Annotated in this window: 51 protein-coding genes and 2 pseudogenes (1 of these 53 cut by a window edge); 22 read left to right on the top strand and 31 right to left on the bottom strand. The window is 70.6% G+C overall.

Annotated elements, in window-relative coordinates; genetic code table 11:
• Nucleotides 1–208 precede the first annotated feature (208 nt).
• Nucleotides 209–1,642, bottom strand: coding sequence for a S1 family peptidase (locus AB0N07_RS25625; protein WP_365838824.1), 1,434 nt, complete (start codon nucleotides 1,640–1,642; stop codon nucleotides 209–211).
• Nucleotides 1,643–1,832: 190 nt separating this feature from the next.
• On the opposite strand from AB0N07_RS25625, the gene AB0N07_RS25630 reads away from it, so the two are divergent.
• The 5 genes from AB0N07_RS25630 (at nucleotide 1,833) to AB0N07_RS25650 (ending at nucleotide 8,932) form a co-directional block, all read left to right on the top strand.
• Complete coding sequence (locus AB0N07_RS25630; protein WP_365838826.1) at nucleotides 1,833–2,246, top strand: PaaI family thioesterase; 414 nt, start codon at nucleotides 1,833–1,835, stop codon at nucleotides 2,244–2,246.
• A gap of 481 nt (nucleotides 2,247–2,727) precedes the next feature.
• A complete protein-coding gene (locus AB0N07_RS25635; protein WP_123969611.1) occupies nucleotides 2,728–2,943 on the top strand; it encodes a type A2 lantipeptide in 216 nt (71 codons plus the stop codon).
• A 142-nt stretch (nucleotides 2,944–3,085) separates the two neighbouring features.
• A complete protein-coding gene (locus tag AB0N07_RS25640; RefSeq protein WP_365838828.1) occupies nucleotides 3,086–3,892 on the top strand; it encodes an HlyD family efflux transporter periplasmic adaptor subunit in 807 nt (268 codons plus the stop codon).
• Nucleotides 3,889–6,111 carry an NHLP family bacteriocin export ABC transporter peptidase/permease/ATPase subunit gene (locus AB0N07_RS25645; protein WP_365838830.1) on the top strand — a complete coding sequence of 741 codons (2,223 nt, stop codon included), beginning with the start codon at nucleotides 3,889–3,891 and terminating at the stop codon, nucleotides 6,109–6,111. Before AB0N07_RS25640 ends, AB0N07_RS25645 begins: the two co-directional genes overlap by 4 nt.
• A gap of 1 nt (nucleotide 6,112) precedes the next feature.
• Nucleotides 6,113–8,932: an NHLP bacteriocin export ABC transporter permease/ATPase subunit gene (locus AB0N07_RS25650; protein WP_365838832.1), complete on the top strand. Its 2,820-nt coding sequence runs from the start codon at nucleotides 6,113–6,115 to the stop codon at nucleotides 8,930–8,932.
• Nucleotides 8,933–8,936: 4 nt separating this feature from the next.
• On the opposite strand, the gene AB0N07_RS25655 is transcribed toward AB0N07_RS25650, so the two are convergent.
• Nucleotides 8,937–9,464, bottom strand: coding sequence for an SRPBCC family protein (locus tag AB0N07_RS25655; RefSeq protein WP_365838834.1), 528 nt, complete (start codon nucleotides 9,462–9,464; stop codon nucleotides 8,937–8,939).
• Nucleotides 9,465–9,686: 222 nt separating this feature from the next.
• Here AB0N07_RS25655 and AB0N07_RS25660 point away from each other — a divergent pair, with 222 nt between their 5' ends.
• The 4 genes from AB0N07_RS25660 (at nucleotide 9,687) to AB0N07_RS25675 (ending at nucleotide 13,370) form a co-directional block, all read left to right on the top strand.
• Nucleotides 9,687–11,189, top strand: a complete 1,503-nt coding sequence (locus tag AB0N07_RS25660; protein WP_365838836.1) for an MFS transporter — start codon at nucleotides 9,687–9,689, stop codon at nucleotides 11,187–11,189.
• Between the two features lie 98 nt (nucleotides 11,190–11,287).
• The gene (locus AB0N07_RS25665) at nucleotides 11,288–11,782 is read left to right on the top strand and encodes an isoprenylcysteine carboxylmethyltransferase family protein (RefSeq protein ID WP_365838838.1); all 495 of its coding nucleotides are present in this window, start codon (nucleotides 11,288–11,290) and stop codon (nucleotides 11,780–11,782) included.
• Nucleotides 11,783–11,821: 39 nt separating this feature from the next.
• Nucleotides 11,822–12,829, top strand: a complete 1,008-nt coding sequence (locus AB0N07_RS25670) for a Ppx/GppA family phosphatase (protein ID WP_365838840.1) — start codon at nucleotides 11,822–11,824, stop codon at nucleotides 12,827–12,829.
• A 163-nt stretch (nucleotides 12,830–12,992) separates the two neighbouring features.
• Nucleotides 12,993–13,370 carry an STAS domain-containing protein gene (locus tag AB0N07_RS25675; RefSeq protein ID WP_365838842.1) on the top strand — a complete coding sequence of 126 codons (378 nt, stop codon included), beginning with the start codon at nucleotides 12,993–12,995 and terminating at the stop codon, nucleotides 13,368–13,370.
• Between the two features lie 139 nt (nucleotides 13,371–13,509).
• On the opposite strand, the gene AB0N07_RS25680 is transcribed toward AB0N07_RS25675, so the two are convergent.
• Nucleotides 13,510–13,944, bottom strand: a complete 435-nt coding sequence (locus AB0N07_RS25680; RefSeq protein WP_365838844.1) for a protease inhibitor — start codon at nucleotides 13,942–13,944, stop codon at nucleotides 13,510–13,512.
• Between the two features lie 323 nt (nucleotides 13,945–14,267).
• On the opposite strand from AB0N07_RS25680, the gene AB0N07_RS25685 reads away from it, so the two are divergent.
• The 4 genes from AB0N07_RS25685 to AB0N07_RS25700 all read left to right on the top strand — a co-directional run bounded on the left by AB0N07_RS25685 (nucleotide 14,268) and on the right by AB0N07_RS25700 (nucleotide 18,877).
• Nucleotides 14,268–14,843, top strand: a complete 576-nt coding sequence (locus AB0N07_RS25685) for a hypothetical protein (RefSeq protein WP_365838846.1) — start codon at nucleotides 14,268–14,270, stop codon at nucleotides 14,841–14,843.
• Nucleotides 14,844–15,041: 198 nt separating this feature from the next.
• A complete protein-coding gene (locus tag AB0N07_RS25690; RefSeq protein WP_365838848.1) occupies nucleotides 15,042–16,631 on the top strand; it encodes a cytosine permease in 1,590 nt (529 codons plus the stop codon).
• Nucleotides 16,632–16,724: 93 nt separating this feature from the next.
• A complete protein-coding gene (locus AB0N07_RS25695; protein WP_365838944.1) occupies nucleotides 16,725–17,894 on the top strand; it encodes a lactate 2-monooxygenase in 1,170 nt (389 codons plus the stop codon).
• A complete protein-coding gene (locus tag AB0N07_RS25700; RefSeq protein WP_365838850.1) occupies nucleotides 17,891–18,877 on the top strand; it encodes an NAD(P)-dependent oxidoreductase in 987 nt (328 codons plus the stop codon). Before AB0N07_RS25695 ends, AB0N07_RS25700 begins: the two co-directional genes overlap by 4 nt.
• Nucleotides 18,878–19,609: 732 nt before the next feature.
• Here AB0N07_RS25700 and AB0N07_RS25705 read toward each other — a convergent pair.
• From AB0N07_RS25705 to AB0N07_RS25810, 22 genes are all read right to left on the bottom strand, one after another.
• A complete protein-coding gene (locus tag AB0N07_RS25705; protein WP_365838852.1) occupies nucleotides 19,610–19,990 on the bottom strand; it encodes a hypothetical protein in 381 nt (126 codons plus the stop codon).
• Nucleotides 19,987–20,337 (bottom strand): nuclear transport factor 2 family protein, encoded by a 351-nt coding sequence (locus AB0N07_RS25710; RefSeq protein ID WP_365838854.1) that lies wholly within the window; start codon nucleotides 20,335–20,337, stop codon nucleotides 19,987–19,989. Before AB0N07_RS25710 ends, AB0N07_RS25705 begins: the two co-directional genes overlap by 4 nt.
• A 261-nt stretch (nucleotides 20,338–20,598) precedes the next feature.
• Nucleotides 20,599–21,234, bottom strand: a complete 636-nt coding sequence (locus AB0N07_RS25715; RefSeq protein ID WP_365838856.1) for a TetR/AcrR family transcriptional regulator — start codon at nucleotides 21,232–21,234, stop codon at nucleotides 20,599–20,601.
• Between the two features lie 412 nt (nucleotides 21,235–21,646).
• Entirely contained in the window at nucleotides 21,647–22,459 is an 813-nt protein-coding gene (locus AB0N07_RS25720) for an enoyl-CoA hydratase/isomerase family protein (RefSeq protein WP_365838858.1), read from the bottom strand.
• 4 nt (nucleotides 22,460–22,463) lie between these two features.
• Nucleotides 22,464–23,660, bottom strand: coding sequence for a thiolase family protein (locus AB0N07_RS25725; protein ID WP_365838860.1), 1,197 nt, complete (start codon nucleotides 23,658–23,660; stop codon nucleotides 22,464–22,466).
• Between the two features lie 237 nt (nucleotides 23,661–23,897).
• On the bottom strand, nucleotides 23,898–24,905 hold the full coding sequence (locus tag AB0N07_RS25730; protein ID WP_365838862.1) for an NADP-dependent oxidoreductase: 1,008 nt from the start codon (nucleotides 24,903–24,905) through the stop codon (nucleotides 23,898–23,900).
• Nucleotides 24,906–25,096: 191 nt separating this feature from the next.
• A complete protein-coding gene (locus AB0N07_RS25735) occupies nucleotides 25,097–25,843 on the bottom strand; it encodes an SDR family oxidoreductase (protein ID WP_365838864.1) in 747 nt (248 codons plus the stop codon).
• Nucleotides 25,844–25,883: 40 nt separating this feature from the next.
• On the bottom strand, nucleotides 25,884–27,236 hold the full coding sequence (locus AB0N07_RS25740; protein ID WP_365838866.1) for an MFS transporter: 1,353 nt from the start codon (nucleotides 27,234–27,236) through the stop codon (nucleotides 25,884–25,886).
• Between the two features lie 201 nt (nucleotides 27,237–27,437).
• Nucleotides 27,438–28,460 (bottom strand): MBL fold metallo-hydrolase, encoded by a 1,023-nt coding sequence (locus AB0N07_RS25745; RefSeq protein ID WP_365838868.1) that lies wholly within the window; start codon nucleotides 28,458–28,460, stop codon nucleotides 27,438–27,440.
• Nucleotides 28,457–28,783, bottom strand: a complete 327-nt coding sequence (locus tag AB0N07_RS25750; RefSeq protein ID WP_365838870.1) for an EthD family reductase — start codon at nucleotides 28,781–28,783, stop codon at nucleotides 28,457–28,459. The genes AB0N07_RS25745 and AB0N07_RS25750 overlap by 4 nt, the downstream gene beginning before the upstream one ends.
• 32 nt (nucleotides 28,784–28,815) lie before the next feature.
• Nucleotides 28,816–29,436, bottom strand: coding sequence for a TetR family transcriptional regulator (locus tag AB0N07_RS25755; RefSeq protein WP_365838872.1), 621 nt, complete (start codon nucleotides 29,434–29,436; stop codon nucleotides 28,816–28,818).
• Between the two features lie 34 nt (nucleotides 29,437–29,470).
• Nucleotides 29,471–31,003, bottom strand: coding sequence for a class I adenylate-forming enzyme family protein (locus AB0N07_RS25760; RefSeq protein ID WP_365838874.1), 1,533 nt, complete (start codon nucleotides 31,001–31,003; stop codon nucleotides 29,471–29,473).
• A 34-nt stretch (nucleotides 31,004–31,037) separates the two neighbouring features.
• Complete coding sequence (locus AB0N07_RS25765) at nucleotides 31,038–32,093, bottom strand: alcohol dehydrogenase catalytic domain-containing protein (RefSeq protein WP_365838876.1); 1,056 nt, start codon at nucleotides 32,091–32,093, stop codon at nucleotides 31,038–31,040.
• Nucleotides 32,090–32,854, bottom strand: coding sequence for an SDR family oxidoreductase (locus AB0N07_RS25770; protein ID WP_365838878.1), 765 nt, complete (start codon nucleotides 32,852–32,854; stop codon nucleotides 32,090–32,092). The genes AB0N07_RS25765 and AB0N07_RS25770 overlap by 4 nt, the downstream gene beginning before the upstream one ends.
• Complete coding sequence (locus AB0N07_RS25775; RefSeq protein ID WP_365838880.1) at nucleotides 32,854–33,612, bottom strand: glucose 1-dehydrogenase; 759 nt, start codon at nucleotides 33,610–33,612, stop codon at nucleotides 32,854–32,856. The genes AB0N07_RS25770 and AB0N07_RS25775 overlap by 1 nt, the downstream gene beginning before the upstream one ends.
• A complete protein-coding gene (locus AB0N07_RS25780; RefSeq protein ID WP_365838882.1) occupies nucleotides 33,609–34,835 on the bottom strand; it encodes an acyl-CoA dehydrogenase family protein in 1,227 nt (408 codons plus the stop codon). The genes AB0N07_RS25775 and AB0N07_RS25780 overlap by 4 nt, the downstream gene beginning before the upstream one ends.
• 28 nt (nucleotides 34,836–34,863) lie before the next feature.
• The gene (locus AB0N07_RS25785; RefSeq protein ID WP_365838884.1) at nucleotides 34,864–35,847 is read right to left on the bottom strand and encodes a phosphotransferase family protein; all 984 of its coding nucleotides are present in this window, start codon (nucleotides 35,845–35,847) and stop codon (nucleotides 34,864–34,866) included.
• Nucleotides 35,844–37,040, bottom strand: coding sequence for an acyl-CoA dehydrogenase family protein (locus AB0N07_RS25790; RefSeq protein ID WP_365838886.1), 1,197 nt, complete (start codon nucleotides 37,038–37,040; stop codon nucleotides 35,844–35,846). Before AB0N07_RS25790 ends, AB0N07_RS25785 begins: the two co-directional genes overlap by 4 nt.
• A 4-nt stretch (nucleotides 37,041–37,044) precedes the next feature.
• Nucleotides 37,045–38,193 carry a thiolase family protein gene (locus AB0N07_RS25795; RefSeq protein WP_365838888.1) on the bottom strand — a complete coding sequence of 383 codons (1,149 nt, stop codon included), beginning with the start codon at nucleotides 38,191–38,193 and terminating at the stop codon, nucleotides 37,045–37,047.
• Entirely contained in the window at nucleotides 38,190–38,606 is a 417-nt protein-coding gene (locus tag AB0N07_RS25800) for an OB-fold domain-containing protein (RefSeq protein ID WP_365838890.1), read from the bottom strand. Before AB0N07_RS25800 ends, AB0N07_RS25795 begins: the two co-directional genes overlap by 4 nt.
• Nucleotides 38,607–38,673: 67 nt before the next feature.
• Nucleotides 38,674–39,462: an enoyl-CoA hydratase/isomerase family protein gene (locus AB0N07_RS25805; protein WP_365838892.1), complete on the bottom strand. Its 789-nt coding sequence runs from the start codon at nucleotides 39,460–39,462 to the stop codon at nucleotides 38,674–38,676.
• Between the two features lie 133 nt (nucleotides 39,463–39,595).
• A complete protein-coding gene (locus AB0N07_RS25810) occupies nucleotides 39,596–40,399 on the bottom strand; it encodes an SDR family NAD(P)-dependent oxidoreductase (protein ID WP_365838894.1) in 804 nt (267 codons plus the stop codon).
• A gap of 106 nt (nucleotides 40,400–40,505) precedes the next feature.
• Here AB0N07_RS25810 and AB0N07_RS25815 point away from each other — a divergent pair.
• Nucleotides 40,506–41,825: pseudogene (locus tag AB0N07_RS25815) on the top strand (FAD-dependent oxidoreductase).
• Nucleotides 41,826–42,587: 762 nt separating this feature from the next.
• Here AB0N07_RS25815 and AB0N07_RS25820 read toward each other — a convergent pair.
• Nucleotides 42,588–43,703 carry an acyl-CoA dehydrogenase family protein gene (locus AB0N07_RS25820; protein ID WP_365838896.1) on the bottom strand — a complete coding sequence of 372 codons (1,116 nt, stop codon included), beginning with the start codon at nucleotides 43,701–43,703 and terminating at the stop codon, nucleotides 42,588–42,590.
• A 213-nt stretch (nucleotides 43,704–43,916) separates the two neighbouring features.
• Here AB0N07_RS25820 and AB0N07_RS25825 point away from each other — a divergent pair, with 213 nt between their 5' ends.
• From AB0N07_RS25825 to AB0N07_RS25845, 5 genes are all read left to right on the top strand, one after another.
• Nucleotides 43,917–44,219 (top strand): hypothetical protein, encoded by a 303-nt coding sequence (locus AB0N07_RS25825; protein WP_365838898.1) that lies wholly within the window; start codon nucleotides 43,917–43,919, stop codon nucleotides 44,217–44,219.
• Nucleotides 44,220–44,314: 95 nt separating this feature from the next.
• On the top strand, nucleotides 44,315–44,854 hold the full coding sequence (locus tag AB0N07_RS25830) for an acyl-CoA dehydrogenase family protein (RefSeq protein WP_365838900.1): 540 nt from the start codon (nucleotides 44,315–44,317) through the stop codon (nucleotides 44,852–44,854).
• 223 nt (nucleotides 44,855–45,077) lie between these two features.
• Nucleotides 45,078–45,947, top strand: coding sequence for a branched-chain amino acid ABC transporter permease (locus AB0N07_RS25835; RefSeq protein WP_365838902.1), 870 nt, complete (start codon nucleotides 45,078–45,080; stop codon nucleotides 45,945–45,947).
• A 12-nt stretch (nucleotides 45,948–45,959) separates the two neighbouring features.
• Nucleotides 45,960–48,491: an ATP-binding cassette domain-containing protein gene (locus AB0N07_RS25840; protein WP_365838904.1), complete on the top strand. Its 2,532-nt coding sequence runs from the start codon at nucleotides 45,960–45,962 to the stop codon at nucleotides 48,489–48,491.
• A gap of 27 nt (nucleotides 48,492–48,518) precedes the next feature.
• Nucleotides 48,519–49,715, top strand: coding sequence for an ABC transporter substrate-binding protein (locus AB0N07_RS25845; RefSeq protein ID WP_365838906.1), 1,197 nt, complete (start codon nucleotides 48,519–48,521; stop codon nucleotides 49,713–49,715).
• 236 nt (nucleotides 49,716–49,951) lie between these two features.
• Here AB0N07_RS25845 and AB0N07_RS25850 read toward each other — a convergent pair whose 3' ends face one another.
• The 3 genes from AB0N07_RS25850 to AB0N07_RS25860 form a co-directional block, all read right to left on the bottom strand.
• A complete protein-coding gene (locus AB0N07_RS25850) occupies nucleotides 49,952–51,565 on the bottom strand; it encodes an RICIN domain-containing protein (protein WP_365838909.1) in 1,614 nt (537 codons plus the stop codon).
• 448 nt (nucleotides 51,566–52,013) lie between these two features.
• Nucleotides 52,014–52,391: a toxin Doc gene (locus AB0N07_RS25855; protein WP_365838911.1), complete on the bottom strand. Its 378-nt coding sequence runs from the start codon at nucleotides 52,389–52,391 to the stop codon at nucleotides 52,014–52,016.
• 3 nt (nucleotides 52,392–52,394) lie between these two features.
• Nucleotides 52,395–52,640 (bottom strand): hypothetical protein, encoded by a 246-nt coding sequence (locus tag AB0N07_RS25860; RefSeq protein ID WP_030937710.1) that lies wholly within the window; start codon nucleotides 52,638–52,640, stop codon nucleotides 52,395–52,397.
• Nucleotides 52,641–52,786: 146 nt separating this feature from the next.
• Between AB0N07_RS25860 and AB0N07_RS25865 the strand changes: the two genes are divergently transcribed.
• Together AB0N07_RS25865 and AB0N07_RS25870 are read left to right on the top strand one after the other, a co-directional pair.
• The gene (locus AB0N07_RS25865; protein WP_365838914.1) at nucleotides 52,787–53,278 is read left to right on the top strand and encodes a methylated-DNA--[protein]-cysteine S-methyltransferase; all 492 of its coding nucleotides are present in this window, start codon (nucleotides 52,787–52,789) and stop codon (nucleotides 53,276–53,278) included.
• 14 nt (nucleotides 53,279–53,292) lie between these two features.
• Nucleotides 53,293–53,909 (top strand): annotated as a pseudogene (locus AB0N07_RS25870) (2OG-Fe(II) oxygenase).
• 29 nt (nucleotides 53,910–53,938) lie between these two features.
• Here the strand turns inward: AB0N07_RS25870 and AB0N07_RS25875 are convergent.
• Entirely contained in the window at nucleotides 53,939–54,550 is a 612-nt protein-coding gene (locus AB0N07_RS25875) for a hemerythrin domain-containing protein (RefSeq protein WP_365838916.1), read from the bottom strand.
• Entirely contained in the window at nucleotides 54,547–56,157 is a 1,611-nt protein-coding gene (locus AB0N07_RS25880) for a DHA2 family efflux MFS transporter permease subunit (RefSeq protein ID WP_365838918.1), read from the bottom strand. Before AB0N07_RS25880 ends, AB0N07_RS25875 begins: the two co-directional genes overlap by 4 nt.
• Before the next feature lie 191 nt (nucleotides 56,158–56,348).
• On the opposite strand from AB0N07_RS25880, the gene sigJ reads away from it, so the two are divergent.
• Nucleotides 56,349–56,686 carry the 5' portion of an RNA polymerase sigma factor SigJ gene (gene sigJ / locus AB0N07_RS25885; RefSeq protein WP_365838920.1) on the top strand. It continues 583 nt past the right edge of the window, so the window shows 338 of its 921 coding nt (coding positions 1–338); its start codon is at nucleotides 56,349–56,351; the stop codon falls past the right edge of the window.

The following is a 56,686-nucleotide window of genomic DNA, read 5'->3' on the forward strand; positions in this document are numbered from 1 at the left end:
GGGGGTTCTCGACGAGGTGGGTCGAGGCGTCCGCGGCCGACAGGGTGATGGTGATCAGGAAGTCGGTGGCGGCGAAGCCGAGCAGGGTCAGGACGCCGGAGGGCCGGACCGTCCACCGTCGACCGGAACCTCGCTGGAGGCCGATCAGTGGGGCTCCATCAGTGGGTCCGCGCTCGATCAGTGCGCTCGATCAGTGAGCGGGACTGGATCACTGGGACCCGGTGAGGGACGACGAACCGTTGCCCGCGCCGACGCCGCTCTGGTCGCCCGCACCGGTCCCGGACTGGTCACCCGCACCGGCGCCGGACTGGTTGCCGGCCCCGGCGCCGTCACTGGCCGTCGCGGACGGGTCGGCGGTGCCCACCTGGCCGCCGCCACCGACCGCGTCGCCGCCGCCCGCCTGGTCGCCGGCCGAGGCAGAAGCGGACGGGTCGGCCGTGCCGGCCTGGTCACCCGCTCCCGCACCGGCACCGGCACCGGCACCCGCGCCTGCGCCGCCGTCGCCCAGCGTCGCGCCCGTGGCCTGCAGGGCCGCGGTCACCGGCTGGAAGAACGTCTCGCCGCCGGCGGTGCAGTCGCCGCTGCCGCCGGAGGTCAGGCCGACCGCGCTGCCGTCCTGCGTGAACAGGGAGCCGCCGCTGTCGCCGGCCTCGGCGCAGACGTTGGTCTGAATGAGGCCGTTGACGGTGTCGGTGCCGCCCGGGACGGTCTCGCTCGCGAAGTTCACGGTGGCGTCGAGCCCGGTGACCTGGCCGTTGTGCAGACCGGTCGTGCTGCCCATCCGGAAGACCGTCTCGCCCACGGTGGCGTCCGCGGCCTTGGTGATCTGGACGGTCTGACCGTTGCCTGCGTTGACCTCGCTGGGCGCCTGGGTGGTGGCGTCGTCGTACTTGACCAGGGAGAAGTCGTTGCCCGGGAACTTGGCCTGATCGACGGTGGCGATCGGCTGGCCGGTCTGGGAGTCGGACCACTGCTTGGCCGCGACCCCGCAGTGACCGGCGGTCAGGAAGGCAGGACTGCCGTCGCTGGCCTTGACGTTGAAGCCGAGAGAGCAGCGGACCCCTCCCTGCGCGGTCTGGGCGAAGATGGCGTCACCGCCCGACACCTTCGTCTTGAAGGTGCCGGCGGACTTCTTCACGGTGGCCATGTCGGCGCCGAGGCTCTTGACCGTCGACGTCAGTCTGTTCCACTTGGCGCCGGTGACCGTGGAGTCTGCGGTGACGGCCAGCTTGTTGGTCTTCGGGTCGATCGCCCAGGCGGTGCCCGGGATGGTCGCCTTGGCCTTCAGGGTCTGTGCGCCCGCCTTCAGCGCGGACAGGCTGTTCTTGACCTCGCGGACCTTCGCGCCCGCCTTCTCCGCCTGGACGACCACGTTGTTCTTGTCGCCGGATATGACGTTGACGGTGAGCTGTTGCGTGCCCGAGTCGTAGTACGAACCGGCGAAGGCGTCACCGAGCAGGTTCTGGAGCTGCGAGGCGAGATTCGAGGCGTCGGCCGCCTTCAGGGTCCTGGGGGCGGCAGTGGTCGACGACCCGTCCTGCGACGCGTTGGCGTGCGGCAGCAGGATGGCGGCTGCGCCGAGCGCCGCGACGCTGCCTGCCGCGATCGCGGCCTTGCGCTTCGGAATTCGCTTGTGACTCAAACTTCTCGACCTCCTGGGGGACCGGAGTCTGTGCCGCCGTACGGCAGCTGTTCTGTTCGGGGCGCCTGGATGGCTGTTGGTACGCACGGGTCGCACGGTGCGTTCAATTCCGTTTGCCAACTCGCTTTGCACAATGCCGAATCGGCCATGACCCGCGTCTGACGAACCTGCGCGGGGAACAATCGCCCATATGACGATGACCACCGCCGAAGCCGACAAGATCCTCTCCGCCAACTTCGCCCCTTGGGTCCTCGAACTGGGCCTGACGGTCGAGGCCCTCGCCGACGACCGGGCGACGCTGCGACTTCCCTGGTCGGACCGGCTGGCCCGGGAGGGCGGCGGGCTGTCGGGGCAGGCGCTGATGGCCGCCGCCGACACGGCCACTGTGATCGCCGTGTCGGCCGCCCGCGGGGCCTACGGACCGATGACGACGGTCCAGCAGTCGACGTCGTTCCAGCGCGCGGTGACCGGTTCGGATGTCCTGATCGAAGCGGTGCTCACCAAACTGGGCCGCCGTATGGCATTTGCGGACATCACGATGACCGCCGAGGCTTCCGGTGAACTCGCGGCACGCGCGAGCACGGTCTACGCACTTCTCGGCTGAGCGTTTCTCGTCCCGATTCCGGGCCGACACGGTCCGCAGTCGATCGACAACGGTCCGTTCAGAACTGCGATCCGAATCACAACTTCAGGGAATCTGCACATCCAATTCCCATCCGGGTCACCGGGTGCAGGGGATCTGCACACGGCGGCGGCCTTCGTCACGCCATTGGGACGGGAGTGTCGGATTCGTCGCGGAGAAGGCAAGGCTGCGGACGAACCGATGCCGTGACGCATGTGAAGAACTCGCCATCGAGCCGTGCGCAAGCCTGCACGGATGGGTGCCCCTGGGGCTCAAGTTGCCTGGTGAGGCCATTGGTTGATTGGAAGCGCGTGCCCGCAGCGTGCTTTGATCCATCGCACCGCAGGGGCCGCGAAGGGTCACCGGAAACGGGAGCCCGGCGCCTGCGGTCGCGGCCGTCGCTCTGTCCCCCAGAGGGGGCCGCTCCCCCTTGTGAAATATCCATACGAAGGGAAGTTCCATCATGAACTCCACCCCCCGTGTTGAGACCGTTGAGATCTCGGACGCCGAGCTCGACGCTGTTTCCGGCGGCCTGTCGATCAACGCTGTCAACTCCGTCACCGGTGCGCTGGACGGCATTGCTCCCGTTTCCGGCACGGTCGACACGGTCGTCGGCACCGTCGAGGGTGTGACCGGCCTGAACACGGCTCCGGTCACCAACCTGGTCGCCGGTCTCTGATCGCGCCTTTTGTGATCGTCGAGTCCCGGAGTCGTACAGCGACTCCGGGGCCTTCGGTTGCCGTAAGAGCCTCACGCAGGCTCCTGAACCAGCCGGCTCGTGCGAGCCGGTCCTCTCTCGTTTTCAGGTGAGGGAAAGTTCCGTGCAGTTCCGCCAGCAGGCCCTCGCCAAGCTCCAGTCGCCGGAGGAGCTCGATCTTCCGGTGCGTTTCGCCCGCCCTCAGGGCTGGCTCGTCCTGTCGGTGACCGTGGTCGCGATGGCGGCCGCCTCCGTGTGGGCGGTGACCGGCACGGTCACGTCCACGGTCGGCGCGCCCGCCATTCTCACGCACGGTGAGGGCAGCTACATCCTGCAGAGCCCCGTCGCGGGCCAGGTCACGGCGGTGCTCGCCAAGCAGGGCGAGCAGCTGCCGGCCGGCTCCCCGGTCCTGAAGGTCCGTACCGCCCAGGGTGACAGCGTCGTCCGCACCGTCGCCGCGGGCCGCATCACCGGGCTCGCCGCGACCATCGGGCAGATCATCCAGACCGGCGCGAACGTCGCCGCCGTGGAGAAGGTCGCCCACGCCGGCGATCCGCTGTACGCCACGGTGTACGTGCCCGCCGAGAACGCGGCCTCCATCCCCGCGGACGCCGCCGTGGACCTGACCGTCTCGTCGGTGCCGACCCAGACATACGGTGTGCTTCGCGGTCATGTGAAGTCGGTGGACCGCTCGGCGCAGTCGGCCCAGGAGATCGCCGCGTTCCTCGGGGACAGCCAGCTGGGCGAGCAGTTCACCAAGAAGGGCCGCCCGGTGGCCGTACTGGTCGGGCTCGACAAGTCGTCGAGCACCACGAGCGGCTACCAGTGGTCGTCGAAGGACGGGCCGCCCTTCGGTCTCACCTCCATGACCCTGGCCTCGGGCTCGATCCGGCTGGCCGATCAGCGTCCCGTCGATTGGCTGCTGCCGTGAGCACCGCACAGGAGACGCGGAGCAGGCGCCGTTCCGCTCCGCCCAAGCGCCCCGTTCCCAAGGGCAGGGCCAAGACCGTCCGCACGCCGACCGTTCTGCAGATGGAGGCCGTCGAGTGCGGCGCTGCCTCCCTCGCGATGGTGCTCGGCCACTACGGCAAGCACGTCCCGCTGGAGGAGCTGCGCATCGCCTGCGGTGTCTCCCGCGACGGCTCGCGCGCCAGCAACCTGCTGAAGGCGGCCCGCAGCTACGGCCTGACGGCCAAGGGCATGCAGATGGACACGGCCGCCCTCGCCGAGGTCAAGACGCCGGCCGTTCTGTTCTGGGAGTTCAACCACTACGTCGTCTACGACGGCATGGGGCGCCGCTTCGGCCGCCGCGGGGTCTACATCAACGACCCCGGCAAGGGCCGCCGTTTCGTGCCGATGGAGGACTTCGACGGCAGCTTCACCGGCGTCGTCCTGGTCATGGAGCCCGGTGAGGGCTTCAGCAAGGGCGGCCGCAAGCCAGGGATCCTGGGCGCGATGCCGGCCCGGCTGCGTGGCACCGCGGGTACCATGCCCGCCGCGGTGCTGGCGAGCCTGCTGCTGGTCGTGGTCGGCGCGGCGGTGCCCGCGCTCAGCCGGACGTACATCGACGAGTTCCTGATCGGCCAGAACACCTCGCTGCTGGGTGTGCTGTTCGCGTCGATGGGCGCATCCGTGCTGCTCACGGTGGTGCTGACGTGGCTGCAGCAGGCGAATCTGCTGCGCGGTCGCATCATCTCCTCCACTCTCTCCAGCGCCCGTTTCCTGCGGCATCTGCTGCGGCTGCCGGTGACGTTCTTCGCCCAGCGCAGCCCGGCGGACCTGGTGCAGCGGCTGCAGTCCAACGACCAGGTGGCCGAGACCCTGGCCCGCGACCTGGCGGCTGCGGGCGTGGACGCGGTGGTCGTGGTGCTCTACGCCGTCCTGCTCTACACGTACGACCCGCAGCTGACCTTCCTCGGCATCGGCGTGGCCCTCCTGAACATCGTCGCCATGCGGGTCGTGATCCGGCTGCGTGCCACCCGGACGGCCAAACTGCGCGCCGACAGCGCCCGGCTCACCAACACCGCCTACACCGGTCTGCAGCTGATCGAGACGATGAAGGCGACCGGCGGTGAGGACGGCTACTTCCGCAAGTGGGCCGGGCAGCACGCCACCACCCTGGAGGAGCAGCAGCGGCTCGGTGTGCCGAGCGCCTGGCTCGGCGTGGTCGCGCCGACGCTGGCCTCGCTGAACAGCGCGCTGATCCTGTGGATCGGCGGCATGCGTGCGGTCGAGGGCGGTATCTCGGTCGGTCTGCTGGTCGCCTTCCAGGCCCTGGTCACCCGCTTCACCGCGCCGATCACCCGGCTGAACGGCGTCGCGGGCCGCATCCAGGACTTCGCCGCCGACGTGGCCCGCCTCAAGGACGTCGAGAACTTCCAGGCCGACCCGCTCTACGGCCGCCCCGGCGCCGGCGACTCCACGCGCCGTCTGCACGGGCACGTCGAGCTGCAGAACATCACCTTCGGCTACAACCCGCTGGACAAGCCGCTGCTCACCGGCTTCGACCTGACGGTCGGCCCCGGCCAGCAGGTCGCCCTGGTCGGCGGCTCGGGAAGCGGCAAGTCGACGGTCTCCCGCCTGATCTCGGGCCTGTACACCCCCTGGGAAGGCGTGATCCGTATCGACGGACAGCGCCTGGACGACATCCCGCGCGGCGCGCTCGCCGCCTCGGTCTCCTTCGTGGACCAGGAGGTCTTCCTGTTCGAGGGCTCGGTGCGCGACAACGTGGCGCTGTGGGACCCGTCCATCCCGGACGACGCGGTCGTCGACGCCCTGCGCGACGCCGCGCTCTACGACGTCGTGACGCGCAGGCCGGGCGGCATCCACAGCAAGGTGGAGCAGGACGGCCGCAACTTCTCCGGCGGGCAGCGTCAGCGCCTGGAGATCGCCCGGGCGCTGGTGCGCCGCCCCAGCATCCTGGTCCTCGACGAGGTCACCAGCGCCCTGGACGCGGAGACCGAGCAGGTCGTGATGGACAACCTGCGCAGGCGCGGCTGCGCCTGCGTGGTGATCGCGCACCGGCTCAGCACCGTGCGCGACAGCGACGAGATCGTCGTACTGCAGCACGGCACGATCGTGGAGCGCGGGCGGCACGAGGACCTGGTGACGCGCGGCGGCGCGTACGCGGCGCTGGTCAGGGAGCGATGAGATGACGACCGCACACGAAGGCGACCTGGTTCTCGGCGCTCTCGGCTCCATGGGCACCTACGTCGACTGCTCGGGCCTGACCCGGCTCGACCTGGAGGGGCCGCAGGTGCTGTGGCTGGTCGCGGCCGGCAGCCTCGACCTGTTCGCGGTGGACGTCGTGCAGCAGGGCCACTGGCATCACCTCGGCCGCCTGGAGGCGGGCTCGCTGATCCTGGGTCCGGTCCCGGGGCCTCAGCACACCCTGGTCGCCCGCCCCTTGCGCGACTGTGTGGTGCACCGCATCGGCCTGCGTGAGCTGTACCAGACGGCCGACACCCAGACCTGGTCCTACGACGAGTACGGCAACGCCCAGTACGTCCCGCCGACGACCAGCCCCCTCGAATACGCCCTCGCCCTCGGCGTCGGCCGCAGCCTGTCCGTCCTCTTCCAGGCGCCGATGGCGACCGAGGGGTCGGCCGCCGAGGTGGCCGACGACGACGTGTTCTGGATGCAGGTGCCGCCCGGCAGTGTGCAGTACGGCTCGCTGTACGGCGCCGAGGCGGCCGCCGACCTGCTGATGGACCCGGCGGTCTGGCAGAGCATGGTCGACCAGCAGTACCGCCTGCTGACCACGCTGGACCGCTGGATCGAGCAGCTGGAGCGCACCCACGAGACACGGACGGCCGCCGGGATCAAGGCCGGTGAGGCGGTCCGCGCCCAGGCCGACCGCACGCTGCTGGCCTCCATCGGCAAGTCGTCCGGCAAGCGCACCACGGCCGCCGACGCGGACGCCTCGTATGCGGCCTGCAAGCTGGTCGCCGAGGCGGCCGGGATCACGCTTGCCGAACCCGCCCAGAGCGGCACCGAGAGCGAGCGCCTGGATCCGGTGGAGCTGGTGGCGATCGCCTCCCGCGTCCGCGCCCGGGCCGTACGCCTGGACGGTCGCTGGTGGCGGGACAACATCGGCCCGCTGGTGGGCCACCGGGCCCTGTCGGGTGCGCCGGTCGCGCTGCTGTGGCGGCGCGGCGGCTACGTGGCCGTACATCCGTCGACCGGGCGTGAGACGCCGATCGAGAAGGACAACGCGGAGGAGTTCGAGCCGCGCGCGGTGATGTTCTACCGCCCGCTGCCCGAACGGACCCTGACCCCCCTGCGGCTGCTGCGGTTCAGCATGCGCGGCACCGGCGGCGACCTGACCAACCTGCTGTTGAGCGGTCTGGTGACGGTGGTGATCGGCGCGCTGGTGCCGATCGCCACCGGCAGGGTGCTGGGCGAGTTCGTCCCGAAGGCGCAGACGGGCCTGATCGCACAGGTCTGCCTCGCCGTAATGCTCACAAGCATCGTGGCGGCGGCCTTCATGCTGCTGGAGAACCTCACCATTCTCCGTCTGGAGGGCCGGATCGAGGCCACGCTCCAGCCGGCCGTCTGGGACCGGCTGCTCAGGCTCCCGACGAAGTTCTTCACCGAGCGCTCGACCGGCGAACTGGCCAGCGCGGCCATGGGCATCAGCTCGATCCGCCGCATGATGGCCGGGCTCGGGCCCGTCATCGCCCAGTCCGTGACCGTCGGTGCGATGAACCTGGGGCTGCTGTTCTGGTACAGCCCCTCGATGGCGCTGGCGGCGATCGGCATGCTCGTCGTCATCGCGGCCGTCTTCCTCGGGCTCGGCCTGTGGCAGGTGCGCTGGCAGCGCAAGCTGGTCGTGCTCAGCAACAAGCTGAACAACCAGGCCTTCCAGACCCTGCGCGGTCTGCCGAAGCTGCGGGTGGCGGCGGCCGAGAACTACGCGTATGCGGCCTGGGCCTCGGAGTTCGCGCACAGCCGTGAACTGCAGCAGAAGGTCGGCCGCATCAAGAACCTCACCACGGTGATGGGCGCGGTCTATCTGCCGCTGTGCACCCTGCTGATGTTCATGCTGCTGGCAGGCCCGGCGCGCGGGGTGATGTCGGCGGCCGCGTTCTTGACCTTCAACACCTCGGTGACGATGGTGCTGACCTCCGTCACCCAGCTGACCAGTGCGTTCGTCTCCACCGTGGCCGCGCTGCCGCTGTTCGAGGAGATCAAGCCGGTGCTGGAGGCTACGCCGGAGGTGCGCACGGCGAGCACCCGGCCGGGCCCGCTGTCCGGTGCGATCGAGGCCCGGCGGCTGTCCTTCCGCTACACGGACGACGGTCCGCTGGTCCTGGACGACGTGTCCTTCGAGATACGCCCGGGTGAGTTCGTGGCGATCGTCGGCCCCAGCGGCTGCGGCAAGTCGACGCTGCTCAGGCTGCTGATCGGCTTCGACAAGCCGGTCTCGGGCAGTGTCCTGTACGACGGCCAGGACCTGGGTGCGCTCGACCAGTCGGCGGTGCGCCGGCAGTGCGGTGTCGTGCTGCAGCATGCGCAGCCGTTCACCGGCTCCATCCTGGACGTCATCTGCGGCACCGAGCCGTACACGCCGGAGGAGGCGATGGCGGCGGCCGAGATGGCGGGGCTCGCCGAGGACATCAAGCGGATGCCGATGGGACTGCACACCATCGTCCAGGGCAGCGGCGCCGTCTCCGGCGGCCAGCGCCAACGTCTCATGATCGCTCAGGCGCTGATCCGCCGGCCGCGGATCCTCTTCTTCGACGAGGCGACCAGCGCCCTCGACAACGAGACGCAGCGCACGGTGATCGAGTCGACCAAGGCGCTCAACGCCACCCGTGTCGTCATCGCGCACCGTCTGTCCACGGTCCTGGACGCGGACCGCGTGATCGTGATGGAGGACGGCAAGGTCGCCCAGCAGGGCCCGCCCGCGCAGCTGCTCGCCGACACGGGCGGGCGGCTGCACGAGCTGGTGCGGCGGCAGATGGCATGAGGGGTCACTCGAGGCCGGGCACCGGCGCCCCGGAGGGCACACCGGCCTCGATGTACCCCTCGTAGAAGTCCTTCCAGGGGGCGCCCACCCCGGCGTGCGGCCCCCCGAACCGCTCCCCCTGCGCCCTCGCGTCGAGGGCTGCCAGGCACACCTCCCAGCCGGCGCCGTTGCGGGCGGCGGTGTCGGCGGCCTTGAGGACGTTGGTGAGGGTGAAGCGGGTGCGCTTGTCGTCCAGCGCCTCCAGGTCGAAGTGCAGTTCGTCACCGCCCCACTCGAAGGACAGGCGACGCGGCTCGTCGAGGGCGAGCACCCGGCCCGTGGACTCGGGCATGTTCGGATCACCGCTGAAGTTGATCGTGCCGCCGGGGCGCGGGTCGATCTCGGCCCGGGACGGGAACCAGTGGGCGAGTTCCTCGGCATCGGTCACGAACTGCCAGACGCGCTCGATGGGATGGCCGTAGCTACGGCTGAAGCGGACGGCCGTGCGGCCGTCGTCCAGGGTCAGATAGATGCCGGTGAGTTCAGCGGCCATGGTGGATCAGTCCTTGGGGGCGGGGTCGGGGCCGTGCACACGCCTCCACGATCTCCCCCACAGGCCGCGGCCGCTCCAGGAGCGGCGCGACGACAGCCCGCATGAGACGCAGGCCACACCTAGCGAAACGTTGCCGTTTCGCTTGCGGAGGGCCTAGTCTGCCGGTGTACGAAACCGTTTCGTTCAAGGTTTCCCGAACGACTTCCCTGGAGTGGTTCTCCCATGTCCCAGAACACCCTGACCGACAGCACCCCCAGACGGGCGGTCGAGGCCGAGCCCGCCGCCTCGTCGAAGCGCTGGTGGATCCTCGCGGTCGTCGCCGTCGCACAGCTGATGGTGGTCCTTGACGCCACCATCGTGAACATCGCCCTGCCCTCGGCCCAGGCCGACCTCGGCTTCTCCGACGGCAACCGGCAGTGGATCGTCACCGCGTACGCGCTGTCGTTCGCCTCCCTGCTGCTGCTCGGCGGCCGTATCGCCGACCTCTTCGGCCGCAAGACCGCCTTCCTCATAGGCGTCGTCGGCTTCGCCGGCGTCTCCGCACTCGGCGGTGCAGCGAACGGCTTCGGCATGCTGGTCACCGCGCGTGCCCTCCAGGGAGCCTTCGGCGCACTGCTCGCGCCGGCCGCGCTCTCCCTCCTCAACACGACCTTCACCGATGCCCGCGAGCGCGCCAGGGCATTCAGCGTCTACGGTGCCATCGCCGGCGCCGGCGGCGCGGTGGGTCTGCTGCTCGGCGGTGTGCTGACCGACGCGTTCGACTGGCGCTGGACGCTGTACGTGAACGTCGCGATCGCCGTCGTCGCCTTCGTGGGCGGCTGGCTGCTGCTGACCAACCACCGCGACGCGGAGAACTCCAAGCTGGACGCGCCGGGCACGCTGCTGGTCGCCGGCGGTCTGTTCTCCCTTGTCTACGGCTTCTCCAACGCCGAGACGCACGACTGGGGTTCGGGTCTGACCTGGGGCTTCCTGATCGCGGGCGGTGTGCTGCTCGCGGCCTTCGCCTGGTGGCAGACCAAGGCCGCGCACCCGCTGCTGCCGCTGCGCATCCTGTTGGACCGCAACCGGGCGGCCTCGTTCCTCGCCGTGCTGATCTCCGGCGGCGGCATGTTCGGTGTGTTCCTCTTCCTCACCTACTACCTGCAGCTGAACCTGGGCTTCAGCCCGACGAAGACCGGTGTGGCGTTCCTGCCGATGGTCGGTGCGCTGATGGTGGCGGCGCAGCTCGGCACCACGGCCCTGGTGCCGCGGATCGGGCCGAAGGTCGTCGTCCCGCTGGGCTTCACGATCGCCGCGGTCGGCATGGCCTGGCTGACCGGGATCGGCGTCGGCTCCAGCTACGTCAGCGCGGTGCTGCCGCAGCTGATCGTGACCGGCGTGGGCCTCGGCCTGGTGATGCCGGCGGCGATGCAGCTGGCCACCGCCGGGGTGGCCGCCGAGGACGCGGGCGTCGCCTCCGCCACCGTCAACGCGATGCAGCAGGTGGGCGGTTCGATCGGAACGGCCCTGCTGAACACCCTTGCTGCGAGCGCCGCGACCGACTACCTGTCCGGCAAGGACGCGACCAGCAAGCTGGTGCGGGCCCAGGCGACGATCGAGAGCTACACCACGGCCTTCTGGTGGTCGGCGGGCCTGTTCGCCGTCGGCGCCGTGATCGCCTTCGTGCTCTTCCGCCGCGGGGTGCCGGAGCAGGACGCGAACGCCGCACCGGTCGTCCACATGTGATCGATCCGACCTGAGCCGCACCGGCTCGAGCCGCACCGGTCCGAGGGGCCGCCGTCCGCAGGGAGACGGCGGCCCCTCTTCGCTGCCATGGTGGCCGTATGGGTAAAACGCGGGCGGCACTCGGGTCCACGCTCTTCCTCTTCCTCGCACCCGGCACCGTGGTCGTCCTGCTGCCGTGGTGGCTGACCGGCTGGCGGGCGGGCGACTGGTGGCCGCCCGTGCGCGTGCTCGGCCTGGTGCCCCTGGCAGCTGGGGCGGTCGTCCTGCTGTCCGCCTTCTTGCGCTTCCTGACCGAGGGGTTGGGCACTCCTGCGCCGGTCGCGCCGACCGAGCACCTGGTGGTGGGCGGGCTGTACCGGTACGTACGCAATCCGATGTACGTCGCGGTGGTCGCGGCGATCGGCGGTCAGGGCCTGCTGCTCGCCCGGCCGGTGCTGTTCGGGTACGACGTCCTCGCGGGAGGGGCGATGTGGGCGTTCGCAACGTGGTACGAGCAGCCCGCGCTGACCCGCCGCTTCGGCGCCGACTACACCCGCTACCGGCGCGCGGTGCCGGGCTGGTTGCCTCGGATGACACCCTGGCGCGGTGACTGACGGGCGTTGGCCTGCCCGGATTTGGGTACCCCCTGGCCCATGCGGATCAGCGTGGTGGATGTGGGATCGAACACGGTCAGGCTGGTTGTGGCGGACGCCGAGGGCGGGGTGCCGCTGCCGGTCCACACCGCCAAGTGGCGTCTGCGGCTGTCGGAACACGTGAGGCCGGGGAGCAACATTTCCGAGGAGGACATCGACCGCATCGCCGGGGCGGTCACCGACGCGAGCCGGACGGCGGCCCGGTGGGGTGCGACCGCACCGCTTGCCTTTGCGACGGCCGTGGTGCGTGCCGCTCCGAACCGGCGGGAGGTGCTGCGCACCGTCCGGTCCCGGACCGGGGTCGGGTTGTGCACGCTGCCCGGCGAGGTCGAGGCCGAGCTGACCTTCCTCGGGGCGCGGCGCTGGATGGGCTGGCGGTCGGGGCCGCTCGCTCTGCTGGACATCGGCGGCGGTTCCCTCGAAGTGGCCTTCGGGCGCGGCCGGTTGCCCGACTTCGTGGCCTCGCTGCCGCTGGGCGCGGGACGGCTCACCCATGAGTTCTTCCAGGGACAGGATCCGCCGCCGCAGGACCAGGTGCGGACGCTGCGCCGCAAGGTCCGGCACCAGCTGCGGGACGTCGCCGCGCGGATCCGGTGGGAGGGCCCGCGCACGGCGGTGGCCACCTCGCGCACCTTCCAGCAGCTGGGACGGCTGTGCGGGGCGCCGCCCGGGCGCCACGGCCCGTTCGTGGAACGGCAGTTGAAGCGCTCGGACCTACGGGCCGCCGTCGGCCGGCTGGCCGCACTGCCGGCCGCCGAACGCGCCCGACTCCCCGGCATCTCCGCGCCGCGCGCCGAGCAGAGCCTGGCCGGCGCGGTGGTCGCCCACACCTCGATGAAGCTGACCGGCCTCAAAGTGGTCACGATCTGTCCCTGGGCGATCCGTGAAGGCGTCCTGCTGCGCCAGATCGAGGACGGCACATCCTGGTGGACGAAGATCAACAGTCTTGACGAGGCGCCCCCGTCCCTCGACCCGGTGCCTCTGCGCATAGCCACCCCGACCCCCTGAACCAACAGCCCTGAGTCGTCGCGCGCGCGAAATGTCAAGCACCTCCACCGCAATTCACCAGGTCGGGTGAACCAGATCTTGCGCTGGGCGTGTCGGGGATGCTCCCTCGCCGGTCGGGGTAACTACCGAGACCGAATGCGCCCTTTGCCTAGGTGGAGCGGACATGACGCCGCATGCGGACGACCGCGCCTGCGAACCACCCGCGGCGAACACTCATGCCCGCACTCGGGCCGGCAGCCGGTTCACCGTGGTCATGGTCGCGGGTGAGATCGATCTGGCGACCGCGGAGTTCCTCCGGGAACACCTGGACGCGGCAACCGCGCGGCCGGTGCCGGATGTGCTGGTCGACCTGCGGGAGGTCGAGTTCTTCGACTGCTCGGGCCTGCGTGTGCTGTGCCGGGCCGAGTCGCGGGCCCGGGAGCGCGGCGGTCGACTGCGCATCGTCTCCGAAGCACCCGGCATCCGCCGGCTGCTGAGCGGTGCGGGACTGCTGGGACGTTTTCCGCCCCTCCCCGCGATCCCCGGGGAGGGGCGGAACTGATGCCAGGAGTCGGCGGGCGGCCCCACTCCGCCCTGCCGACCCCTGGAGCGAGATCGACGGGTACCCGCGACAAGGGACTCGCACTCCCCAAACTGCGTGCCTCTTCAGGTGTGCACGAGGACTCCGCGATCCCGGTCTCTCAGAACGCGAAGACTCCGGTCCCGTAGGAGTTCTTCACGCACTCGTTGCCGAAGGTCCGTTCGTAGGAGACGCGCTTGCCCTGCCACACGCCGTCGACCGTGACGACGACCGGGTCGTACAGCTTGTTGCAGATCACGCCGTCTCGTGCCCTCAGGGCGTCGATGTCACCGCCGACCCCGCGCAGTTCGGCGCAGGCGAGGGCCGGGGCCGGGTGGGTGCCGGAGGCCGTCGGGGCGCAGTTCAGGGTGACGGCCCGCAGCGGGGTCGCGGCGGCCGCGCTTGCGCCGTGGCCGACGGTGAGCACCAGGGCCGAGGGGGCGTAGAGCGAGGCGGGCGCGGCGGCCGGGGCGGCGAGCGCGGACCCGGTCAGGGGTCCGCAGACGGCGGTGGCCGTGAGGGCGAGGGTGGCTGCCCAGCGCGCGGTGTTCCGCATTGTGTGCATCCTTCCGCAGGATTCGAGGGTGTGCCGACCCGTTCCGGTTGGTGCCGGACCGGCGAGCGCGAGTCTGCCGAGTCCGCCGCGGAAAAACACCTCGACCCCATGCGTTTCAGTAACCTTGCGTGTTGAATCAGTGGCGCGAAGTTACAGAGTTCGACCGCATGAACCCCGGAACTGAGCGGTTCTTGATCGCCCGAAGCAGCCAAGTGGCTGATTTCCTGCGCCTCGTTAATAGGCCTGAAACATTCCGGTTGAGCTCTCGGCGGACTCCCCCGCATCCCCTTGCGTTCATGACCCTGTCGAGTAATGGTCATTACATGATTACGCCAGAGCAACGAGAGAAGCTGCGCGGCTGGTTCGCCGGTCGGCTGCCCGAGGACCTCTTCGAGGAGCCGGTCGAGCTCACGGTCGACCGTGAGGAGATCACCGTGATCGGTCGCATTCCCGCACCCCGGCTCGCCGAGGGCGCTTCGGACGCCGAACAGGAGGCCGCCGTCCAGGGCAGGATCCAGGAGTTCCGGGAGCGCACCCGGGAGGCACGCATCGAAGTGGCCCGCGAGGCCGAGCACCTTTTCCGCCGGAAGGTCTCCTGGGGCGTGGAGTGCGGCGGCGAGCGCGCCCTGTTCACCCACGTGGCCGCGCCCGTGATGACCCGGCTGCGCCAGCCGGAGCGCCAGGTCCTCGACACCCTGATCGCCGGCGGGGTCGCCCGCAGCCGCAGCGACGCCCTCGCCTGGTGTGTGCGCCTGGTGCAGCGGCACACCGACGACTGGCTCGCCGAGCTGCGTGCATCCCTCGAACACGTCCAGCGGGTGCGGGCACAGGGCCCCGACACGGAACCGCAGGACGCCACCGCGGACCGTTCGACGGACACGTCGGCCGACGACGACTGATGGAGGTTTCGTACACTCACCACGCAGAAGATGGATGAACCGTCCTCTGGTGCGGGTCCTGCAGGCCGCCTTACGGTCGGCAGACCGTCGAGAGGACGGCCGCCATGCCCGCCGCACACCCCCGCGGCGGCGACCGGCCGTCCACCCCGCCGCGCCACCACGCGCTCCACCGCCGCCCCGCCCCCCGCTGGAGCCACCTTGTCCGCGCCCTCGTCCGACTCCCCCGGCGCGCCGCCGTCCCTCACCGAGGTCGAGGCCCACGGCGTCGAGCGCATTCCCGACGGGGACCGCACCGCGACCCCGCTCGACCTGTTCCGGCTCGCCTTCGGCGGCGCCAACACGTTCTCCACCTGCGTCCTGGGCGCCTTTCCGATCCTTTTCGGCCTCTCCTTCTGGCAGGGCCTCGCCGCCACCCTCCTCGGCGTCCTCGCGGGCGCGCTGATCCTGTGCCCGATGGCGGTGTTCGGCCCGGTCAACGGCACCAACAACGCCGTCTCGTCCTCCGCGCACCTGGGCGTGCACGGCCGGGTGGTCGGCTCGTTCCTGTCGCTGCTGACGGCGGTCGCGTTCTTCTCGATCTCGGTGTGGAGCTCCGGGGACGCCCTGGTCGGCGGTGCGCACCGGCTCTTCGGCCTGCAGCGCAGCAATCTCTCGTACGTCTTCGCGTACGCGCTGTTCGCCGGCCTGGTCCTCGCGGTGTGCGTGTACGGGTTCCGGTTCATGCTGTTCGTCAACAAGGTCGCGGTGGCCTCGGCGACCGTGCTGTTCCTGCTCGGCGCGATCGCCTTCGCCGGCGACTTCGACCCGTCGTACGCCGGTGTCTTCACCGGCACGGCGGACGCGGCGACGAGGTCCCTGTTCTGGCCGTCGTTCATCGGCGCGGCGCTGATCGTGCTGTCCAACCCGGTGTCGTTCGGGGCGTTTCTCGGCGACTGGTCGCGCTACATCCCGGCGGGCACCCCGCGCCGCCGGGTGATCGGTGCCGCGTTCCTGTCGCAGATCGCGACGCTGCTGCCGTTCGTCTTCGGTCTGGCGACCGCGAGCATCATCGCCGCGAAGGCCCCGAAGTATGTCGACCCGGCCACCCCCGACTTCGTGGGCGGGCTGCTCGCCATCTCGCCGACCTGGTACTTCCTGCCGATGTGTCTGCTCGCCCTGATCGGCGGCATGTCCACGGGAACGACCTCGCTCTACGGCACCGGGCTCGACTTCTCCTCCGTGTTCCCGCGGCTGTCGCGGGTGCAGGCGACCGTGCTGGTCGGCGTCCTGTCGATCGCGTTCATCTTCATCGGCCGGTTCGGGCTCGATCTCGTCCGGTCCATCTCCACCTTCGCCACGATGATCATCACGTGCACCACGCCGTGGATGGTCGTCATGATGCTGGGCTTCTTCACCCGGCGCGGCTGGTACGACCCGGAGGCCCTCCAGGTCTTCAACCGCCGTCAGCGCGGCGGCCGTTACTGGTTCGCGCACGGCTGGAACTGGCGGGGCATGACCGCGTGGTGGGTGTCCGCGCTGATCGGCGTGCTGTTCACGAACATCCCGGGGCAGTTCGTGGGTCCGCTGGGCGACCTCGCGAACGGCATCGACGTCAGCCTGCCGCTGTCGCTGGTGGTGGCCGCCGTGCTGTATCTGACGCTGCTGCGGATCTTCCCCGAGCCGCGTGCGGTGTACGGGCCGCAGGGTGCGCGGCTGGCCCGCACCGTCGAGGTCGCGGTGCCGCCGATCACGGGGCCGGGAGCGGAAGTTGAAGAGGTGGCGCCGCGCGGCCGTGCGATCCGGCCTTGATCCACGGGTCCACCCCGGTGGACGCACCTGCGCCTACTCGCCAGTATCGTCGGGGTGCAACGCGTACTCAGCGACGAGGGGCGGGACGTACCCATGGCCAAGCACTGGGCGGACTTCCAGTACGAGATCTATCTGGGCGGGATGTCGGGCGCCGTACCGAGGCTGCCCACCGATCTGACCCGGCTGGAGGAGCTGACCGAGCAACGGCTCGGCCCCGGGCCCGTCGGCTATGTCGCGGGCAGCGCGGGCGACGGCAGCACGGCGCGCGCGAACCGGGCGGCGCTCGGACGGCGCCGGATCGTGCCGCGGATGCTGCGGGACGTGCACGAGCGGGACCTGTCCGTCGAGGTGCTGGGCCGCGCGCTGCCCGCCCCGCTGGCCCTGGCGCCGGTCGGCGTGCTGTCGATCATGCACCCGGACGCCGAGTCCGCGGCCGCCCGTGCCGCCGCCGCGCAGGGCGTGCCGTACATCCTGTCCTCGGCGTCCAGCACGCCGATGGAGCAGGTCGCGGAGGCGATGGGCGACGCGGAGCGCTGGTTCCAGCTGTACTGGGCCAAGGACCGTGAGGTGACGCGGTCTTTCCTGAACCGGGCGAAGGCGGCCGGGTTCACGGCGCTGGTCGTCACCCTCGACACGCCCCTGCTGGCCTGGCGCCCCCGCGACCTCGACCAGGCCTATCTCCCCTTCCTGCACGGCGTCGGCACCGCGAACTACTTCTCGGACCCGGCCTTCCAGGCGGGCCTCGCCAAGCCGGTCCACGAGGACCCGAACGCAGCCGTACTGCACTTCGTCGGCATGTTCGCCGACCCCGGCAAGACCTGGCCGGACCTGGCGTTCCTGCGGGAGAACTGGGACGGCCCGATCGTCCTCAAGGGCATCCTGCACCCGGACGACGCCCGGCAGGCCGCCGACGCCGGGATGGACGGCGTGGTCGTCTCCAACCACGGCGGCCGCCAGGTGGCCGGCTCCGTCGCGGCCGCCGACGCCCTGCCCCGGGTGGCCGAGGCGGTCGGCGACCGGCTGACAGTCCTGTTCGACAGCGGCGTGCGCACCGGCGACGACGTCTTCAAGGCACTCGCGCTCGGCGCGCAGGCTGTGCTCCTGGGGCGGCCGTACGTGTACGGGCTCGGTCTCGACGGACAGCCGGGCGTCGAGCATGTGATCCGCTGTCTGCTCGCGGAGCTCGACCTCACGCTCGCCCTGTCCGGACACGCCACACCCGCCACGATCGGCCCCGCCGACCTCGTCGAGGAATCCGTATGACCACCGCCCCGAAGAACGTTCTCGCCGTCATCGCCCCGCACGTAGGAGGCCGCGCCGCCGGCGCCGGACTCGCCACGCTCTTTCCCGGCGAGGCGAACGTCTCCGTCGTCGAGGCGACCGACGAGGACCCGGCCGCCCTCCGCGCCGCACACGTGATCATCACGGCCCTCTCCCCCGTGACCGCCGAACACCTCGCCGCCGCACCGGGCTTGAAGCTGGTGCAGTGCGCGAGCCACGGCTTCGACTACGTCGACGTGGAGGCCGCCCGTGCCCGGGACGTACTCGTGTGCAACATCGGCTCCAGCGGCGCCGAGTCGCAGAACGTGGCCGAGCAGACCTTCGCCCTCATGCTGGCGCTGGCCAAGCAGCTGATCCCCGCGCACACGGCGCTCGTCGAGGCGGACTGGGCGCTGCCCCGACTGCAGCGGTCCCTCACCGAACTGAGTGGCAAGACGCTCGGCATCGTCGGACTCGGCGGCATCGGGCAGCAAGTGGCCCGCCGCGCGGTCGCGTTCGACATGAGCATCGTCTACGCCGGTCGCCGCAGGCTGTCCGAGGAGACGGAGGCCCGGTTCGGCGGGGCCCGCCATGTCCCGCTCGACGAGCTCCTGCGCACGGCCGACTACGTCTCCCTGCACGCACCGCTCACCGACGAGACCCGGCATCTGCTCGACGCCGAATGGCTCGCCCTCCTCAAGCCGACGGCGTTCGTGATCAACACGGCGCGGGGCGCCCTCATCGACCAGGACGCCCTCGCGGACGCGCTGGAAAAGGGCGCCCTGGCCGGGGCGGGCATCGACGTCTTCGACCCCGAACCACCCACCCCGGCCCTGCGCCTCCTCAAGTCACCGAACGTGGTGCTCTCACCGCACGTCGGCGGGGTGACCCGCGAAACCCTGATCCGCATCGCCCTGGCCGCCGTGCAGAACGTGGCCGATTTCCTGGCGGGACGGCGACCGCGGGACATCGTCGACCACCGGTAGCTCGTAAGTCCGGCGGCAGAGGTCGATGCCGTGTCCGGTGGTGACCGCGTCGATCAGGGTGGCGAAGGGGTGAGCCAGGAATGGGTGGCGCGTAAGGCCCTGGGACGGCAACGCAGTTGGGGCCGGTGGAGTTGGCCCGGCTCCCCTCTCTGTCCCCTCCTCGGGACATGGATCCGGCGCGGTGGCGTCCACCGGGTCCGGGTGGCGCGGACCACCGGTCCCAGCAGAAGGAGAAGACGCACCTGACCAGGGTCTGGTGGCGGCGGACGGCGCGGTCGGAGCGGACCTGGAAGTCGGCCCGGCCCAGTTCGTCCTTGACTTGCTTGCAGCTCTGCTCGACCGCCGCCCGCAAGCCGTAGCGGCGGGCGATCTCGGCGAGGTCGGCTGGGGCGGTGGTGGCCACGGCCAGACGGCAGGAGCGAGGACGCACAAAACCGCGAGTACGGGCGGAACTTCGACCGACGGATGGGTCAACTGAACGCAGTGGATGTGGACTTCACGATCCGTCACCTCCACCGGCTTCGCCGCACAGTACACCCCAGCCCTCGCAGCGCGGTCGAGGGCCGCGTCGATGTCGGTGTGGCGCCATGGCCTGAGGCCGGGCAGGTGCCGGGTGAGTGCGGTTGGCTCGCCGCGCCACCAGTCGATGAACCGTTCCTGCGTCCACTCGGGCGGCCGGACGGACGAGGTTGTACACCCTGCCCTCCTCAAGCATCGCGCCTCCCGGGGTGATCACGTGAACAGGACCGCGGGCGAGCGCCCGATCAACAGCCGCCGTACCCGGCCCTCGTCGTCCAGTCGGGCCCAGGCCACGAACGTCGCCTCCGGTGCGCCCGACCTGCGCACCTCACCGAGGTACAGCTCGTCCCGGCCGATGGTGGAGGCCGTGAGCGGGTGGTGGGTGCGGACGCCGACCTCACGCTGGGCGAGGTACCCCTCCATCTCCGCGCGGCCGCCGTGGAAGTCGGTGCCGGCGTCGCCGCCGGTGGAGAACAGGATCGAGAAGGAGAAGTCGTCGCTGATCAGGTCGAGGATCCGGTCGGCGTCGTCACTGTCGAGGATGCCGAACCAGGTGGTCAGGAACGGTGCGACGGACGTGGACGGCGCGTTCACGGCCGGTCCACCAGGTCGAAGTCGGGGGTGAAGAACGACTGGTAGCCGGCCATCAGCCCGGCCGGTGAGACCCGCACGGCGGACAGGAAGGCTCCCGTGGTCACGCCCTCGTCGACGACGAAGCCGTACGCGGTCTCGACATCGCCGTCGACGGCGTACCGCACGATCTCGTGCCGGCGGTCCACGGCGTTGCGCCCGGAGATGTAGGCGGCGAAGTCCTCGCGGGAGGTGCCGCTGCGTTGGCCGCCAGGCAGGGAGATGAGAAACCGGAAGCCGGGTTCCAGCAGTTCGAGGGCCTTTTCCGGGTCCTGGCCGTCCATGCGGGCCATGTATTCGCGAAGCACCATTGCCGATCGCTCTCCCTCAACCCCACAAGTAACTTGAGTTCAGTTCAATCGACTGTACGGCAGCAGCCGCGCCGCCGACAAGGGGCCGGACGTCACCCGACGCGGCCGACCCGTGGCCCGGCGTACGGCCGCCGCGGAACGGTCGGCCGGGCATCGCGGTGAAAAACGAAGACCTCCGGTGTGCGGTGCAGTGCTGGACAACTGCGCACACCGGAGGCCTTCGCCCTGATCAACTCCAACGAGCGTGCACCACGCTCGTGATCAACACGCCTGGTCCGCGACCATCCTCACCACGCATCCTTCGATCATCTCGCTGATCTCCGGCAGCGGGATCGCGCCGGTCGGGCGGTACCATCGCCAGACACTGACGATCATGCCGAGGACGGCGAGGCCGAGGGTGTGCGCGTCACGGACCGGGAAGCCGCCTTTGGACATGCCGCGCATCAGCAGGCTCGTCCAGTCCCGCTCGACCATCTGGACCAGCTGGCGGGCCGCGACGCGCTCGGTCTCCTCACGCTTGGACTTCCGCGGGACGGCGAGCAGGGACATGTTGGCCTGGAGGATGCGCATCTGGCGGATCTCCTGCTCGGTGACCGCGAAGGCGGACCGGACCGCTGCGCGCAGTTCCTCCACCGGGTCCGTCTCGTCGGCGGTGGCCTCCACGAACTGGTCGTGGGAGCGCTGCAGTTCCTGGCGCATGATGGTGAGCAGGCAGTGGGCCTTGGACTCGAAGTAGTGGTAGAGGGCGGTCTGCCCGATACCCACTCGGTCGGCCACCTCCGACCACTTGGTGTTCTCGTAGCCGTCCTCCCCGAACCGCTCCACGGCAGCCACGAGAATCGCGCTGCGCTTCGACCTGGGCCCCTCCTCCGGATCCACGATCCGCGCCCTTGCCATTGCCTGTCTCCCTCACCATCCAAGACGGTACCGATCACCGTCCGGTCGTCCGAGGGTAGACCCAAGTTCAGGTCGGCTACGAATTCAGGGTCCGTGCGGCGCCGTCCCGGTCGGACGGAGTCGGGTTCGATGCCCGGCGACAAACGCCGCCACGCCTGCCCGGCCCTCCACGGACATCGCGGCGGCGGCCGGTGTTGCCGATGCCGGCGGACAGCGCCCTCCCGACCAGCCGCTGCGGCGCCGCGCAATCGGTCGTGGCCCCCGCAGCGCCGGACCAAGCCACAGGGCTCTCATGAGAGTCGCCAGGACGCCCCCTGCGCCCCGGGCACCTTCCTCGGCGCAGCGGGCCGCACACCCGCACCCGATCCCCCGGGCAGCGCCCTTGATCACCACGACACGATGCCCGAAACCGTCACACGCCCCTTGGGACATCCGTCGAGCCGATCGTCGATACCTCCGGCCGGCCTGAGCGGCCGGTGAATCTCTCGAGCCGCTCGCGCGCCTCGGCGGTCTCCACCGCGCGCGCGATCGTCCGCGCCTCGTCCCGTCCGAGGGCGGCGCGGTTCTGGTCCCAGGCACTGCGCGACAGGCGGCGCGCCTGGCCGAGGGCGTACGGCGGACCGGCCGCCAGCGCCGTCGCCAGTCGCTCGGCCTCGGCCAGGGCCGTGCCCGCGGGAGCGAGCCTGGTGACCAGTCCCCAGTCCCGCGCCTCGTCGGCGGCCAGGACACGCGGCGTGAGCAGCAGCTCGAGGGCCCGCGTCTGGCCGACCGACCGCGGCAGGAGCCAGGACAGCCCGCAGTCCGGGGTGAGCCCGACACCGGCGTACGCACTGAGGAACCGGGTCTCCTCGTCGGCGACGACGAGGTCGCAGCTGAGCATCACCGCCAGCCCCGCGCCGGCGACGGCACCATGGACGGCGGCGACCACTGGCCGCTCCAGGGCGAGCAGCCGCTGCAGTGCGGCGTCCAACTCGCCGGCGAGGCTCTCCAGATACGCCGCCCGGTCGTCGTCGGCCAGCATCGAGGCGACATCACCACCGGAGCAGAACCGGGACCCGGCTCCGGAGACCAGCAGCACCCGGACGGACTCGTCCGCGGCCGCCGCGTCGACGGCCGCGCCGAAGGCGGCGGCGGTCGACAGGTCGACGGCGTTGGAGACCTCCGGCCGGTTCAGCACGATCCTCCCGACGCCGCCCGCGGCGTCGTACTCCACTGCGGCGCCCATGGCCTCAGACCCGCCGGAACAGGGCGGCCAGGGCCTGCCCGCCGCCGATGCACATGGTCACGACGCCCAGCTCGAGATCGCGGCGGACCAGGTCTCTGGCGACCCGCAGGGTCAGGTTGGCCCCCGTGGCGCCGACCGGATGGCCGAGCGCGATCGCGCCGCCGTAGGGGTTGACCCGCTCGGGGTCGAGCTTGGCATCCCTGACACAGGCGACCGCCTGGGCGGCGAAGGCCTCGTTGAGCTCGATGATGCCGATGTCGGACGGTGACGTGCCGGTCTGCTCGAACAGTTTCCGCAGGGCGAGGACCGGCGCGTATCCCATCAGCTCCGGCTCCATGGCCGCGGTGGCGACGGCCTCCAGCGAGACCAGCCCGGTCAGTCCGCGCTCGGTGGCGACCGACTCGCGCGCGAGCACCAGGGCCGCGGCCCCGTCGTTGACGCCCGAGGCGTTACCGGCGGTGACGGTGCCGTTCTCGGCGAACGCCGGGCGGAGCCCCGCCAGCGTCTCGATCGTGGTCTGCGGCTTCGGGTGCTCGTCCTGCTCCGCCGTGAAAGGCTTCCGGCCGCCGACCTCGACGGGGACGATCTCCTCGGCGAACGCCGCCAGCGCCTCGGCTCTCGCGGCCCGCCGTTGCGACTCCACAGCGAACTCGTCCTGCTGCCGGCGGGAGACGTCGTACTTCGACGCGACCCTCTCGGCCGTCAGCCCCATGTGGACACCGTGGAACGGGTCGGTCAGCATCATCACGGTGCCGTCGACCAGCTCGCGGTTGCCCAGCCTGTAGCCGCTGCGGGCGGCGAAGTCGTAGAACGGCATCCGGGTCATCGACTCGTCGCCGCCCGCGACGGCGACGTCCACCCCTCCCCATCGCATCTGCATGGCCGCGGACCACACCGCCTGCAGGCCCGAGCCGCACAGACGGTTCACGGTGTACGCCGGAACCCGGTCCGGGAGGCCGGCGGTGAGGGCGACACGGCGGGCGTTGTAGGCGTCAGGTCCGACCTGGCCTATGCAGCCCATCACCACCTCGTGAACGTCGTCGGCAGCGACGCCCGAGCGCGAGAGCGCCGCTCGGACCGCGGTCGCGCCGAGCTCGTGCGCCGGCACGTCCTTGAACATCCCACCGAAGCTGCCGATCGGGGTGCGTGCTCCGTCGAGGACGAGGATCTTCTCGGTCCCTCCGGTGCTCGTGCTGTTCATCCCCATCAAGAACTCCTCAGCTGTCTGGTCAGGTCACGCCGGCGCAGTGCACTCTATTTGAAGTGAATTCACATTAGGAAGCCTTTACGGCAAGCATCGACGGTCCCGGTGTGCTCGGCCGGATCCGCTACACGGCGGAGGCGGAGGGGTCGGCGAAACCCGCCTGCATGGCGGAGGCGCTGGTGCTCGTGCTTCTGGCCGAGGAATCCGCGGTGACGGCCTGAGAGGCTCCGGCTCTCACAGGCGTACCAGCGTCTTGCCGAGCGTGCGCCCCGCGAGCAAGTCCGCGAGAGCCCGGGGCGCTTGGGCCAAGCCCTCGTACACGGTCTCGCGGTAGGTGATGCTGCCGTCACGCAGCCAGCCGCCAACGCGGCGCTGCATCTCCGGAAGCAGGTCGAGGTGGAGACTGCCGCGGAAGCCTGTGAGCGTGAGGTGCTTCGCCGTGGCAAGGAAGAGGTTCCTCGGCACCCGCGGCTCCGACTCGTAGTCGGACACGGAGCCGCAGAGCGCGACCCGGCCGAACATGCGCAAGTTGTCCAGGGCCGCCGCCAGATGGTCCCCGCCGACATTGTCGAAGTAGACGTCGAGACCTCCGGGCGCCAGCCGGGGCAGTGCGACCGCCGGCAGCTCTTCCCGGTGGTCGAACGCGTCGGCCACGCCGAGCTCGTCGACGAGCCAGGCGACCTTCTCCGCGGATCCGGCGCTGGCGATCACCCGGTGCCCCAGCCGGGTCGCGATCTGCGTCGCGAGCGAGCCCACGGCACCCGCCGCCGCGGAAACCCACACCGTCTCCCCATGTTCGAGGGCTCCGGCCACCGACAGCCCGCTGTACGCCGTCAGCCCGATGGCCCCGAGCGGCCCGAGGTACCAGCTCGGCGCCACGTTGTCGACGTCGAGGACGCGCAGGTCGCCGATGCCGTTCATCGCCTGCTCGGAGGCGTCGACCACGGCGTGCTCGCGCCACCCGTAGGAGTGCCACACCGTGTTGCCGGGCTCGAAGCCCGGCGCCCGGGACTCGATCACCTGGCCGACCGTGAGAATGCCGTCCATCGCGGTACCCGGCCGGAACGACGAGAAGTACCCGACGGGAGCCGACGGCCGGAGTCTGAGGCGCAGGCCCGGATCCACCGATGTCCAGGTGTTGCGCACCAGCACCTGACCGGGCCCGGGGTCTGCGACGTCCACCTCGACGACTTCGAAGTGTTCCGGCCGCACAGGTCCCTCGGGGTAATCGACAACTTGCATCTGCGCACTCCGCACGACCCTCTCCCCACCTCAGTACCTTGAATTCACATGGGCAACGGCAGAATCTTCGGCGCTCCCGGCCCGGCCGCCCGAACGCGGCACCGGCCTCCGCTTCGAGGACGAACGGGAGCGGGCAGCGGGGAGGCGCGGTACGCGGCCGGCTCGGCGGGAAGCGCCGGCCGTGCTGCGCCCTAGCGGGCCGACCAGCCGCCGTCGACATAGATCTCCGATCCCGTCGTGTACCCGGAGTCGTCGCTCGCCAGGAAGGCGACTGCTGCGGCGACCTCCTCGGGGCGCCCGAGCCGCCCCATGGGCGTGTTGGCGAGCATCGCGGTGTGCCGTTCGGTCCCGCCGTAGCGCTCCAGCAGTGGCGCGGTGCCGATGAAAGCGGGTACGACCGCGTTCACGCGCACCCCGCGGGTGGCCCAGTGCAAGGCCGCGTTCATCGTCATCGATCGCACCGCGCCTTTGGCCGCCGCGTACGAGAAGCTGTTGGCGAGTCCACCGGTGGCGCCGAGTATCGACGCGATGTTGACGATCGCGCCGCCGCCGCTGCGTTCGATCTCGGCGCCGACGTGCTTCATCCCCAGCCAGGTGCCCAGCTGGTCGACGGCGACCACCTGGTCCCAGCGCTCGCGGGTCTCCGACCCGACGGTCCCGAGACTCCCGATGCCGGCGTTGTTGACCAGCACGTGCGCCGCGCCCCATCGTTCCCGCACGGCCAGCACGACGGAACGCCAGGCGTCCTCGGCGGTCACATCGAGGCGGACGGGAAGTGTGTCGCCGTCCAGTCGTGCCGCGAGTTCTGCGCAGGCGTCGCCGTCGACGTCGGTGAGCGCTACCGAGGCGCCCTCGGCAACGAGCCGCTCGGCGATCACCGTGCCGATGCCCCCGGTCGCGCCGGTGAGGATCACGCGTTGGTCGTCAAGCCTTCTCATCGATCCCTCTTCAGGCCGCGGCCCGGGGTGGGCACGACTGTCACCGGACGGCCTCGGTCTGCTTCGCCGCAGCGCCGTGGACGGGCGTCGTCGGCTCCTGCTCCCCTGCCAGGTCGCCGCGCGAGGTCTCGGGCATCGTCCCGGTGACGAGCAGTCCCACGCTGGCGGCGAACATGATGTAGAAGGCCGGGGCGATGGTGAGCCCGGTGGCGCTGACCAGCCACGTCGCTATCAGGGACACCAGGCCGGTGCCGATGACGCCGCCGACGTTGAACCCGAGAGAGATGCCCGTGTAGCGCACTCGGGTGGGGAAGAGTTCGGAGTACTGGGTGTAGACAACGCCCTGCTGGATGCTGAACGGCACGTTCAGCACGAGCGCTGCGACGACGGCGAGCGTCAGGGAACCCTGCTGCATCGCCCAGAAACACGGCACCGCGAGCACGAGGAAACCCGCCATGCCGGCCGCGAGGACGCGACGCCTGCCGAACCGGTCGCTGAGCGCACCCGCCCAGGGAGTGGCCACGAGCGGCGTGAGCACGATCAGCACGATCAGCCACAGCGACCAGGTCAGCGGGTACTTCAGCACGGCCGAGAGGTGCACGAGCATGTACACCGAGGCGATGCCGCCCGTGGTCATCGTCGAGTAGGCGATGCCGACGACCCGGAGGACCGAGGCCTTGTGCGTCCGCAGGACCTCCGACACGGGCGCCTTCGGCGGAGCGGCCCGCTGCACCATTTCCGTGAACACGGGGGAATCCTCGACTCGCATCCGATACAGCACGGCCGCCACCAGGAGCGGCGCCGCGATGAGGAACGGGACGCGCCAACCGAAGCTGTTCATCTGCTCGGGGGAAGTGAGGGCGCTGAGCGTGGCGATCGTGGCCGCCGCGGCCGCGAGTCCGAGGGAGATTCCGATCGCGGTCGCGGAGCCGAACAGACCGCGACGGCGTGAGGGTGCGGACTCCGTGGAGAGCGAGGCGGCTCCTCCGATCTCGCCGCCGGCCGCGAAGCCCTGCAGGAGGCGAAGCGCCGTCAGCAGGGCGGGGGCGGCGACCCCGATCGAGGCGTGGGTCGGCAGCAGCCCGGTGAGTGTGGTCGCGGTCCCCATCACAGCGACGGTGGCCATCAGAACGGCACGACGGCCATGGCGGTCACCGAGCCTGCCGAAAACCAGGCCCCCGACCGGCCGTGCCAGGAACCCGGTGGCGACGACACCCAGCGTCCCGAGCAGTTGGACAAAGCTGTTGTGACCAGGGAAGAACAGCGGAGCGAGGACGACCGCGAGATAGCCGTAGATGGCGAAGTCGTAGTACTCGATCGCCGTTCCGGCGGCGGCTGCCACGCCCGCACGGCGGGCGACCCGCTCGCGATCGGCCTGAGGGTGTGTCGACATCGGCGCTCCTTTGCGCTCTCAGGGGACGGCAGTCAAACCAGGAGGCGGCTCGACGGCGCCACCGTAAGCATCAAACTGATATCAGTTCAATACTCTGGGGGATGCGAGCTGCCGCAGCGCTGATCGGGTGCGCGGGCCCCCGGGGGTGAGCGGGGGCCCTACGCGGGCCGCGACCGGACCGCTCGCCGGTTCATGATCGGCTCAGGGCATGCGGAAGCGCGCGACGCCGTCCGCGTAGGCCACGACGATGTCTCCGCGGTCGGCCAGCACGTCGAGGTGGGCCATGGTCTCGCACACGGCGATCATCCGGTTGAACGTGTCGAGGGCATCGAAGGCCCGCTCACGTCTGGTCCAGGTGAGTCCGCGCGCGACGTCCAGGCCGGTTCGCGGACCGTCGAGGAGTTGGCGCCTCGTGGCGCCGAGCCGAGCGTCGTGATGGGCGAGCAGTTCGCGAACCCGTGCATGCACACTGCCGCCGGGACAGCCGTGGGCGGGCAGCATGGTCGCATCCGCTCCGGCGAGCAGCAGCCTGAGCGACTCCAGGTAGCGACCGAGCGGCAACTCCCATTCCCCCAGCTCGAAGCCGATCGACGGGGAGATCCTGGGCAGTACGTGATCACCGGTGAACATGTGCCCTCGCTCCACGTCGTGGAAGACCAGATGCCCCTTGGTGTGACCGGGCACGGCGACGGCCTCCATCGGGTGACCGGCGATCTTGACCGGACCCGGCCGCAGCCAGTCATCAGGCGCTTCCCAATCGCGCAGCTCCCAAGGTTCATCGGCGACCAGTTCGTCAATGGCCTCAACCAGCCCCGGTGCGCCGGCCCGCCGCAACTCCCGCAAGGATGCCGAGGGCTGGTTGCTGCCCAGCTCCTGGATGAGCCGAACGCCGTGCCGCTCGCCCTCGCCCAGGTGGAGACGCGCTCCCGTGACCCGGCGCAGCTCGGGGCCGAGGGTGTAGTGGTCGCGGTGGATGTGGGTGACGTAGACCCCCCGCACGTCGGCGACGGACCGCCCGATCCGATGCAGCGAATCGTCGAGCAGCTCGAGGTTGCCGGGCACCCGCCAGCCGGCGTCGACGAGGGCCAGGCCGTCGGGACCCTCGAGCGCATAGACGTTGATCGCCCGCAGGCCGTCCTGGGGCATCGGCAACGGGATGCGGTGCACCCCGTCCACCACGGGATGGCAACCGGGAGCGGTCCAGTCCAGCTGCTGTGCGCTCACTGCTCGGGGACCATGACTCGCTCATCACCCATGACCGCGATGCGCCGTCCGCGCATCGCGCCGACGTGCTCGACCGCCTTCGTCCACTCCTCGCTGGCGAGCGCCGTCTCCAGATCCTGCTTGGACTTGAAGCTCAACACCGACAGACCGTCCCAGCCCGCCGAGTGCTTGTCGTCCATCGCCTCGAGGATCTCGGTGTGGTGCCAACGGCACAGACCAGGCAGTCCATACGTCATGTCGGCATGCGCGCCGCGCCACCACTCGATGAACTGGTCGTGAGTCCAGTCGCTGGGCCGGGAAGCGAGGATCACCAGGTTATACACGGGAATCTCCTAGGAGTTGAATTCAATTTCGGCTACCTCACGAGCCGGACGCACGCCTCCACGGCGGTGTCGGAGACCTGCGTGAGGGCCAGGGGCCCGTTCGGCCGGTACCAGCGCCACACGCTGTTCAGCAGGCCCAGCACGAGCCGCACGAGCACTGTCTCGTCGCGGCCCGGGAAGGCGCCTGCATCCATGCCACGGCGGAGACGGGCGGCCCACTCGCGCTCGATCTCGCGGACGAGTTCGCGCGCCCGCAGACGTTCGGCCTCCTCCTGCCGTGAGGTCCGTCGGGAGACGAGCAGGTCCTGGTGGCTCAGCAGGATCCTGGCCTGGAGCGCTTCCCGCGGCGTCACCTGGAAAGCAGACGCCACGGCGGCGCGCAGGATCTCCTCGTGGTCCTCCAGCTCCGCGACAGCGGTTCGCGCCCGCGCCAGGGAGCATTCGAGCTCCGTGCTCATGATCGTGAGGAGGCAGTGAACCTTGGACTCGAAGTAGTGGTAGAGCGCGGTCTGTCCGATGCCGACCTCGTCCGCGATCGTGGCCCACTTGGTGTGCTCGAAACCCACCTTGCCGAAGTTGTCGACGGCGGCGTCGAGGACCCTGCGACGCTTGGAGCGGGGTCCGTCGGTGCGGGTGCTGGTGTCTGCGGTCACGGTGCTGACCCTCTCTCGCCGAGACGAATTCAGGTCAGGGTACCCAGAGGCAGTGGTCGCCGGACGTCTCCTCGGCGACACTGCTCAGCTCGCTCGCGAGGGAGATCGCCTCCTTGCGATTGAGCTTGCCGACACGGTTCTGCGGCAGGCTAGGCACGGCATGCACGAACTCGGGCCACTTGAACTTCGGGAAGTCGGCCGCCTCGAGGTGGCGGCGCACGTCCTCCAGGTCGAGTTCGGCACCGGAGACGACCAGCAGGGCCGCGGCCCGCTCTCCCAGCAGCGGGTCGGGCACGGGAACCACACAGACCTGGGCCACCCCCGGGATGGCCGCCAGGGCGGCCTCGACCTCGTTGATGTCGATATTGCGGCCGCCGCGGATGATCACCTGTTTCTCGCGGCCGAGGATGCTGATGCTGCCGTCGTCGTTGATGCACGCCCGATCGCCCGTGGAGAGGAAGCCGTCCGCGGTCAGTTCGGCGGGCTGCGCCTCGCCGTCGCGGGCGTACCCGACGAAGCGCGACGGACCCCGGACCTGGGCGTGGCCCACCTCGCCGTCCGGCAGCAGGGACCCGTCGTCCCCGACCACCCGTACCTCGGTGCCGGGGAACGGACGGCCGTCGCGTCCGAGCCGCACTTCGGCGGAGTCGGAGGGCAGCGGCGTGGTGTGGCCGAGGCACTCCGACATGCCGAACACACGGAGGAACCGGGTGCCGAGGTGTGTCTCGGCACGCTCGAGGGACTGAGCGTTCATCGGGCCGCCCCCCACCGTCATCGCCTTGAGAGAGGTGAGTGCGCCCTCTGATTCCGACACCAGTGAGAGCTGCAGAGCCATGGTCGGGACGAGCATCGTCCAGGCCACCTGTCGCTCGCGGAGCAGGGCAACGGCGTCCTGCGGGTTCCACTTCGCCAGGCAGACCATGGGAGCGCCGAGCATCGCCGGCAGGTGCATGCCGAAGCAGAACGCCGCCACCGATGACAGCGGCACGAGCGCGCCCACGGGGTCACCGGGTCGTAGCCCCACGGCGTCGATCGTGGCCTGCCCGGCGTACCGGAGAGCCGCCTCGGACTGCACGACGCACTTCGGCCGCCCGGTCGAGCCCGACGTCATGGCGATGACCACGCCACGACGCCACCTCTCGACCCCGAGGGTGGAGCCCGGCCTCGTCGCGTGTACGGTCCAGCCGTCCAGCGCGGTCCCGGCCGACGGCAGTTCGTCGGTGGAGACCTGCCAGGTGGCCACCGTCCCGGGCGCTGCGACGACGGCGTCGGGGTGGATGTCTTCGAGTGCGAGCTCGTACTCGGAGCGGGTGGCGTGGCCGCTGATCACGGCCACCAGCCCGCCCCGCATGCCGACCGCTGCCGCCGCGGCCAGGGTCCGCCAGGAGTTGTCGGCCTGGACCAGGACCGTCGGCGGGCCCGCGAGCGTGTTCTGCAGCAGGCGGGCGAGGCGGTCCGCCTCGGCGACGACTTCCCCCACGGTGTGTTCGCCGTCGGCGTCGACCACCGCGATGTCGTGGGGCGAGCGGTCGGCGCGCCCGCTCAGCTCCTGCGCCAGCTGCTGCATCCTGGTCCTCCTGATCTCTCGCTGTGACGTGTGCTCAGCGGCCGGGGGCCACGACCGCACGGCCGTGCACCTCGCCGGCGCGCAACCGCTCGTAGGCTTCCAGCGCCTGGTCGAGACGGTAAGTCTCCGTCTCGGCGTGCAGCTTGCCCTGCGACGCGAGGGCGGCCACCTGCTCGAGGTCGCGTCGCGGGCCCCAGAACGGTGCGGTGATCCCCCAGCCGCGCGGGAGGTCCGCGCCCTTGGCCACGCTCAGCCGCCCGCCGGCGGACCCCACGAGTGCCAGCTGACCGCCGGGGGCGAGGAGTGACACTCCGCGCCGGAGAGTCTCCTCCGAGCCGACGAAGTCGAGGACGAGGTCGGCACCCGGGCCGCCGTCCATCCCGGACACCGCGGCGGCCGCTTCGCCGACCGAGGCCGCGACGACCGTCGCCCCAAGCCGCCCGGCAAGCGCACGTGCTTCCTCTCGGGCGTCGACGGCCACGATCGCGCACGGCTCGAGCTGCGCCACCAGTTGCAGCGCGAGATGGCCGAGGCCACCGATTCCGACCACGACCACCACACCGCCGGGCACTAGGCCGGTGTAGGGCCGCAGTGCGTGGTACGCCGTCAGGCCCGCGTCGGTGAGCGGCGCCAGCGCCACGGGGTCGACGCCCGGTGCCGGCACGAGATGGTCGGCGGTGGGAACCAGAAGGTACTCGGCGAGCCCGCCGTCGTATCCGATGCCGCCCCCGATCGGCCCGGTCAGGGCAACGCAGTAGTTCTCCCGGCCACGCAGACACTGGCGGCAGTGGCCGCACGACCAGATGCCGTGCACGGCGTACCGCCCGCCCGGCAGATCATTCGCCACCTCGTCGCCGGTCGCCACAACGGTGCCGACCACCTCGTGGCCGAGCGTGAAGGGCGGCCGGTACGGGAGCATTCCCGGCGCGGCGTCCATGATGTGCAGGTCGGAGTGGCACAGGCCCGCGGCCTCGACCTGCAGCAGGACCTGCTGTCCGGTCGGGCGGGGCACCGGCACCTCCTCGAGCCGGGGCGGCTTGCCCCAGTCGTGGAGGCGTACGGCAGACATGGTCTCGGGCAGCTCGCTCATCGGGCGGTCCATCCCCCGTCCACGGTCAGCACATGGCCGGTGACATAGCTCGACGCGTCGGAGGCCAGGAAGAGCATGGCACCGTCGACCTCGCCCTCCCGCCCGCCACGGTTGAGCATCGTGTTGCGCCGGACCCAGGTGGCCGACCGCTCGTCGGTGAAGAGCCCGTCGGTCATCTCGGTGTCGAACCAGCCCGGCACCAAAGCGTTGACCCGGACGCCCCGGCGGCCCCATTGGCCGGCCAGCTCGCGGGTGATCCCGATGACGGCCGCCTTCGACGCGGCGTACCCGGCGCCGCCGATGGGCGCCGTCGAGACGAGACCGATCACGGACGACACGTTGATGATCGACGCGCCGCGGTCGTCGGGGAGCGCCTTCACGGCGGCGGCCGAGAGGTGGAAGCCGGAGGTGAGGTTGACCTCGAGGATCGAGTCGAACTCCGCCGCGGTCTCCGAGAGCGCGTCCGGAGGCCCGGGCCTGCCGGCGTTGTTGACCAGCACGTCGATGCCGCCGTTGATCTCGGACGCGGCTGCGATCAGGCGCTCGCGGTCCGCCGCGTCGGTGATGTCGCAGGCCACGGGCACGACGTCGGGCAGCTCCGCCGCGAGCTTCTCGAGGCGGTCGACCCGGCGGGCGGCGGCCACGACCGTCGCACCGGCCTTCACAAGAGTGCGGGCGAACCCGTCACCGAGGCCCGAGGAGGCACCGGTGACCACGGCCACCCGACCGGTGAGGTCGAACATCGCGGGCAGGCCGGCCATCAGTACACCGCCGTCCGGCCGCCGTCGACGGGGATCAGCGCGCCAGTGGTGTAGCCCGCCCGGTCGGACGCCAGGTGCACGACCATTCCGGCGAGTTCGCGCGGGTCGCCCAGGCGCTCTGCGGGGAGCCGGTCGACCACTTTGCCGGTGAACTCTTCGTCCCAGCCACCGGCCATGTCGGTGGCGAAGGCACCGGGCATGACGCAGTTGACCCGCACCGTGGGCGCGTACTCCTGAGCGAAAGAGCGGGTCAACGCGTTGAGCCCGTTCTTGGATGCGGCGTAGGCCGCCTCGGGCGGGCTCGGGCGTTCGGCTCCGATGCTGGAGATGTTGATGATCGAACCGCCGCCGGCCCTGCGCATGTGTCGTCCGGCGACGGCCATCAGCCGGAAGGGGCCTTTGAGGTTGACGTCGATGGTCTTGTCGAAGAGTGCCTCGCTGACGTCGTACGCCGACGGTGCGAGCGGTGCGATGCCGGCATTGTTGACCAGCACGTCGATCCTCCCGTGGTCACGGACCACGGCGTCGACCGCCGGCTCGACGGCCTCCCAGTCGCCCACATGAAGCGCGAGCGGGTAGGCCTTCACCCCGGTCGCCCGGGTGATCTCGTGGGCCACGGTGGCGCACGCCTCCTCCTTGCGGCTGGAGACGATCACGGTGGCGCCGGCGTCGGCCAGCGCGTCGGCGATCGCGCGGCCCAGGCCGCGGGTGGCGCCGGTGACCAGGGCGGTCTTTCCCTCCAGCTCGCGCGCGGTCACTGTGCGTCCTCCTGTCGCAGGTCGGCGTACTGCTTGAGCTCGCGGAGTCCGATCGTGCGCAGGTGCACCTCGCCCGGACCGTCGGCGATCTGCAGCGCCCGGGTGAGGGCGTGCAGCCGGGTCAGCACGGTGTCACCGCTGACCCCCGCGGCGCCCCAGGTCTGCACGGCGCGGTCGACGGTCCTGTGCGCCACCTCCATCGCCGCGACCTTGATCGCGGCGGCCTCGGTGCGCGCGGCGGCGTTGCCCCGGGTGTCCATCAGCCAGGCGGCCTTGAAGGTGTAGAGCCGGATCTGGTCGATCTCCATGCGGCTGCGGGCTATCCACTCGCGCACCACTCCCTGGTCGGCCAGCGGTCCGCCGAACGCGACCCGGGTCTGGGCGCGCCGGCACATCAGCTCCAGCGCCCGCTCGGCCATGCCGATGGCACGCATCGCGTAGTGCATCCTGCCGGGGCCGAGGCGGCCCTGGGCGATCGCGAAGCCGTCGCCCTCGGAGCCGAGCATGTTCCCCACTGGCACGCGCACGTCGGTGAACTGCACCTCACCGTGGCCGAGCCGGTCCCTGTACCCGAACATCGGCAGATCTCGCAGGACCTCGATGCCCTCGGCGTCACGGGGCACGAGGATCATGCTCTGCCGACGGTAGGCGGGGGCGTCCGGGTCCGACTTGCCCATAAAGATGACCAGCTTGCAGTCCGGGTCGAGGATCCCTGAGGTGTACCACTTGCGGCCGTTGAGGACGTACGCGTCACCCTCGCGGTGGATCGTCGAGGTGATGTTGCGCGCGTCGGAGCTGGCGACGGCCGGCTCCGTCATCGCGAACGCCGAGCGGATCTCGCAGTCGAGCAGCGGCTGCAGCCACTCCTTCTGCTGCTGCTCCGTACCGTACATGGCCAGGATCTCCATGTTGCCGGTGTCGGGTGCGGAGCAGTTGACGGCCTCGTTGCCGATGATGGAGCGGCCCATGATCTCGGCGAGCGGGGCGTACTCGAGGTTGGTCAGTCCGGCACCCCGGTCGCCGTGGGTCATGAAGAGGTTCCACAGGCCCTGCTCACGGGCGGTCCTCTGCAGGTCACGCATGACCTGGGGTTGCTCATGGAAGTTCTCGTTCGCCGCGATCTGCGCGTCGTACACGGCCTCCGCCGGGTAGACGTACTCGTCCATGAAGGCTTGGAGCCTGGTCGCCAGCTCGGCGGTGCGGGGAGAGTGTGCGAAGTCCACGGTCGGCCTCTCGTTGCCGGTACTGAGGTCAGGTGAGCCGGTCGAGCCCGGTGGCGATGAGCCGCTCGATGGTGGAGGGGAGCTTCTCCTGGTCGGGATCGTGGTGCCGGCCCTCGCGGTGACGGCGGAGGTTGTGTCCCATGATCGCCGCCATCTTGAAGCGCCCGAGCCCGTCGAACCAGGTGAGCGCCTCGGGGGCGGGCGAGCCGCCGGTGTAGGCGTCGACGAGGGCGTCGGCGGTCGGCAGGCCGGGGACCTGACGGCCGACCCCGGGGAAGTTGGACCCGTCGGCGAAGAGAAGGAACCAGCCGAGTTCGACCCGTGGGTCTCCGGGGCTCCAGATCTCCCAGTCGATCAGGGCGGTGGGCTCGCTGCCGACCGAGATGATGTTGCCCAGCCGGTAGTCGCCGTGCACCAGCACGGGTGTGACGGCCTCGGGCACCCGCGCCGCGAGACGGCGCTCCAACTGCGCGGCCCTCGGCACGAGTTCCGGCGGCACCGCACCCATGGTGCGGGCCCATCGGGCCAGTTCGCCGGCGGGCGAGAGCGGGTCACCGTCCACCGGCAGCGAGGCGAGGGGGACGCCGTGCAGGCGGGGCAGCACCTCGGCAGCCCGGAGCATGCGCGCGGCCGCCGTCGCCGGCTCGACCGGTGGATCGTCGAGCACCGGCTCCACCGACTCGCCGCGGACCAGCTCCATGGCGAACCAGGCGGGCACCTCGTCGTCGGTCGCCCGGATCCCGGGGACCGGCACGCCGGTGCCGCCCAGGGCCGCCATGATGCGGGCCTGGCGCAGCATGTCGTGCCGGCCGATGGGGCGCTGCCCCGCTGGCACGGCTTTGACGACGAACTCCTCGTCGCCCAGGGCGATGCGGTACGTCAACCCGGAGTGGCCGCCGGGCATCGGCTCAAGGACGCCTGCCTCTCCACGGTGGCCGCGCGCACGGAGGCCCTTGACGACCCGCTCGCGCAGCTGATCGGCACCGGTCCGGGGACTCGTCCTCGCGCTCATCCGCGCGGCTCCCGGGGCAGGCCGAGGACTCTCTCGGCGAGGATGTTGTGCTGGATCTCGTCGGTGCCGCCGGCGATGCGGTAGCCCGGAGCGCCGAGCACGTGCTCGGTCCAGGCCCAGGTGCCCCAGCGGCCGCTGTCGACGGTCAGGTCGGGGCCCAGCAGCATCCGGACGACCTCGGAGGTGCGGGCCATCGTGTCGGTGGCGAGCAGCTTGCCCACCGAAGCCTCGGGCCCGGGAGCCTTGCCGGCGACGAGGGCCGCCGCCGCCCTCATGCCGGTCAACCGCTGGACGTAGCTGCGGGTGACGAGGTCGGCGACCTTGTCGCGCTCGAGCTCGGTCAGCGGACGGCCGAGGTTGCGGGCCAGCTCGATGGCCTGGTCCGCGTTCTCCAGGCCGAGGTTTCCCGAGTCGAGGCGCTCGGAGGCGAGCACGGTGAGCGCGACCTTCCAGCCCTGGCCGACCGGACCGAGGCGCATGCCGTCGTCGAGGCGGACGTCGTCGAGGTAGACCTCGTTGAACGAACTGCCGCCGGTCATCTGCTGGATCGGTCGCACGGTGACGCCCTCGGCGTCCATCGGCACCAGGAAGACGGTGAGTCCGACGTGCTTGGCGGCGTCGGGGTCAGTGCGGGTCACCGCGATCCCGAGGTCGGCGACCCGGGCGCCCGAGGTCCAGATCTTGTGTCCGTCGAGCCGCCAGCCGTCGCCGTCGCGCACCGCGCGGGTGCGTACCGCCGCGAGGTCGGAGCCGGCCTCGGTCTCGGAGAAGAGCTGGCAGGCGATCAGATCGGTGCGCAGCATCGCCCGGACATACCTGGCCCGCTGCTGCTCGGTGCCCCACTGGGCGATCGCCGGCGCGACCAGCTGCTGGGTCACCGGGAACATCTCGGTGCGCCGCGGCACGTCGAACTCCGCCTCGATCCGCCGGAAGGCCAGCAGGTACGAGGTCGCCAGCGCGCGGCCGCCGTACTCCCGCGGCCAGGTGATCGCTCCGAAGCCGGCGTCGAACTTGGCCTGCTCGTAGGCGCGGATGCGGTCCGTCTCGGCCCGCTCCTGTTCCTCGGTCCAGTTCTCGAAGACGGCGACGGAGTCGGAGCCCTCGCCCCAGGCGCGGGCGGTGCGCGGCTTCGCCATGGCGGTGAGCCAGGCGCGGGCCTCGGCGACGAAGGCCTCCGGGGTGGGAATCGTCATCTCCTCACACCCCCAGCACGGTGCACGCGCTGATGCCCGGCGCGCCGTAGACGTGGGTGAACCCGAGCCGGGGTGTGCCGGGGACCTGACGGTCGCCGGCCTCCTGGCGCAGCTGGGTCACGACCTCGTGGACCTGCCGCAGACCGGAGGCACCGACGGGCTCGCCGTTGGCGATGCAGCCGCCGTCCGTGTTGACCGGCAGCGCGCCCCCGATCTCGGTGTCGCCCCGGGCGATCCACTCCTCCTGCTCGCCGTCCTTGCAGAACCCGCACTCGGCGAGGTGCATGATCTCGGCGCCCGCCTCGGTGTCCTGAAGTTGGGCGACGTCGATCTCCTCGGGGCCCACACCGGCGGCCGCGAAGGCGGCGCGCGCGGCTTCGGTGCTGACGCTCGAGGGCCGGCCCTCGCCCTGGATCGCCGGGCTGAAGACCTCGAACGAGCCGAAGCCGCGCGTTCGGGTCGCGACCGAGAGCAGTCTGACGGACCTGGCATCGAGCCGGCGGGCCGTCTCCTCGGAGGCGACGACGACGGCGGCGCCTCCCTCGCCGGGGGAGCAGAACATGTACTGCGTGAGCGGGTCGTTGACCATCGCCGAGGAGGCGATCGTCAGCTCCGACATGGGCTCGCGACGCCAGGCGTTGGGGTTGAGGGAACCGTTGCGGAACGCCTTTGCGGCCACCTTGGCGAGGGTGGCCTCGGAGATGCCGCGCTCCCGCATGTAGCGGGCGATCTTGATCGCGAAGAACTGGGTGGTGACCATCAGGCCGGCCTCGCCGTAGCCGACGGGGAGGCCCCAGTCCTCGGGGCGCGGGCCGAAGGCCCCGCGGGGGTGCTTGTCGAAGCCGACGGCCAGGGCGATCTCGGCGGCCCCGGAGCGGATCGCGTCGACGGCGCAGACCAGGGCGCTGCCGCCCGTCGCGCAGCCGTTCTTGACGTTGGTGAAAGGGATGCCGGTGAGCCCGAGGTCGGCGACCAGCGTGTCGGCCAGTCCGGACCCGTCGCTGCCGCCGAAGGCCACCTGCACGTCAGGCCAGACGAGGCCGGCGTCGTCCAGCGCCGCGTGGATCGCCTGCACCGCCATCTGCCGGCCGGTGACACCGGGCTGACGACCGAACCGCGAGAGCCCTGCGCCGATGATGGCGACCCCGCTCATCGGGCCACCTCCTGGGAGTCGTGTGCCCGGAACCAGTCGTCGGTGGCGAAGCGCGGCACGGGGGTGGTCGCGACGAGCGTCACCTCTGCGCCGGCCAGCTGGTCGTGCCGGCCGTCGAGGATCGCCTCGACGCGGACGCCGTCGGGGAGCTCGACATACCCCACGGCGAAGGGCCGGAAGCCCTCGGCCGGAGGCACGTACGGCGGAGACTTGGGAGCGAACCGCTGGACCGTGTGGGCCCAGACCCTGCCGCGGCGGGCCAGGTCGACGGGCACCACGTCGGCGCGGCCGCAGCGCTGGCAGCGGGTCGCGACGGGGAAGGCCGCGTTGCCGCAGCCTGGGCATCGGCTCCCCCGCAACGGCGGAACCACGGTCCCGGCTGCCGAAACGGTCGTGGACGGTTCGACGCTCACTTCATCTCCTCGGACTGCTCCACGGCGGTGTCAGGGACGCGGTGTGGTGATGACGCCGGTCAGCGGCTCAGCGGCCGACCCACTTCGGCTCGCGCTTGTCGAGGAACGCCTGGACGCCTTCCTTGGCGTCCTGGGACTGCAGCGCGTTGCCGACCGCGAGGTGCTCCATGACCATGAGCGAGCGAACGTCGGCGTCGAGGCCCTGGTTGATCGTCATCTTGGTGAGCCTCATGGTGAAGGGGCTCTTGTCGAGGATGGGGGCGATGAAGTCGTCCACCAACCGGTCGAGCTCCTCGGCCGGGGCAGAGGCGTTGATGAGGTCGAAATCGACGGCCTCCCGGCCCGACAGCAGCTTGCCGGTGAGCATGAGCTCCTTGGTCTTGCGCAGACCGATCATGCGCGGGAGGCGGTAGATCGGGCCGGCCCCACCGAAGAGGGCACGGCGGATGTGGAAGTCACCGATCTTGGCGTCGTCCGCCGCGACGGCGAAGTCACAGGAGATCATCAGCTCGAAGCCGCCGGCGGTCACGTAGCCCTCGAGAACGGCGACCGACGGGGTGTTCATCTGGTAGAGGCGGTCGCAGACCTGCGCGGAGAGGACGGCCACCTCCATCGCCATCGTGTTTCCGACGTAGTTCTGGAGCAGCTCGTCGAGGTCGAAGCCGGAGCAGAAGGTGTTGCCCCGGCCGCGCAACACCAGCACCTTCAGCTCGGGGTCCTCGTCGACCTCCTTGATGATCTCGTCGAGGCGGTGCAGCAGCTCCACCGTGACGGCGTTCTTCTTGTGCGGGCGGTTGAGCCACACCCGCGAGACGCCACCGTCCTTCTCGAGCACGACGTGGTCGGTGTCAACCATGAGTCCGCCTTTCTCATCGAACTGGATTCAGTTCATCTTTAGCTCGATTCACATCCCTGTCAAGAAGTCGAGGACGGAAATCGAACGGGGTTCGGGTCTCAGTACCGGCGCGCAAAGTGGCCGGCGTCGCCGATCATGAGACTGTGAACCGTCCCCCGTTGCTGAGCAGTACGGCGCCGATCACGTTCGCCGCGCCGGGCGAGGCCAAATAGCAGATGTTGTCGGCGAGTTGCTCCGGCGTGGCATAGCCGATCGCACCGGAGGCCTCCATCTTCTTCCGCACGGCCGCCGGGGTCCGGGCTGCCATGGGCGTGTCCACCGGACCCGGCGCCACCGTGTTGACCCGGATGCCGTGGGCAATCACCTCTTTGGCGACCGCCTGGGAGAGCGCGTGCACCCCGGCCTTCGAAGCCGCATAGTGCGGATATCCCACGAGGGTGTCGAAGGCTGCGGACGAGCCCACGGTCACGATCGCACCACGGCCCTGCGGACGCATCGCCCGGACGGCGGCGCGCAGCACATGGAACGTGCCGTCGAGGTTCACCGACACGACCCGCCGCCACCGCGCATCGCTCAACCCGGCCAGTACGTCGACCGGCTCACCGCTCTCCTGAGCCTCAAGGATCGAAGTCTTGGCCTCGGGGTCGTCGACACCAGCGGTGTGCACCACGACGTCGAGCGCTCCCGACGCGGCAACGACCTCTTCGACCAGGGCGTCGACCGCGGCGGCATCGCGCACGTCGACCCGGTGGCCGCGTCCGCCGACCTCCTCGGCGACTGCCTTTGCGCTTCCCTCGTCGAGGTCGGCGACGTGTACCTGCACGCAGCCCTCGGCGGCGAGCCGGCGCGCCACCGCGGCACCGATGCCCGAGCCGCCTCCCGTCACCAGGGCCACCTGGCCGGCGAACCGTCCGACCCCGCTCACCTGCTGTGTCATCTCTCTCCTCCTTGCCGCCGGCACGGGCCCGGTTCCGTCATCTCCAGGTGAACTGAAGTGAATTTGATTTAGCCTAACCGTGGTCGCACACCGAAGGGAGACCCAGATGGAGGAGACCGATCTGCTGGTCATCGGTGCCGGGATGGCGGGCCTGACGGCAGCCGCCGCGGCAGCCCGGGCCGGCAAGCGGGTGGTCGTCGTGGAAGTGGGCGACGACGTGGGCGGATCGGCACGGTTCGCCGGCTACGCCTGGACCGCCCCCTCTCGCGAGGTGATGGACGAGGTCAACCCCGCCGGTGACCCGGCGTTGAAGCGCGCCCTCGTGGACCGCTTCGCCGAAGGCATGGAGTGGATCCGCTCCGTCGGGGTCGAGCGCACGGCCCCCGTGCCCGTCCTGGGCTTCGGTCGCGGACACCAGTTCGATACGAACCAGTACGTCGACCGGTGCCGCCGCATGGTCACCGACTCGGGCGGCCAGGTGCGCTGCCGAACCGATACCCGCCGTCTCCTGATCGAGGACGGCCGGGTGGTGGGCTCCGAGGTGGAGGAAGCGCCGGGCGCCGAGCAGGTCCGTGCGATGCGGACCCTGCTCGCGACCGGCGGGTTCCAGGGCGACCCGGAACTGCTGTCGAGCCGGATCCATCCCCGAGCCGGCGAGATGCAGCTGCGTTCCAACCCGCACAGCACAGGGGCCGGGTACCGTCTCGCGATCAGCACGGGTGCGGCAACCGGCAGCGAAGAGGCAGGCTTCTACGGGCACCTGATCCCGAGCCAGGTCCGATCCGAGGACCCGGCCGACTTCGTCGACCTGTCGCTCTACTACAGCGAGCACGCGCTGTAGTTCAACCTCGAGAACCGTCGCTTCACCGACGAAGCCCTCGGCGACCACCTGACGACGATGGCGCTTCTGGAACAGCCCGAGTCGCGCGGCCTCCTCATCGCGGATGCGCGGGTCCGGCCGGACTGGGTTCTCGGCTCGTACGTCAAGGGGACTGTCGCTGTCGACAAGTTCGCGGTGGCCAACAAGCGGGGCGGTCGGGTCGGGCTGGCCGAGAGCCTCGGCGAGCTGGACCTCCTCCCCGAGGAGTGGGGCTATGACGGTCCGGCCATCCGGCGGGCCGTTGAGGAGTACAACGCTGCCGCGGTCGGCGGCGACGCCCTCGAACCCGGCCGCGCGAAAGACTCCGCGCCGCTCGACGAAGGGCCGTGGTACGTGGTCGAGTGTGTGCCTGCGGTGACCTTCCCGTTCCACGGCGTACGCATCGACGACCGGGCCCGCGTCCTGTCCGAGGACGGCGTCCCGATCCCCGGTCTCCTGTGCGCCGGCGCCGACACCGGAGGCCTTTACCACCGCGCCTACGCCGGCGGCCTGGCCTCCGCACTGATCTTCGGCCTGACTGCGGCGCGGACGGCGATGGGCAGCTGAGCGCTCGGCGCAAGGCAGAGGGCGCGGAGAAGGGGTGTCCGTTGCGTATCGGGATGCGGTGACGAGTTCGTCCGTGGGGCGCCGCGGTGCCCCCGATGAATGCGGCTCTCGCCGCCGGCCCCTGGAGTGGGCGCCGTCCTGGACGGATCGGTGCACAGCAGGACCGGAGGCGGCCATCGCAGCAGACGAGGTCATCGACGAGGTGCGACGGAGGTGAGCGAGCCGGCCACCGAGTTGGTGGAGCGGATCGCCGCGACCGACGATGGCCAGGGCGTCCGGGATGTGCGCGCCTACCCCGCACAAGGACAAGCCCGGCAAAGGCGTACAGCGGACGCCGGCGCTCAGGTCGCAGCCGATCTCGACGGTGTTCTCGTGATCACCGATCCGACAACGCGCCCGCCACCTTGCAGAAGACCCACCGCCATCGACTGCTTGCCGGCTTCCTCGATCACGGCCCGGCGAAACCGGTGAGCCTGTCGCCGCCCTGGCCCGCAAGGCGGGGACGACCACTCTCCCCTCGGTCAGGGGCGCCGGTCACGAAGCATGTCATCCGCATGCCGTCCGCGTCCCTCATCCTCAACCGGCCGCCGGAATCGTGGCGTTCCTTCGGGACGATCAGTCGGGTTTCCGAGTTCGACCTCCGTATCCAGCTACCAACTACCAGCGCCCACCCGCCGCGACATCCGGACCGCAGGCCCTGCTCACCACCGGCGCCCGAGACCGAAAGGCTCAACCGACTCGCGTGTGGTGCTGCAACGCCGGTCAGACTCCGACGAGATCGGCGATGACGGCACGCTGCCCGCGCGACTGGCCGTAAAGGCCTTCATCGCCCAGGACCCGGCGCAGGTAATAGTGCGCGCGATGTTCCCAGGTGAACCCCAAGCCGCCATGGATCTGCACCGCCTCGTGGGCTGCACGCAGAGCGGCGTCCGCACAGACGGAGGAGGCCACGGCTACCGCCAGGGGCGCGGACGCGGGGTCGTGATCGATCGCCGTGGCCGCGTAGCGCGCGGCGGAACGGGCACGCTCGCGGTCGAGCAGGACGTCGGCGAGCCGGTGCTTGATGGCCTGGAAGGACCCGATCGGCCGCCCGAACTGCTCACGCCCGGTCGCGAACTCGACGGTCCGGTCGAGGAGTTCCCCGACGATGCCCGCATGCTCCGCGGCAACGGCTGCGCGCGCGAGGAGGTCCAATCGCTCCAGCACCCCGCCGGCCCGCTTTGGGCCCACGAGCAGGCGCGCAGGCTCACTCGCCAGCCGCAGGCCCACCTGCCGTCGCGTCAGGTCGACGGCGGTGAGGGACGTGACGTGGACATCCGCCCTCTCGACCAGCAGCATCACCGGCCCCTCGGCGGTCACTGCTCGAACCACGATGGAATCGGCGGCAGCACCGTGGGGAAGGCGACGGAGCGTTCCCGTGACCTCCCACCGGCCACCCTCGGCCTTCTCGGCGGCCGGCAGCTCGGATGCGGGCGGGGCCAAGGTGACCACCGCTCCCCGGAGAGCGGACGAGAGCTGGTCCTCGACGGCTGCAGGATCGTCCGCGGCCGCGAGCGCCTGACACCCGAGGACGGCCGAGGTCAGCACCGGCTCGGGCAGCAGGGCCGCGCCGGTCTCCTCGAGGAGCACACAGAGCTCACGAACGCCGTAGCCGCTGCCACCGAGTTCCTCGGGCACCGCGAGCCCGCTGATCTCGAGTTCGTCGTTGAGCAGGCGCCACAGCTTCTGGGAGTAGCCCAGTTCGGAGTCGGCCGCGGCTCGCACCGACTCGTGGTCCGCGTGCTTCGTGAGAACGGACCGTACGACCTGACGCAGTTCGTCGTGTTCCTCGACGGGAGCCATGACCGCGGAGTCGGATTCGGGCCACGGATTCACCATGAACACACTCCTCAATTAGGACTGAATTCAGTTCAGATTAGCGGGCAGACCGCGCAGGGAGCAACACTCGACAGATTCCCGTAAGTGAACTAAGTTCAGTTGTTGATCCGCTGACCACTTCGACCGAGCGACGGCCCTGGTGACGCGGAGCGCCCGATCAGGGGTCTGCGTGAAATCCGTCCCTGACGCCTGACGCCGGAAGGAACCCCCTGAATGAGCACCACCCCCCTCCTGCGCGACTGGTTCGCAATCGTGGCCTCGTCCGCACCCGCCGCCGAGTTCCACGGCGACCGGGTCGGCCTGGAGGAATACCTCGAGCAGCGCGAGAAGAGTGCGCTGACACATCACATCCTCCTAGGCGCTCGGGTGAACGGGACCGAGCTGGTGCTCGGCGAGACCCGGCGCGGCGGTGCCTCCGAGGCGTCGTTCAACGCGAGTGCGGAACTCTCCGCTGACGGCGCCCGGTTCGGCTGGTTGCTGATGAGCCGCTCGCCGCAGGTCCGTTTCGCCGGCTGAGGAGCGTCGATGCCCACCGAGATGCCGGCGTACGACGAGATCGCGCGCACCGACCGAGCCGGTCCCGCTTTGGCCGCGGCGACCGGCGACAAGAGGTGGCTGGACATCCGGGCCGAGCTCGTGAGCGGCGGCAAGTCCAACTGCTGGCGCAGGAGGGCGACGGCTTCCTCGTCTCCCGGGGCCGCCTCGACCCCGGGCGCATCCACCACGCCATGCGGGACATCGGCATGGCCGAGTGCGCGCTCGCGCTGCTGGTCGACCGGGCCGCATCGCGCGTCGCCTTCGGCAAGCGCCTCGCCGACCAGGCCAACGCCCAGGACGCCGTCGCCCAGTCCCGGATCGAGATCGACCAGGCCCGGCTGCACGTCTATCACGCGGCCTGGCTGATCGATCAGTACGGCGCCAAGGGCGCGCGCAGCGAGATCTCCGCGATCAAGGTTGCCGCCCCTGCCATGGCGACCCGGGTGATCGACCGCGCCATCGAAGCGTTCGGCGGCGCGGGCGTCTCCGACGACACCCCGCTGGCCTACTTCTACGCCTGGGCGCGCGTCCTGCGCATCGTCGACGGTCCGGACGCCGTCCACCGCCGCACCGTTGCCCGCATGGAGACGAAGAAGACACCTTCCGCATACTGAATTAAATTCATTTCTGCGGTCGATTCGCCTCCCTGACGGCCGGTGCGGGCGCGAACAGAGGCCCCGACCGGTCGTTCGGCACAAATCCGGTGCACGAGGCTTGCTTGCCCGGCACGGGACTGTCTAGCGTACTGAATTGAGTTCACTTCCACTTCGTCGTGAGTGAAGTGACCATGCGTTCCGCATGGGCGGCGTGAACACGCTCTTCTCCGAGGGAGGGACTGTGAGTCAGTTCCTGCTTGTCCTGGTCAGCGGTGTGGCCAGTGGGGCCGTGTACGGCCTCATGGGTCTCGGGCTGGTCATCATCTACCGGGCCACGGACGTCGTGAACTTCGCGATGGCTTCGCTCGCGACCCTGGGCCTGTACGTGGCGGTCTCCCTCCACGACCGAGGCGTGGCCACGGTGGTCGGCATCCTCTCCGCCGTCGCTATCACCGTCGCGGCGGGGCTGCTGGTGCGGGAAACGGTGATCCGGCCGCTGGGCCAGGGGCAGTTGTTCTCCGCGCTGGTGGTGACGATGGGCGTGTCACTGATCGCGGAGAGCGCCGCCGGATCGTTCTGGGGCGACCAGCCCAAGGCCTTCCCCAACCTGGTCGACGGGACAGTGCGCTGGTCGGGCGCCGCGGTGCCGGTGCAGAGTCTGGTGACGATCGCCGTCGCCGCCGTGGCGATGGCCCTGGTGGGCTATCTGTTCGCCCGCACCACGCTCGGCTCGGCGATGCGCGCGGCGGCCGAGTCGGCGGACACCGCCCGTGTGGTCGGGCTCAGCTCGCAGCGGCTGGCCAGGATCTCCTGGGCGCTCGGCCTGGGTCTGGCCGAGCTCGCCGCCTGCCTGTACGCACCGCGCGCCGGCTTGGTGCCCACCGCGCTGGTCGCGCCCCTGTTCCGGGCCTTCGCCGGTATCTTCCTGGGCGGTCTGACCAGCATGTACGGCGCCGTCCTGGGTGGGCTGACCATCGGTGTCCTGGACAACCTGGCGGCGAACTACGTCTCCGCCAGCTTCCGGGACACGTTCGTTTTCTCCTTCACCGTGCTGGTCCTGCTGATCCGCCCGCAGGGCATGTTCGGCGCCCGCACCTTCCAACGGGTCTGAGGGGTCGCATCCATGGTCTTCAACCGTTCCCTGCTGGTGAGGACCGCCCTGGGCCCGTCCGCCGGCGCGGTGCTCATGGCGTTCATGGCCTCCGGCGCGATCCCCGCGTACCAGATGTACTCGGTGGGGCTCGCGGCCGTGTACACGATCGTCGTGCTGTCGGTCGGACTGCTCGCCGGCTGGTCAGGCATCTGGTCGGTGGGCCACCCCGCGTTCTTCGCCGTCGGCGCCTACTTCGCGGCGTACGGCAGCGGTCACGACTGGCCGCTGGAAGCGGTGGTCCTCGGCGCCATCGCCACCGGCGCCGTCCTCGGCGGGTTCCTGGGGTACGCGGGCGCCCGGTTCTCGGTGCTCTACATCGCGCTGCTGACCCTCGCCTTCACCACGGTGACCCTGGAACTGGTCAACCGCTGGAGCAGCGTCACCGGCGGCGACCAGGGAGTCCCGGTGCTCCAGCTGCGCAGCGCCCTGGGCCTGGGCACCCTCCTCGCCGGCGGTGCCGAGACCCAGTACCCGGCGGTCGGAGCGGCGGCCGTGGTGCTCGCGGTGGCGGTGCCGGCGGCCTCGTCGGGACTGCGGATGCGCCTCGTGGCCGCCAAGTCGCACCCCCTGGCCGCGCGTACGATCGGCATCGCGCCGGAGGCGCAGTCTGCGCTGTCGTTCGCGGTGAGCGGGGCATGCACCTGCTTCGCGGGCGTACTGCTCGGGCTGCTCACCGGGTTCGTCAGCCCGGAGCCGTTCTCGCTGGCCTTCGGCATCTCGCTGATCGCGGCATGTGTGCTCGGCGGGGTCGGCACCCTGCTCGGCGCCGTGGTCGGCGGCATCTATCTGACCTGGAACCCCTCCCTGTCATCCGCCGTGGGACTGCCGCAGCCGGTCGTGCAGGGGCTCGTGCTGATCGGCGTGCTCCTCTTCCTGCCGGGCGGGGCCGTGCCGTTCCTGTCCACACCGGCCCGGAAGCTGCTGCGGCGCGCCCTTCGACAACAAAAGCGCTCCCAAGTCGCCTTGCCCACCGAAGAGTTGTCGGACCTCGCACCGCTCCGGCCGCCGACCGACGGCCCCGCCCTGCTGCACCTGGAACATGTGTCGGTCTCGTACGGCGGCCTCAAGGCTCTCGAGGACGCCTCGCTGTCCCTGCGGCAGAGCGAGATCCTGGCAGTCATCGGACCCAACGGGGCAGGAAAGACCACGCTGTTGAACGCCCTGTCCGGACTGATTGGCAACGGCCGGGTCAGCGGCACCGCCGACTTCGCCGGACGGCCCCTGCTCAGGGCCCGGGCGACCGCGCGGCGGCGGCTCGGTATCGGGCGGACGTTCCAGCACGCCGAGGTCTTCTCCGAACTCACCGTAGCCGAGAACGTGTTGTGCACCCGCCGCCGGATCACCAGCCGGGACCGGACCGAGGTCACCGCACTGCTGCGTTCCGTCGGTCTCGCGGACGTGGCCGACCGCCGCCCCGGGGAGCTGCCGTTCGGACTGCAGAAGCGCCTCGACCTGGCCCGGGCAATGGCCGAGAAGCCGAAGCTGCTGATCCTGGACGAGCCCTTCGGCGGCCTCGACGCGAGTGAACGGACCCTGCTGGCATGGCACATCAGGCGGCTGCACGCCGAGGGTACCGCCGTGGTGGTCATCGACCACGTCCTGGACGACCTGTTCTCCGTCGCCCACCGGGTGATCGCCTTCGACTTCGGCCGCACCATCGGCGAGGGCACCCCGGACACCGTTCTGCAGGATCCGAAGGTGCGCTCGTCGTATCTGGGAACGGTCGACGGCAGGACCCCGCCGTCCGATCAGGTGGGCGAGCGAAGCATGATCCGTCTGCATGGGGTCGGCCACACCTACGGTGGCGTGACCGCCCTGCGCGAGATCGAACTCGACGTCCGCCAGGGGGTCGTGCTGGGCATCGCCGGGGCCAACGGGGCAGGCAAGAGCACACTGGCCGGCATCCTGCACGGCTCGCTCCCGCCCACCCGCGGCGAGCGGGAGACGGGTGGTGCCGTCCGCATCAGCCTCGCCCCCGAGGGACGCGCCCTGTTCAAGACGCTGTCCCTGCGCGAGAACCTCGAGGTCGCGGCGTACGCGGCGGGCATCACCGGCACGCCGCTGCGCGAGCGGCTGGAGGAGACCGTCCAGTGGCTGCCGGCTCGGCTGCGCGACCGGATGTCCGCGTCCGCCGGCGGGTTGTCCGGCGGCGAGCAGCAGATGCTCGCCATCGCGCGGGCCCTCATCGTCGAACCGGACGTCCTGATCGTCGACGAACCAGCGCTCGGCCTGTCCCCCGCGCTGGTCGACGAGGTCTACGACCGCCTCGCCCGACTGGCCCACGACGGCCTCACCGTCGTCCTGCTCGAACAACTGCTCAGTCGGGCCATGTCCGTCTGCCACGAGGTCGTCGTGCTGCACGAGGGTGTCGTCGCGGCCCAAGGGCGGCCCGGCGAGCCGGAGTTCGCCGTCCTGGCCGAAGCCGCCTACTTCAGTGGCGGCCCGCGGCCCGCCCGGTCCCCGGCGGCTTCCGCCCGGACTTCTCCTGTTGAAATCCCGTAGTGAACGAGGTGGACCATGTTCCGCACAATGAGAAAATTCCGCCGTGCCGCGGGCACGACGGCCGTCATGGCCGTGGTGGCACTGACCGCCAACGCCTGCGCGGGACAGGACTCCGCGGGAGCCGCGAGCAGCTCCTCCGAGATCCATGTCGGCGCGTGGCTGCCCTTGACCGGTGCCACCGCCTCGTACGGCGTACCCGAGAAGGCAGGCGCCGAGGCGTACTTCAAGATGCTCAACGCCCAGGGCGGCATCAACGGGCGCAAGGTCCGGTGGACCGTCAAGGACAACGCGGCCGACCCGCAGCAGACCGTGCAGATCGCGCGCGAACTCGTCGGCCAGGACAAGGTCGTGGCGATCGTGAACGCGAACGGCACCTCGCAGGCGGAGGCGTCCTTCCCCTTCGTCCTGAACCAGTCCAAGGTGCCGGTCCTCAACGAGGTGGGCGGCGCCGAGAACTGGTATAAGCCGCCGCGGCCGGGCCTGTTCGGCACCCAGACCCTCTACGAGGACCAGGCCGCGGCGATCGCCGCCTGGGCGGTGCAGGACGGCGCGAAGAGGATCCTCGTCGTCCACAGTGACCCGGCCGCGTTCGTCAACGTGGCCAAGCAGGTGGAACCCGTGGCGAAGAAGGTGGACTCCTCGGTCGAGGTGGACCGGCTGCCGGTCAAGTACCAGACCACCGACTACACCCCGGTCATCAGCAAGGTGAAGGCCGCGAAACCGCAGGCGGTCATCTTGATCCTCACCTCCCCGGAGTCGGCCGCCTTCCTCAAGGAGGCCAAGCTCCAGGGAGTCTCCCTGCCCACCTACGCCTACGCGCCCGTGGCCGCCGAGTCGACCATCTCCCTGGCCAAGGACGCCGCCGAGGGCCTCAAGGCGGTGCAGCTGGTGAAGGCCCCCTCGGACGACGACCCCGCGGTGAAGGAGTTCCGGACCGCGATGGCCAAGTACGAGCCCGGTCAGGACGCCGGGTTCCTCGCCCTGTGGGGCTGGAGCAACGCCAAGGTGTTCGCCGAGATCGCGAAGACCGTCAAGGGGCCCGTCACCTCGCGGGCCGTCACCGCCGCGTACCAGAAGGCGTCGTCCGTGGACCCGGGAGTGTCACCGGTGATGAAGTTCAGCGCGAGCGACCACCTCGGCACCCGCAGTGTGCAGCGCGTGGTCGTGAGGAAGGGCGTGTGGACCTCCGTCGGCGACTTCTACACGCCGCCGGCCCGCGACTGAGCGTTCTCACCCGGGTCAGGGCCAGGCCGTCCCGGATTACCGGTGGTTCGTTAATCCGGCGGTAGAGGTCGATGCCGTGTCCGGTGGTGACCGCGTCGGCCAGCGCCTGGAGCTCGGAGGGGGTCCTTCCCCGTCCGAGCTCGCCACCATCGGTTGAGGGTGACGGCGGGGGGCGCGCCAGAAGAGGCGGACGGCGCGGTCGGAGCGGACCTGGAAGTCGGCCCGGCCCCGAGCCATCAGGCGCTCTCCGACAACCACGCAGGCCGAGCCGCAGGCGTCCCCCTCCCCGTGATCGACAGCGAGCCCGGGGTCACCGTCGCCGTCGCCGTCGGATCGGCCAGCCAGCGTTGCGCCGGGGAGCCGTCGCGCGCCTTGGCGACGATGTCTGCGCCAGGCTCCTCGGCCGTGGCGGCGAGCGCGAGCTGCTCGTCCCAGCGGGGCAGCAACTCGCCCTGCACGGTGAGGTCGTAGCGCACGTCCGCGCCCCGCTTGTCCTTCTCGGCGGCGCACTTGCCGAGGACGGCCACGCCGGCGTCCACGTGCGAGTCCAGGCACAGGCCGGGGTCGGCCGCGCTGCGCAGCAGACCGTCCTTGTCGAACGACCACTGCTGGGTGTCGGCGTCCGAGCACGCCGCCAGGTCGGTCCCGGCACCGGCCTTCACCTTGCCGGTGATGTCGAGACAGAGGTCGGCGCCCGCGTTGCGCAGTCTCGACTGCCCCGGAACCGTGGGGAGTTGAGCTGCCCCGGGGGACGACTGGGAGCCGATGCCCGGCGCCGTGCCGCCGCTCGCACTGTTGGAGGCGGCCGGGTCGACGCCGTCGTCGTGGGACCACAGGCTGCCGGCCGCGAACAGACCGGCGAGCAGCCCGGCGGAGACGACGCCCACCCCGGTCAGCAGCGCTCGCGAGTTCCGCGGCACGCCCGGCGGCCGCCGTCCGGGCAGCGGGATACGGGGCAGGATGCGCGGACGGCCGCCGCCGTGCCGCGCGGAGCCGCTCGCGCGCGTTTCCTGGGTCGCACGCCCTGGACGGGAGTCGAGGTAGCGGCGGGCGCCCCAGCCGAGCACCGCCTCGGCGATGAGCACCCCCAACCCGCCCTCGAAATGGCTCAGTTGTTCAGCGGCGGAACGGCAGTAAGGGCACTCCGCCAGATGCTGCTGGACATCCGGCAGCAGCGCCCCGCCCCGGCGAATCGGAACGTCGAGGAGGCGGTTGTAGAACCGGCAATCCTTGCTCGGCGCGAGTTCCCGATGGGCATGTACACAACCTTCGCGGAATTTTTCACGCGCCTGTTCGAGTGCCGCCGACGCGGTGTCGGTATCCATGCCGAGCAGACCGGCGGGAACGGTTATGGACTCCGCTTCGACCTCGGTGTGCCAGAGCAAGCACCGGGAGAGTCCGGGAAGGGCCTGGAAAGACCGCTCGGCGAGCCTGCGGTTTTCGGGCGTCATGGACTTCGCCGTACCTATACCGCGGCCGCCGGAGGGTTTCTGCAGCTCCGGCAGAACACTGGATATCCGGTCCTCGGCGGACCACACGCGGACCGTCTCGCGTACGGCCACCAGAATCCGGGGGCGCAGCGCGAGCGCGGGCTCGCCCAGCGCCAGCCGGTCCAGGACCTGGTGGAAGGCGGACGCCGTCACCATCGAGGCGAGGTCGGCCGGGGAGGCCAGACAGATCGCCGCATAGTCGCGGGCGGGCTGCCAGTGCCGCGCCATCAACAGCGCGACGGATTGGGCGACCTCGCCGTCGGGACGGCCCCTGAGCCGGGTGGCGAGGTTCTCGTCGGATTCTCCGGGAACGCCGCCGGGCGGCGGGTAAGGGGGACGAGGTGGGTGGGGGGTGGGCACTGAGCGGATTCCTTCCCACATGCATGGGACTCACAGGAGGGCGTGAATTCAGGTAGGTCCGTCCGGCCCGGTTTTCCGATTGACCGATCGACACCCGGCCATTACACCCCCCGCACGGGTAGTTCACCCTTGCACAACACACTCATGACCAACAAGGCACTTGGGCAACATCTGCCTCTTTGAAGGTTGGTCAGAAACGGCGACAACTCGCCTCGCCCATCTGAGCTTTCGTCATTCCGTGTGCCCCGTGTGAAACAGGCGCACGCGCCGGAGCACCGCGCACGCTCCCGGCGTGCACCACCCCGTAGTGCACTGGGTAGCGGCCCTTCTCGGAGGCCCTGCGCAGGACGGCGGCTCTCCTGCGCCGCACGGGCCGCCGGCCTTGTTCCTCCCGCCCTCGGTCGGCGGCCCCGGGGGCGGGTCGTCCCGACACTGCGCTCGGCGGCCCTCAGATCTGCCAGGAGCGCAGCCGGTCGGCCGCGCCGTAGACGTCGGCCTTCCCCGAGATCAGATCGCGGGCGAGGTCGACGAGGGCGCCATAGGGCGGGTCGATGCCGACGTCGCTGACGAACATGTACGCCACGGCTGTCGCGCAGGCGAAGCGGGCGTTGGCCGAGGGCAGCGGCTTGAGCAGGGCGAGGGTGTGCAGCAGTGCGGCGGCCCGCCAGGCGGGGTCGGAGTCCACGCCGAGCCGGGGCGGGTCCACGCGGTGGCGGGCGACGGCGGCGACCAGCGCCGAGAAGTCGTTGATGGTGGGCTGGTCCGGCAGGACCTCTTCGTGGCGCTGGAGCAGCCAGGGCACATCGATATGGATGACGGGTGCCATCGGTCAGGCGACCCGCCCCTCACCGGCGTGGGCGGGTTCGTCGTCGGGGAAGGCGGCGGCGAACTCGTCGGCATGGGAGGCGAAGAAGCGGCGGAACGCCTCCGCGCCCTCCTGCAGCGCGCGGTGCCGGGCTATGTCCGCGGCGGCCGCCTCGCGCACAAGGGCCTTCATCGACGTACCGCGCTCCTTGGCGATCTGCCGCAGGTCCTCTAGTTCGCGGTCGCTGAACTCGACATTCAGGGCTGGCATGCCTTCACGGTACCGCCGGGGTACTCACTCGTAAATAGCCGCTGGTCGCAGCACCTTTTGAACGGTACCTCCAGGCAGTGGATCCGGCCGAGGACCATGTCCGTTTCCCGCCGGTTGCGGACGGTACGGCGCAGCAGACTGGAGCCATGACGACGTACACGAAGATCGACAGTCCGGTGGGTGAGCTGCTGCTGGTGGGCGAGGGCACGGCCCTCACCTCGCTGTCCCTGCCGGGGCAGCGAGGCGCGCCCGCCGTCGGTGCCGACCGGCGGCGCGACGACGAGGCGTTCGAGGAGGCCGCCCGGCAGCTCTCCGCCTACTTCGCGGGCCGGCTGCCCCGCTTCGAGCTGGGCCTCGCCCCCGAGGGGACGGACTTCCAGCAGGAGGTGTGGCGGGCGCTCGACGAGATCCCGTACGGCACCACGACCACGTACGGGGAGCTCGCCGCCCGGCTCGACGTGCCACGGAGTGAGATCCGCGCCGTGGGTGCCGCGATCGGCGCCAACCCGCTGCTGATCGTCCGCCCCTGCCACCGCGTGATCGGTGCCGACGGTTCGATGCGCGGGTACGCGGGCGGCGTCGAGAGCAAGGTGCGGCTGCTCACCCACGAGGGTGCCCTGCAGCCGATGCTGGGGTGACGGGAGGAAATGGCGTGACTCTCACCGAGGCTCAGGCCCACCGGCGGGTCGCCGGCACCGAATGGGCGGCCGTCGCCGCAGAGTTGGACGTGCACGGCAGCGCGTCGACGGGGTCGCTGCTGAAGCCCGCCGAGTGCCGCGACCTGGCCGCGCTGTACGAGAAGCCGGAGCTGTTCAGGACCACGGTCGACATGGCACGGCACCGCTTCGGTTCCGGCGAGTACCGGTACTTCACCCACGACCTGCCCTCGATGAATGGCTGGAGGCCTGTCACGCGGCCGGACAGGACCGCTCGGCGCAGATCCTCCTGCACTACGTCGAGGGTGACTGGAACGCCCTGCACCGTGACGTGTTCGGCGACATGCTCTTCCCGCTCCAGTTGGTCGTCGGCCTCGACGAGTACGGGAGCGACTACACCGGCGGCGAGTTCCTGATGGTCGAGCAGCGGCCGCGTGTCCAGTCCCGGGGCACCGCTACCGTGCTCCGGCAGGGCCATGGGCCGGTCTTCACCACCCGCGACCGGCCGGTGCACAGCAAGCGCGGCTGGTCGGCCGGAGCGATGCGGCACGCAGTGAGCACCGTCCGCTCCGGCCGGCGGCGTGCGCTGGGCCTCGTCTTCCACGAGGCGTGAGCGCTCCGCCGGCTGTACCGATGTGCGGCTCAGGCTCCGGCCCACAGCCCCTTGCGGCGGTACCTCCCCTGCCAGAACAGGCGGTTGAGCACGCGTACCGGCGGCGGCATGGCGCCGAGGAAGCGGTCGCGGTCCGTGGGCGGGGCACCGTCGACGATCCACGGTACGAACACCGAGGCGCCGCGCAGGCCCTGGGTCTCGCGGATGCGGCCGGTGAAAGCGGCCCAGTCCGCCGCCGTCAGGACATCCTGCATCAGCGGCAGGGCGCTGTCCTCCTCGTGCTTGAGGTGGTCGTCGAGAGTTGCCGTCAACGCCCGTACGAGATCAAGCAGTTCGGGCGCCTGGTCGTCCAGAGCGGTGTCGACGGCATCCAGCAGCGGGTCGATGCGGGAGTGTTCCGCCTCCATGTCGTCCAGCAGGGCGAGTTCCCGCGGGCGCCCCGCTACACGCTCCCGCACGCGCGGCCACAGGTCGCTGTCCTCGGCGGTGTGGTGGATGTGCAGCTGGTGCGTGAAGTTCTCCCAGCCGGCGCGCACGCCGGGGGTGTGGGCGCGGCCATCGGCGACGGCCTGCGCGAGGCGTTCCAGGTCGCGTCGGAAGGCGTCGTGGGAGGCGTACATGGCGGTGAAGTCGATACTCATCGTGCGGCTTCCTCCAGTTCGGTCTCGTTGATCGGCAGGGCGTGGGGGTTGGCCGACGGGCCGCGGTGACGTCGTACGGCGAGACAGACGAGCGCTCCGGCCAGCAGCACGGCGGCCGACACGTAGACGGCGGGGCCCATCGCATCGACGAAGCCGTGGCCGAAGACCTGGCCGCCGAGGGCGCGCATCCGCTCGGCGACGTCCTGCGGCACCCCGTGCGGCGCGCCGCGCTGCCGGGCACCGACGTCGGACGCAGCCTTCGAAAACGCGGCGACGAAGGAGTCCCGGTATGCGGCGGGCAGCCGTCCGGCGCTCTCCCGCGCCCGGTCCGTGAGCGCGGAGGCGAGCTGGTTCTGCAGCACCGCGCCGACCACGGCGCCCGCGAGCACCGAGCCGACCTGCCTGAGCGCATTGGTGACGCCGGAGGCCGCCCCCGCCAGCCGGGCCGGTACGCCCCGCATGACCTCGGTGGCGAAGGGCGCGAAGGTGCAGCCGACGCCGAGGCCGACGAGGAGCAGCGGCAGGGCGATGCTCGGCCAGCCCGTGCCGACGTCCGCGACGGTCACGACCCAGGCCAGTCCGCCTGCCCAGGCGAGGAGCCCGCTCATCAGGATGTACTTGCCGCCGATCCGGTCCGCGAGCGCTCCGGCGGGCCCCGCCGTCACGAACGAGCCCAGGGCGACGGGCAGCAGCACCAGGCCGGACTTGAGGGCGCTGAAGCCGAGCACGGACTGCAGGTAGATGGTCAGCGGCAGGAACATTCCGACGACGCCGAACGCCACCGTGACGCCGACCAGGTTGACGAGGGTGAAGTTGCGGTCACGGAAGAGCGCGAACGGGACCAGCGGGTCCTTGCTCTGCCGGCCGCGCTCGTGCAGCAGGAATCCGGCGAAGAGGGCGGCGGCCAGGGTGAACAGGCTCCAGATCCAGCGGTTCCAGTCGTAGCGCTGTCCCTCGGTGAGCCCGAAGGCCAGGCAGAACAGGGCGGTCGAGGCGAGCAGCACGCCGAACGTGTCGAAGCTGTGCTTCACCGTGCGCCGGGCGCCCGGGATGATCGCCGCGGTCATCACCAGCACGATCACGCCGAACGGCAGGTTGACGAAGAAGATCCACCGCCAGCTCAGACGGGTGATCAGCGTCCCGCCGAGGATCGGCCCGAGCGCGCCGGACACACCGGCCACCGCTCCCCAGATGCCCATCGCCGCTCCGCGCCGGTCGGCCGGGAACACCTCGGCGATGATCGACAGGGTCTGCGGCATCAGCAGCGCCGCGCCCAGCCCCTGCACCGCCCGGAACGCGATGAGCTGGGCGGGGTCCCGGGCGAGGCCGCAGGCGAGGCTCGCCAGGGTGAACAGGGCGACTCCGGCGGCGAACAGGTTGCGTTTGCCGCGCAGGTCGCCGAGGCGGCCGCCGGTGATCAACAGGACGGCCAGCGCCAGGGTGTAGGCGTTGACGACCCACAGGATCTCGTCCAGGGAGGCGTTCAGATCCTCGCCCAGCTGCGGGATCGCGATGTTCACGATCGTCAGGTCGAGCAGCGTCATGAAGAACCCGAGGGAGAGGGTGATCAGGATCGCCCACGGGTTGCCGTGCCATTTCTTGAACACGATGTCGGTCTCCTTGCGGTCGGACTCGAGTCGGTCTCGTGTCGGACTCGCGTTCAAGAGGGCGGGACGGCGGGCGGGTGTGACACGACGCGAATTTGGTGAGAGGTAGGTCACATCACGCCCGCTCCATGTCACATTCGGCCCCCTCCCGGCCCTCGAAGTAGTGAGCGCGGCACCGGGGAGGCCCACACATGGCGCACAGCACGGGAAGTCCGGTCAGCGACGAGGCGACCGATGTCTTCATGAACCATCGGGAGCTGTTGTTCAGCCTCGTCTACAACATGCTGGGCAGCGTCGCCGACACCGAGGACGTGCTGCAGGAGACCTGGCTGGCGTGGTCGGGCCGGGGCGTAGGCGGGATCACCAACCCGCGCGCCTATCTGGTCCGGATCGCCGTCAACCAGGCGTTGCAGCGACAGGCCGTGATCGCCCGCCGCCGCGAGACGTATGTCGGCCCGTGGCTGCCCGAGCCGCTGGTCGCCGACGACGCGGGCGCCGACGACCCGGCCCTGCGCGGCGAGTCCGTGTC

Source organism: Streptomyces sp. NPDC051172 (genome assembly GCF_040682555.1).
Classification (GTDB): domain Bacteria; phylum Actinomycetota; class Actinomycetes; order Streptomycetales; family Streptomycetaceae; genus Streptomyces.

Excerpts from the sequence above, each read along its gene's own strand:
- AB0N07_RS25630 (WP_365838826.1), top strand. The coding sequence starts at position 1,833 with ATGACGATGACCACCGCCGAAGCCGACAAGATCCTCTCCGCCAACTTC.
- AB0N07_RS25635 (WP_123969611.1), top strand. The coding sequence starts at position 2,728 with ATGAACTCCACCCCCCGTGTTGAGACCGTTGAGATCTCGGACGCCGAG.
- AB0N07_RS25650 (WP_365838832.1), top strand. The coding sequence starts at position 6,113 with ATGACGACCGCACACGAAGGCGACCTGGTTCTCGGCGCTCTCGGCTCC.
- AB0N07_RS25655 (WP_365838834.1), bottom strand. The coding sequence starts at position 9,464 with ATGGCCGCTGAACTCACCGGCATCTATCTGACCCTGGACGACGGCCGC.
- AB0N07_RS25660 (WP_365838836.1), top strand. The coding sequence starts at position 9,687 with ATGTCCCAGAACACCCTGACCGACAGCACCCCCAGACGGGCGGTCGAG.
- AB0N07_RS25665 (WP_365838838.1), top strand. The coding sequence starts at position 11,288 with ATGGGTAAAACGCGGGCGGCACTCGGGTCCACGCTCTTCCTCTTCCTC.
- AB0N07_RS25670 (WP_365838840.1), top strand. The coding sequence starts at position 11,822 with ATGCGGATCAGCGTGGTGGATGTGGGATCGAACACGGTCAGGCTGGTT.
- AB0N07_RS25675 (WP_365838842.1), top strand. The coding sequence starts at position 12,993 with ATGACGCCGCATGCGGACGACCGCGCCTGCGAACCACCCGCGGCGAAC.
- AB0N07_RS25680 (WP_365838844.1), bottom strand. The coding sequence starts at position 13,944 with ATGCGGAACACCGCGCGCTGGGCAGCCACCCTCGCCCTCACGGCCACC.
- AB0N07_RS25685 (WP_365838846.1), top strand. The coding sequence starts at position 14,268 with ATGATTACGCCAGAGCAACGAGAGAAGCTGCGCGGCTGGTTCGCCGGT.
- AB0N07_RS25695 (WP_365838944.1), top strand. The coding sequence starts at position 16,725 with ATGGCCAAGCACTGGGCGGACTTCCAGTACGAGATCTATCTGGGCGGG.
- AB0N07_RS25700 (WP_365838850.1), top strand. The coding sequence starts at position 17,891 with ATGACCACCGCCCCGAAGAACGTTCTCGCCGTCATCGCCCCGCACGTA.
- AB0N07_RS25710 (WP_365838854.1), bottom strand. The coding sequence starts at position 20,337 with ATGGTGCTTCGCGAATACATGGCCCGCATGGACGGCCAGGACCCGGAA.
- AB0N07_RS25715 (WP_365838856.1), bottom strand. The coding sequence starts at position 21,234 with ATGGCAAGGGCGCGGATCGTGGATCCGGAGGAGGGGCCCAGGTCGAAG.
- AB0N07_RS25720 (WP_365838858.1), bottom strand. The coding sequence starts at position 22,459 with ATGGGCGCCGCAGTGGAGTACGACGCCGCGGGCGGCGTCGGGAGGATC.
- AB0N07_RS25725 (WP_365838860.1), bottom strand. The coding sequence starts at position 23,660 with ATGAACAGCACGAGCACCGGAGGGACCGAGAAGATCCTCGTCCTCGAC.
- AB0N07_RS25730 (WP_365838862.1), bottom strand. The coding sequence starts at position 24,905 with ATGCAAGTTGTCGATTACCCCGAGGGACCTGTGCGGCCGGAACACTTC.
- AB0N07_RS25735 (WP_365838864.1), bottom strand. The coding sequence starts at position 25,843 with ATGAGAAGGCTTGACGACCAACGCGTGATCCTCACCGGCGCGACCGGG.
- AB0N07_RS25740 (WP_365838866.1), bottom strand. The coding sequence starts at position 27,236 with ATGTCGACACACCCTCAGGCCGATCGCGAGCGGGTCGCCCGCCGTGCG.
- AB0N07_RS25760 (WP_365838874.1), bottom strand. The coding sequence starts at position 31,003 with ATGCAGCAGCTGGCGCAGGAGCTGAGCGGGCGCGCCGACCGCTCGCCC.
- AB0N07_RS25765 (WP_365838876.1), bottom strand. The coding sequence starts at position 32,093 with ATGAGCGAGCTGCCCGAGACCATGTCTGCCGTACGCCTCCACGACTGG.
- AB0N07_RS25770 (WP_365838878.1), bottom strand. The coding sequence starts at position 32,854 with ATGGCCGGCCTGCCCGCGATGTTCGACCTCACCGGTCGGGTGGCCGTG.
- AB0N07_RS25785 (WP_365838884.1), bottom strand. The coding sequence starts at position 35,847 with ATGAGCGCGAGGACGAGTCCCCGGACCGGTGCCGATCAGCTGCGCGAG.
- AB0N07_RS25790 (WP_365838886.1), bottom strand. The coding sequence starts at position 37,040 with ATGACGATTCCCACCCCGGAGGCCTTCGTCGCCGAGGCCCGCGCCTGG.
- AB0N07_RS25795 (WP_365838888.1), bottom strand. The coding sequence starts at position 38,193 with ATGAGCGGGGTCGCCATCATCGGCGCAGGGCTCTCGCGGTTCGGTCGT.
- AB0N07_RS25805 (WP_365838892.1), bottom strand. The coding sequence starts at position 39,462 with ATGGTTGACACCGACCACGTCGTGCTCGAGAAGGACGGTGGCGTCTCG.
- AB0N07_RS25810 (WP_365838894.1), bottom strand. The coding sequence starts at position 40,399 with ATGACACAGCAGGTGAGCGGGGTCGGACGGTTCGCCGGCCAGGTGGCC.
- AB0N07_RS25820 (WP_365838896.1), bottom strand. The coding sequence starts at position 43,703 with ATGGTGAATCCGTGGCCCGAATCCGACTCCGCGGTCATGGCTCCCGTC.
- AB0N07_RS25825 (WP_365838898.1), top strand. The coding sequence starts at position 43,917 with ATGAGCACCACCCCCCTCCTGCGCGACTGGTTCGCAATCGTGGCCTCG.
- AB0N07_RS25840 (WP_365838904.1), top strand. The coding sequence starts at position 45,960 with ATGGTCTTCAACCGTTCCCTGCTGGTGAGGACCGCCCTGGGCCCGTCC.
- AB0N07_RS25845 (WP_365838906.1), top strand. The coding sequence starts at position 48,519 with ATGAGAAAATTCCGCCGTGCCGCGGGCACGACGGCCGTCATGGCCGTG.
- AB0N07_RS25855 (WP_365838911.1), bottom strand. The coding sequence starts at position 52,391 with ATGGCACCCGTCATCCATATCGATGTGCCCTGGCTGCTCCAGCGCCAC.
- AB0N07_RS25860 (WP_030937710.1), bottom strand. The coding sequence starts at position 52,640 with ATGCCAGCCCTGAATGTCGAGTTCAGCGACCGCGAACTAGAGGACCTG.
- AB0N07_RS25865 (WP_365838914.1), top strand. The coding sequence starts at position 52,787 with ATGACGACGTACACGAAGATCGACAGTCCGGTGGGTGAGCTGCTGCTG.
- AB0N07_RS25875 (WP_365838916.1), bottom strand. The coding sequence starts at position 54,550 with ATGAGTATCGACTTCACCGCCATGTACGCCTCCCACGACGCCTTCCGA.